The organism is Streptomyces sp. NBRC 110028 (assembly GCF_001417735.1).
GTDB lineage: Bacteria > Actinomycetota > Actinomycetes > Streptomycetales > Streptomycetaceae > Streptomyces.
In genome coordinates this window covers 633,864-691,534 of sequence record NZ_BBUZ01000024.1, presented here as the reverse complement: position 1 = coordinate 691,534, position 57,671 = coordinate 633,864, and the positions used below count along the sequence as shown (strand labels likewise).

At 72.1% G+C, this 57,671-nt stretch carries 45 protein-coding genes and 1 riboswitch (2 of these 46 cut by a window edge); of the genes, 30 read left to right on the top strand and 15 right to left on the bottom strand.

What is annotated here, in order from left to right; all coding sequences use genetic code 11:
- Positions 1 to 1,919: the 3' portion of a RecQ family ATP-dependent DNA helicase gene (locus ASC60_RS12255; RefSeq protein ID WP_055549857.1), read on the top strand. It extends 241 nt beyond the left edge of the window; only the last 1,919 of its 2,160 coding nucleotides appear in the window; its start codon lies off the left edge, out of view; its stop codon occupies positions 1,917 to 1,919.
- A gap of 73 nt (positions 1,920 to 1,992) precedes the next feature.
- On the opposite strand, the gene ASC60_RS12250 is transcribed toward ASC60_RS12255, so the two are convergent.
- From ASC60_RS12250 to aroA, 5 genes are all read right to left on the bottom strand, one after another.
- Positions 1,993 to 3,231: an MFS transporter gene (locus ASC60_RS12250; protein ID WP_055549855.1), complete on the bottom strand. Its 1,239-nt coding sequence runs from the start codon at positions 3,229 to 3,231 to the stop codon at positions 1,993 to 1,995.
- A gap of 480 nt (positions 3,232 to 3,711) precedes the next feature.
- Positions 3,712 to 4,185 carry a response regulator transcription factor gene (locus tag ASC60_RS44010; protein ID WP_055549849.1) on the bottom strand — a complete coding sequence of 158 codons (474 nt, stop codon included), beginning with the start codon at positions 4,183 to 4,185 and terminating at the stop codon, positions 3,712 to 3,714.
- A 170-nt stretch (positions 4,186 to 4,355) separates the two neighbouring features.
- Complete coding sequence (locus ASC60_RS12235; protein WP_055549848.1) at positions 4,356 to 4,538, bottom strand: hypothetical protein; 183 nt, start codon at positions 4,536 to 4,538, stop codon at positions 4,356 to 4,358.
- Between the two features lie 1,074 nt (positions 4,539 to 5,612).
- Positions 5,613 to 6,680, bottom strand: a complete 1,068-nt coding sequence (gene hisC, locus ASC60_RS12230) for a histidinol-phosphate transaminase (RefSeq protein ID WP_055549845.1) — start codon at positions 6,678 to 6,680, stop codon at positions 5,613 to 5,615.
- A 237-nt stretch (positions 6,681 to 6,917) separates the two neighbouring features.
- On the bottom strand, positions 6,918 to 8,267 hold the full coding sequence (gene aroA, locus ASC60_RS12225; protein ID WP_055549843.1) for a 3-phosphoshikimate 1-carboxyvinyltransferase: 1,350 nt from the start codon (positions 8,265 to 8,267) through the stop codon (positions 6,918 to 6,920).
- 1,425 nt (positions 8,268 to 9,692) lie between these two features.
- Between aroA and ASC60_RS12220 the strand changes: the two genes are divergently transcribed.
- The 12 genes from ASC60_RS12220 to ASC60_RS12165 all read left to right on the top strand — a co-directional run bounded on the left by ASC60_RS12220 (position 9,693) and on the right by ASC60_RS12165 (position 25,279).
- The gene (locus ASC60_RS12220) at positions 9,693 to 10,934 is read left to right on the top strand and encodes an acetyl-CoA carboxylase biotin carboxylase subunit family protein (protein WP_055549842.1); all 1,242 of its coding nucleotides are present in this window, start codon (positions 9,693 to 9,695) and stop codon (positions 10,932 to 10,934) included.
- A 58-nt stretch (positions 10,935 to 10,992) separates the two neighbouring features.
- Positions 10,993 to 12,087 (top strand): DUF1611 domain-containing protein, encoded by a 1,095-nt coding sequence (locus ASC60_RS12215; RefSeq protein WP_055550078.1) that lies wholly within the window; start codon positions 10,993 to 10,995, stop codon positions 12,085 to 12,087.
- A gap of 32 nt (positions 12,088 to 12,119) precedes the next feature.
- Positions 12,120 to 13,436 (top strand): acetyl-CoA carboxylase biotin carboxylase subunit family protein, encoded by a 1,317-nt coding sequence (locus tag ASC60_RS12210; RefSeq protein ID WP_055549840.1) that lies wholly within the window; start codon positions 12,120 to 12,122, stop codon positions 13,434 to 13,436.
- A gap of 120 nt (positions 13,437 to 13,556) precedes the next feature.
- Complete coding sequence (locus ASC60_RS12205) at positions 13,557 to 14,306, top strand: iron-containing redox enzyme family protein (RefSeq protein ID WP_055549838.1); 750 nt, start codon at positions 13,557 to 13,559, stop codon at positions 14,304 to 14,306.
- A gap of 336 nt (positions 14,307 to 14,642) precedes the next feature.
- On the top strand, positions 14,643 to 15,524 hold the full coding sequence (locus tag ASC60_RS12200) for a phytanoyl-CoA dioxygenase family protein (RefSeq protein ID WP_055549836.1): 882 nt from the start codon (positions 14,643 to 14,645) through the stop codon (positions 15,522 to 15,524).
- Between the two features lie 7 nt (positions 15,525 to 15,531).
- Positions 15,532 to 16,377, top strand: coding sequence for a PhzF family phenazine biosynthesis protein (locus ASC60_RS12195; RefSeq protein WP_055549834.1), 846 nt, complete (start codon positions 15,532 to 15,534; stop codon positions 16,375 to 16,377).
- 223 nt (positions 16,378 to 16,600) lie between these two features.
- On the top strand, positions 16,601 to 17,989 hold the full coding sequence (locus tag ASC60_RS12190) for a DUF4192 domain-containing protein (protein WP_055549832.1): 1,389 nt from the start codon (positions 16,601 to 16,603) through the stop codon (positions 17,987 to 17,989).
- Between the two features lie 168 nt (positions 17,990 to 18,157).
- A complete protein-coding gene (locus ASC60_RS12185) occupies positions 18,158 to 18,919 on the top strand; it encodes an NUDIX domain-containing protein (RefSeq protein WP_055549830.1) in 762 nt (253 codons plus the stop codon).
- A 130-nt stretch (positions 18,920 to 19,049) separates the two neighbouring features.
- Positions 19,050 to 21,107: an ABC transporter ATP-binding protein gene (locus ASC60_RS12180; protein WP_055549828.1), complete on the top strand. Its 2,058-nt coding sequence runs from the start codon at positions 19,050 to 19,052 to the stop codon at positions 21,105 to 21,107.
- A 184-nt stretch (positions 21,108 to 21,291) separates the two neighbouring features.
- Entirely contained in the window at positions 21,292 to 22,242 is a 951-nt protein-coding gene (locus tag ASC60_RS12175; RefSeq protein ID WP_079038336.1) for a FadR/GntR family transcriptional regulator, read from the top strand.
- Positions 22,243 to 22,654: 412 nt separating this feature from the next.
- Positions 22,655 to 24,220, top strand: coding sequence for an RNA polymerase sigma factor (locus ASC60_RS12170; RefSeq protein ID WP_267892790.1), 1,566 nt, complete (start codon positions 22,655 to 22,657; stop codon positions 24,218 to 24,220).
- A gap of 228 nt (positions 24,221 to 24,448) precedes the next feature.
- On the top strand, positions 24,449 to 25,279 hold the full coding sequence (locus tag ASC60_RS12165) for a trypsin-like serine protease (RefSeq protein ID WP_055549822.1): 831 nt from the start codon (positions 24,449 to 24,451) through the stop codon (positions 25,277 to 25,279).
- A 186-nt stretch (positions 25,280 to 25,465) separates the two neighbouring features.
- Here the strand turns inward: ASC60_RS12165 and ASC60_RS12160 are convergent, their stop codons facing one another.
- Positions 25,466 to 25,690 (bottom strand): hypothetical protein, encoded by a 225-nt coding sequence (locus ASC60_RS12160; RefSeq protein WP_055549819.1) that lies wholly within the window; start codon positions 25,688 to 25,690, stop codon positions 25,466 to 25,468.
- A gap of 442 nt (positions 25,691 to 26,132) precedes the next feature.
- Here ASC60_RS12160 and ASC60_RS12155 point away from each other — a divergent pair, with 442 nt between their 5' ends.
- The 6 genes from ASC60_RS12155 to ASC60_RS12130 all read left to right on the top strand — a co-directional run bounded on the left by ASC60_RS12155 (position 26,133) and on the right by ASC60_RS12130 (position 32,904).
- Positions 26,133 to 28,256, top strand: a complete 2,124-nt coding sequence (locus ASC60_RS12155; RefSeq protein WP_055549817.1) for a type IIA DNA topoisomerase subunit B — start codon at positions 26,133 to 26,135, stop codon at positions 28,254 to 28,256.
- A gap of 131 nt (positions 28,257 to 28,387) precedes the next feature.
- Positions 28,388 to 28,909, top strand: coding sequence for a DUF1453 family protein (locus ASC60_RS12150; protein ID WP_055549815.1), 522 nt, complete (start codon positions 28,388 to 28,390; stop codon positions 28,907 to 28,909).
- Positions 28,906 to 30,060 (top strand): sensor histidine kinase, encoded by a 1,155-nt coding sequence (locus ASC60_RS12145; RefSeq protein WP_055549813.1) that lies wholly within the window; start codon positions 28,906 to 28,908, stop codon positions 30,058 to 30,060. Before ASC60_RS12150 ends, ASC60_RS12145 begins: the two co-directional genes overlap by 4 nt.
- Positions 30,057 to 30,746 (top strand): response regulator transcription factor, encoded by a 690-nt coding sequence (locus ASC60_RS12140; protein ID WP_055549811.1) that lies wholly within the window; start codon positions 30,057 to 30,059, stop codon positions 30,744 to 30,746. The genes ASC60_RS12145 and ASC60_RS12140 overlap by 4 nt, the downstream gene beginning before the upstream one ends.
- 101 nt (positions 30,747 to 30,847) lie before the next feature.
- Positions 30,848 to 31,300: a DUF485 domain-containing protein gene (locus ASC60_RS12135; RefSeq protein ID WP_055549810.1), complete on the top strand. Its 453-nt coding sequence runs from the start codon at positions 30,848 to 30,850 to the stop codon at positions 31,298 to 31,300.
- Entirely contained in the window at positions 31,297 to 32,904 is a 1,608-nt protein-coding gene (locus tag ASC60_RS12130) for a cation acetate symporter (protein WP_055549808.1), read from the top strand. The genes ASC60_RS12135 and ASC60_RS12130 overlap by 4 nt, the downstream gene beginning before the upstream one ends.
- Positions 32,905 to 32,925: 21 nt before the next feature.
- Here ASC60_RS12130 and ASC60_RS12125 read toward each other — a convergent pair whose 3' ends face one another.
- From ASC60_RS12125 to ASC60_RS12115, 3 genes are all read right to left on the bottom strand, one after another.
- Positions 32,926 to 33,627: a response regulator gene (locus tag ASC60_RS12125; protein ID WP_055549806.1), complete on the bottom strand. Its 702-nt coding sequence runs from the start codon at positions 33,625 to 33,627 to the stop codon at positions 32,926 to 32,928.
- Positions 33,624 to 35,294: a sensor histidine kinase gene (locus ASC60_RS12120; RefSeq protein ID WP_055549804.1), complete on the bottom strand. Its 1,671-nt coding sequence runs from the start codon at positions 35,292 to 35,294 to the stop codon at positions 33,624 to 33,626. The genes ASC60_RS12125 and ASC60_RS12120 overlap by 4 nt, the downstream gene beginning before the upstream one ends.
- An 80-nt stretch (positions 35,295 to 35,374) precedes the next feature.
- Positions 35,375 to 36,352 (bottom strand): sucrase ferredoxin, encoded by a 978-nt coding sequence (locus tag ASC60_RS12115; RefSeq protein WP_055549802.1) that lies wholly within the window; start codon positions 36,350 to 36,352, stop codon positions 35,375 to 35,377.
- A gap of 223 nt (positions 36,353 to 36,575) precedes the next feature.
- Between ASC60_RS12115 and ASC60_RS12110 the strand changes: the two genes are divergently transcribed.
- Complete coding sequence (locus ASC60_RS12110; RefSeq protein ID WP_234356903.1) at positions 36,576 to 36,911, top strand: tetratricopeptide repeat protein; 336 nt, start codon at positions 36,576 to 36,578, stop codon at positions 36,909 to 36,911.
- Positions 36,912 to 37,014: 103 nt separating this feature from the next.
- On the opposite strand, the gene ASC60_RS12105 is transcribed toward ASC60_RS12110, so the two are convergent.
- Positions 37,015 to 39,468: a DNA topoisomerase (ATP-hydrolyzing) subunit A gene (locus ASC60_RS12105; protein WP_055549798.1), complete on the bottom strand. Its 2,454-nt coding sequence runs from the start codon at positions 39,466 to 39,468 to the stop codon at positions 37,015 to 37,017.
- Between the two features lie 282 nt (positions 39,469 to 39,750).
- Here ASC60_RS12105 and ASC60_RS12100 point away from each other — a divergent pair, with 282 nt between their 5' ends.
- The 4 genes from ASC60_RS12100 to ASC60_RS12085 all read left to right on the top strand — a co-directional run bounded on the left by ASC60_RS12100 (position 39,751) and on the right by ASC60_RS12085 (position 44,718).
- Positions 39,751 to 41,124: a pitrilysin family protein gene (locus ASC60_RS12100; protein ID WP_079038335.1), complete on the top strand. Its 1,374-nt coding sequence runs from the start codon at positions 39,751 to 39,753 to the stop codon at positions 41,122 to 41,124.
- A gap of 20 nt (positions 41,125 to 41,144) precedes the next feature.
- Positions 41,145 to 42,530, top strand: a complete 1,386-nt coding sequence (locus ASC60_RS12095) for a pitrilysin family protein (RefSeq protein WP_107097059.1) — start codon at positions 41,145 to 41,147, stop codon at positions 42,528 to 42,530.
- A gap of 225 nt (positions 42,531 to 42,755) precedes the next feature.
- Positions 42,756 to 42,918: riboswitch (cyclic di-AMP (ydaO/yuaA leader) on the top strand.
- A gap of 13 nt (positions 42,919 to 42,931) precedes the next feature.
- On the top strand, positions 42,932 to 43,726 hold the full coding sequence (locus ASC60_RS12090; RefSeq protein WP_055549793.1) for a M23 family metallopeptidase: 795 nt from the start codon (positions 42,932 to 42,934) through the stop codon (positions 43,724 to 43,726).
- Positions 43,727 to 43,962: 236 nt separating this feature from the next.
- Positions 43,963 to 44,718, top strand: a complete 756-nt coding sequence (locus ASC60_RS12085) for a GntR family transcriptional regulator (RefSeq protein ID WP_055549791.1) — start codon at positions 43,963 to 43,965, stop codon at positions 44,716 to 44,718.
- 113 nt (positions 44,719 to 44,831) lie between these two features.
- Here ASC60_RS12085 and ASC60_RS12080 read toward each other — a convergent pair whose 3' ends face one another.
- A complete protein-coding gene (locus ASC60_RS12080) occupies positions 44,832 to 45,113 on the bottom strand; it encodes an HPr family phosphocarrier protein (protein ID WP_055549789.1) in 282 nt (93 codons plus the stop codon).
- Between the two features lie 199 nt (positions 45,114 to 45,312).
- On the opposite strand from ASC60_RS12080, the gene ASC60_RS42780 reads away from it, so the two are divergent.
- From ASC60_RS42780 to ASC60_RS12060, 4 genes are all read left to right on the top strand, one after another.
- Positions 45,313 to 48,285, top strand: a complete 2,973-nt coding sequence (locus ASC60_RS42780) for a bifunctional GNAT family N-acetyltransferase/acetate--CoA ligase family protein (protein WP_055549787.1) — start codon at positions 45,313 to 45,315, stop codon at positions 48,283 to 48,285.
- A gap of 61 nt (positions 48,286 to 48,346) precedes the next feature.
- Positions 48,347 to 48,943, top strand: a complete 597-nt coding sequence (locus tag ASC60_RS12070) for a DUF5998 family protein (RefSeq protein ID WP_055549785.1) — start codon at positions 48,347 to 48,349, stop codon at positions 48,941 to 48,943.
- Positions 48,943 to 50,172 (top strand): alkaline phosphatase family protein, encoded by a 1,230-nt coding sequence (locus ASC60_RS12065; protein WP_055549784.1) that lies wholly within the window; start codon positions 48,943 to 48,945, stop codon positions 50,170 to 50,172. Before ASC60_RS12070 ends, ASC60_RS12065 begins: the two co-directional genes overlap by 1 nt.
- Before the next feature lie 68 nt (positions 50,173 to 50,240).
- A complete protein-coding gene (locus ASC60_RS12060) occupies positions 50,241 to 50,912 on the top strand; it encodes a thymidine kinase (protein ID WP_055549782.1) in 672 nt (223 codons plus the stop codon).
- Between the two features lie 159 nt (positions 50,913 to 51,071).
- On the opposite strand, the gene ASC60_RS12055 is transcribed toward ASC60_RS12060, so the two are convergent.
- A complete protein-coding gene (locus ASC60_RS12055) occupies positions 51,072 to 51,857 on the bottom strand; it encodes a VOC family protein (RefSeq protein WP_055549780.1) in 786 nt (261 codons plus the stop codon).
- Positions 51,858 to 52,144: 287 nt separating this feature from the next.
- Here ASC60_RS12055 and ASC60_RS12050 point away from each other — a divergent pair, with 287 nt between their 5' ends.
- Positions 52,145 to 52,981 (top strand): sulfurtransferase, encoded by an 837-nt coding sequence (locus tag ASC60_RS12050; RefSeq protein WP_055549778.1) that lies wholly within the window; start codon positions 52,145 to 52,147, stop codon positions 52,979 to 52,981.
- An 86-nt stretch (positions 52,982 to 53,067) separates the two neighbouring features.
- On the opposite strand, the gene sepH is transcribed toward ASC60_RS12050, so the two are convergent.
- The 3 genes from sepH to ASC60_RS12035 all read right to left on the bottom strand — a co-directional run bounded on the left by sepH (position 53,068) and on the right by ASC60_RS12035 (position 57,093).
- Positions 53,068 to 54,159 (bottom strand): septation protein SepH, encoded by a 1,092-nt coding sequence (gene sepH, locus ASC60_RS12045; RefSeq protein WP_079038333.1) that lies wholly within the window; start codon positions 54,157 to 54,159, stop codon positions 53,068 to 53,070.
- Positions 54,160 to 54,557: 398 nt separating this feature from the next.
- On the bottom strand, positions 54,558 to 55,883 hold the full coding sequence (locus ASC60_RS12040) for a D-arabinono-1,4-lactone oxidase (protein WP_055549774.1): 1,326 nt from the start codon (positions 55,881 to 55,883) through the stop codon (positions 54,558 to 54,560).
- Positions 55,837 to 57,093 carry an MFS transporter gene (locus tag ASC60_RS12035; protein ID WP_055550076.1) on the bottom strand — a complete coding sequence of 419 codons (1,257 nt, stop codon included), beginning with the start codon at positions 57,091 to 57,093 and terminating at the stop codon, positions 55,837 to 55,839. The genes ASC60_RS12040 and ASC60_RS12035 overlap by 47 nt, the downstream gene beginning before the upstream one ends.
- A 181-nt stretch (positions 57,094 to 57,274) precedes the next feature.
- Here ASC60_RS12035 and ASC60_RS12030 point away from each other — a divergent pair, with 181 nt between their 5' ends.
- Positions 57,275 to 57,671, top strand: partial view of a ferrochelatase gene (locus tag ASC60_RS12030; protein WP_055549769.1) — the beginning only. The gene runs 743 nt beyond the window's last position; 397 of the gene's 1,140 nt are visible here — the first part of the coding sequence; it begins with the start codon at positions 57,275 to 57,277; its stop codon lies beyond the right edge, outside the window.

The window sequence follows — 57,671 nt, the reverse complement described above, 5'->3', positions numbered from 1 at the left end:
TGGCGCTGATGCGTAACCAGGTCGACTCGGCGGCGCGTGCCGGTATCCAGGCGCGCACGATCAACTCGGCCAACCCGGAGGAATGGGACACCATCTACGGGGAGGTCGAGCGTGGCGAGACCGACGTTCTCCTCGTAAGTCCGGAGCGTCTCAATTCCGTGGATTTCCGCGATCAGGTGCTGCCCAAGCTTGCGGCCACGACCGGTCTGCTGGTCGTTGACGAGGCGCACTGCATCTCCGACTGGGGGCACGACTTCCGGCCCGACTACCGTCGGTTGCGCACGATGCTCGCGGAGTTGCCGGCGGGCGTGCCGGTACTGGCCACGACGGCGACCGCGAACGCGCGGGTGACCGCGGACGTGGCCGAGCAGTTGGGCACGGGAGGCGCGGGTGCTCTGGTGCTGCGGGGGCCGCTGGACCGGGAGAGCCTGCGGTTGGGGGTGCTGGAGCTGCCGGATGCGGCGCATCGGCTGGCGTGGCTGGGGGAGCGGCTGGGGGATCTGCCGGGTTCGGGGATCATTTACACGCTGACGGTGGCAGCGGCGGAGGAGGTCGCGGCGTTCCTGCGGCAGCGCGGGTATCCGGTGGCTTCCTACACGGGGAAGACGGAGAACGCCGACCGGTTGCAGGCGGAGGAGGACCTGCTGGCGAACCGGGTGAAGGCGCTGGTGGCGACCTCGGCGCTGGGGATGGGCTTTGACAAGCCGGACCTGGGGTTCGTGGTGCACCTGGGGTCGCCCTCATCCCCGATCGCCTATTACCAGCAAGTGGGCCGTGCGGGGCGTGGTGTGGACCATGCGGATGTGCTGCTGCTGCCGGGGCGGGAGGACGAGGCGATCTGGGCGTACTTCGCGTCGGTGGGCTTCCCGCCCGAGGAGCAGGTGCGGCGCACGCTGGGGGTTCTGGAGCAGGCGGGTCGTCCGTTGTCGCTGCCCGCGCTGGAGCCGTTGGTGGATCTTCGGCGGTCGCGGCTGGAGACGATGCTGAAGGTCCTGGACGTGGACGGGGCGGTCAAGCGGGTGAAGGGGGGCTGGACCGCCACCGGCGAGCCGTGGGTGTACGACGCGGAGCGGTATGCGTGGGTGGCCCGGCAGCGGGAGGCGGAGCGGCAGGCCATGCGGGACTACGTGGCGACCACGGGGTGCCGGATGGAGTTCCTGCAGCGGCAGCTCGACGACGAGAAGGCGGCTCCGTGCGGTCGCTGCGACACCTGCGCCGGGCCCTGGCTCGATCCCGCCGTCTCGCCCGGAGCCCTCGCGGCGGCGACAGGCGAGCTGGAGCGCCCGGGAGTCGAGGTCGAGCCACGCCGCATGTGGCCCTCGGGCATGGCCGCGGTCGGGGTCGACCTCAAGGGCCGTATCCCAGCGGCCCAGCAGGCGGCCCCCGGGCGCGCGCTCGGCAGGCTCTCGGACATCGGCTGGGGCAACCGCCTGCGTCCGCTGCTGTCGGAGCAGGCCACGGACGGACCGGTCCCGGACGACGTACTGGCCGCCGTCGTGGCGACGGTTGCCGACTGGGCCCGCTCCCCGGGCGGCTGGGCCGGCGATGGCCCTGACGCGGCGGCACGGCCGGTGGGGGTCGTCGCCATGCCCTCCCGCACCCGCCCGCAGCTGGTCGCCTCACTGGCCAGGGGCCTGGCCCGGGTGGGCAGGCTCCCCCTGCTGGGCAGCCTGACGTACACCCCGCAGGCCGACGAGTTCGCGGCGCACCGGAGCAACTCCGCCCAGCGGCTGCGAGCCCTGGCCGCCTCGTTCGCCGTGCCCGACGAACTCACCGCCGCCCTGGCCGGCACCCCCGGCCCGGTCCTGCTCGTCGACGACTTCACCGACTCCGGCTGGACCCTGGCCGTGGGGGCGCGCCTCCTGCGCCGGAACGGAGCCGACCAGGTGCTCCCACTCGTCCTTGCGCTGGCCGGGTAGCCGCGCCTCGCTGCCTCGGGACCGGAGAGCATCCGCCGCTGCTTCAAGCCGTCCCCCGAGGCGAGCGCCGAGGTCACGAGCTTGCTCGCGCCCGGCGGAGGCCACCGCTGAGCGGCGTTTCTTGATCCTTCTCGGTGGCGACGGCGAAGGCGGACAGAAGCGTCGCGGCGGCGAGGCTGCCCCAGAGGACGGCCGAGCCGTGGGAGGCGAGAGTGGTGATGATCGCGGGGGAGACGGCGAGGCCGAAGCCCGTGGAGAACTGGAAGCGGGCGAGGGCGCGTCCCAGGACATGGGTCGGGGCGAGGGCGGTGACGAGCGGGGTCGCGCTGCCGGCATAGATGATCTCGCCGATGGTGCAGACCACGGACACCGCGGCGACGGCCGGGGCACTCCAGCCGTGTCCCAGTGAGGCGGCCGCGAGGAAGCCGAGATAGGACGCGGCGAGTACCACGCCGGCAAGAGCCAGCACGGTCCGCCGGGAGAAGCGGGACATCAGGACCGTGACCGGAATCTGCAGGGTGATCACCAGTACGGTGTTCGCCACGAAGATGGCCGCCGACCACACCGGGGACGCGTGTAACTGTGTCACCAGGATGAGGGGCAGCGCTATCTCGGGGACGTTGAAGCAGAAGACGTAGATCACGTTGGCGGCCAGCAGCATACGCATCCGAGGCGCCGGCCCCTCGGCCCTGTCCTTGGCCGACGTATCGGCCGGATGCGTGCGCAGGTGGACCGACCATGCCAAGACCGCCGCAGCGAAATAGGCGAGCCCGGTGACGGCCGCCAGCGCCTGTAACGCGGTGGTGCCGCCCGCCAGGCATGCGGTGGCGATGAGCGCGCCGACGCCCAGGCCGGCGTTGCGCAGGGCGCGGCCTGCCGCGAGGGCGGCGTCGCGTTCCCGGCCGTGGGCGACCGTGGCGACGAGAGCCGCGTGGGCGGCCGGCCAGGCCTGATTGCCGATGCCGAGGAAAAGCGCAGCCGCCGCGAACAGCCCGACGTGTCCCGTCGGGGTGGCGAGGAGCAGTGCCACGCCCAGCACCCGCACTAGCATCGACGCGGCCACGACCGTGCTGCGCGCGCCGCCGTCCAGCCATCGGCCCACCACGGGCATGCACAGCAGCCCCGCGACGATACCGGCCGTCATGGCGACGCCGGTGGCCGGCGCGGACAGCCTCAGCACCGTCACCCCGTAGAGCAGCAGAAAGGGCCGCAACAGACCCGTGCCGAGCGCGTCCACGGCCAGGGCGACGGCGTAGCGGGGGCCTCCGGAGGCCCGGACGAGGGCGCGCGGCTGGATCTTGGTGGTTACCATGGCGTCAATCGTGCGTTCGGCCGCCGGGCCGACTGTGTCGGTTGACGGATATCGTCAATTGTCGTGGTCGTCGGCCATCCGGCCGGCGATAATGAGGGCATGACGCGGAGGCTCGACATGGTCGGCCTGCCGTCCGGTTGACCCCGTTTCGCTGCCATCGTTCGACTCGTCCCTCCTGTTCCTTGATGTGATCTTCGCCTGGCGCGGCGACAGTGACCGACACGGCCCCTCCAAGCGGGAGACACTCCACTGACTTTCCGGGCCGCACCCCAAGTGTCGCTCCGGCGGCACCCGCTGACGCTCCATGAGGAGGAGCCCCTGCTGGCGCTGCTCGCTGGACAGGCGGACGACCACCACTGGCGGGACGGCGTGCCCTGTCGATCGGCGCGCCGGGGTGAAGTGGGAATCCCCCTCCACGCGGCAGTGCTCCGGTTCCCTGTGGAAGGGATGCCCTGGGAGAAAGATCCCGCTGCGGGCCGCTCAGGAAGCGAGGTCGACGTCTTGGGCATAGAGGGCGGCCTGAGTGCGGTGGGCGGCGCCGATCTTGAGATATATGCTGCTGAGGTGGTTCTTAACGGTCTTCTCGGATATGTCGAGCCTTCGGGCGATCAGCCGGTTGCTCAACCCCCGGGCCAGTAGGCAGAGTACGGCCCGTTCGCGTGCGGTGAGGGCGGGGCCGGCGCGCTGCACATCGTTCTGGGGGACGGGAGCGGACGCCGGAGCGGACGGAGCCGCTTCCTCGAGGTCGGTCAGGCCGACGTGCCGGGCGTAGAGGGCGGCCTGAATGCGGTCGGTGGCGCCGATCTTCGAGTAAATGCTGCTGAGGTGGTTCTTCGCGGTCTTCTCGGATATGTCGAGCCTTCGGGCGATGAGCCGGTTGCTTAACCCCCGGGCCAACAGGCGGAGTACGTCTAACTCCCGGCAGGTGAGGTTTTCGGCCGGTGCTTCTTCCACGTCTTGCCTCTTCCTTGCTTCTCCGAAAGGGCGTGAGAAAAACGTCCAAGGGCTTCATTCACCCGGCACCCCTGGCGATGAGCGATGAGCGATGAGCGGTGAGCGCCGGCAGGTCACCTGACAGGCGGCGGTCGCGGCAGGCGGCCCGGCCTCTTGCCGAGCCGGGCCGTTCAGGCCGGGGGGCGCGGGACGTCGGTGTAGTGGCCGCGGGGGGAGGCGTGGAAGGGGGAGGCGCCGCAGGTGACGCGGCGCCAGGGTGCCAGGTCATGGGCGCCGGTGTGGGCGTCCGTGTCGCCGCGCGGCGCGAGGGTGGAGGCGGTCTTGAACCGGGCAAGGAGGCGTAGGTCCTGCACGGTGGTGTCTACGACGATCTCCCGCCATTCGTCGTAGGGGGTATCGGCGAGGGCGGCGTGGGAGGCGACGGCCTTCTCGGGCGGCTTCAGAGGCCCGGGGCGGTGGCTCCGGACTTCAGCAGGGCGGCGACCTCGCTTCCGGCCTCCTCCAGCCAGGCTATGCCTTGTTGTCGAGCAATCCCTTGCTCCGCCGGGTAGCCCGACGTTCACTGACGGACAGACGGCCCTCATTGTGGAAATCTCGCCATGAATGTCGAAGCCCAGCGGAACGATGGAAAGCGCATATGGGCATGACGTCAAAGCAATCTCCCCTATGTAAGCACGCCAAATCCTTCGCAGCCGAAAGGGCGACGCTGCGAAGAATCGGTGGCGCGACTGCAAAGCGGCACGTGTCTGGCCGGCGGCGGCGTCCTCCCCCTTGACGCTCGCTCGAGGCGCAGACTGAAACTGCTCAAGCGTCGTCAAGATACATGGTTGCGTGAGCAATTGACCAGGGTTTCTACGGTCGAATATTGGGTCGCGCTAATGATCCAGCCGTAGATCGTCACCTTGCTGGTGGGACCTGGTCCGGAAACGGGTATGGCCACCGTTGATCATCGCGACGTGTGTGGAGTAACGACGATCAACGGTGGCCGTACGTCCGAACACGGCGCTGGGCTGGGGAAACGCCTCCGCACGGCCTGCGGCATCGGCTGTGCCCGGGCCTTCTATCTGTTCGTCACGCTCGTCATCCAGCCGCCGACCGACGGGCCCACCACCTCGGCCGTTCCGCATCAGCCACTGGGCAACAACAAGCCACAGCTAACAGATCAGGGTGACGGAATCGTCAAAGTGGTTTGTGCCCCGGATAAAAGGTCGATGAAATCTGGCCACGGGGAAAGTAATGCGCCAGCGGCTTCGCCCGGAGCTGGGTTGCGCATCGATCCAGCACGGTGGATCCCACTCCGCCTGGTCACTGCGGCAGAAGCCGAAGCGTCCTCGGGCGCAATCCGCCCGAGGACGCCACCTGGGCTGCCTGCCTCGGCCTGCTTCCATATCGATCGCGCTGGAGGCCCGCGGTCCGCGGCGAGGGGCTCACGCCCGCCAGTCGCCCACGATCTTCAGCAGATGGTCGTTCTCCTCGGGAGTGCCGATGGTGATCCGCACTCCCTCGTCGCCGAAGGGGCGCACCATGACACCCGCCGCCTCGCACGCGTCGGCGAACGCCGGTGTATGCGTGCCGAGGCGCAGCCAGACGAAGTTGGCCTGGCTGTCAGGAACGCTCCAGCCCGCGGCCCGCAGTGCACGGGTGACCCGGGCGCGCTCGGCCACCAGGATCTGTACCCGCTCCAGCAGTTCGGGCCCCGCGTTCAGCGAGGCCCGCGCGGCGGCCTGGGCGAGTCCGCTGACTCCGAACGGTACGGCGCAGGCCCGCAGTGCGGCCGCGACCGGCGGATGCGCGACCGCGTAGCCGACGCGCAGCCGCGCCAGCCCGTACGCCTTGGAGAAGGTGCGCAGAACGGCCACGTTGGGACGGTCGCGGTACAACGCGATGCCGTCGGGCACATCGGTGTCGTCGACGAACTCGCGGTACGCCTCGTCGAGCACCACCAGCACATGGCCGGGCACCCGGTCGAGGAAGCGCTCGAGTTCACCGCGGTGCACGGCCGTGCCGGTCGGGTTGTTGGGGCTGCACACGAAGATCAGGCGGGTGCGGTCTGTCACCGCATCGGCCATGGCCTCCAGATCGTGCCGCTCGTCACGGAGCGGAATCTGCACGGGTGTTGCCCCGGTGGCCCAGGTGAGCTGTGGGTACGCCTCGAACGAGCGCCAGGCGAACAGCACTTCGTCCCCCTCGCCGGCCGCGGCGCGCAACAGGTCCCTGGTGACCCCGAGGGATCCGGTGCCGGGCACGAGGTGCTCCGGGGGCACCGCGAGGGCCGCGGACAGGTCCGTGATCAGTTCGCGGTTCGTCGGATCGGGGTAGCGGTTGACGCGCCCCAGCTCCTCGCGCATCGCGGCGACGACCGACGGCAGCGGGGGATAGGGGTTCTCGTTCGACGACAACTTGTCCACCAGGTCGCTGGGAGCGGCCCGGCCGGGAACGTAGCGAGGCAACCCGGAGACATCGGCGCGCAGGCGGGGGGCAGGTGCAGGGGGCATCGAGGGAACTTCCTGAACGGGGGGGGCGGACGGTCGTGTGTGGGGCATCGGGAGTTCCGAGGGCTCCGGGTCTTCCGGGGGTTCCGGGGCCACGCACCGCGACGGGGCGCGCGGGCGTGAGATCCAGCCCGCGCGCCGACACCTCTGCCATGGTCAGCTGCTCAGCTCGCTCACCTCCCGGGTCCGGGGCGCGCGCCACTGCGGCACAGCGGACCACGGGGGGTGTCGCAGGCAGGGTCAGCCGACGACCTCAGCGGGTGCCTTCTCCTCCTCAACGGCCGTGGTCCGTACTCCCGCCTTGGCGAACTCCTCCATGAAGGTGGGGAAGGACAGCCGGACGTCTTCGAAGCCGGAGAACCGGTTGGCGGACTGCATCCGCAGGCCTGCCACGAACAGCGACATGAAGATGCGGTGGTCGCCCCAACTGGACAGGGTCACTCCGCCGGGGTACGTCCGCGCGCCGCGGACCTCGAAGCCGTCGCAGATCCCGTCGTCGTACAGGACCTCGATGTCCACGCCCGCGCGGGTCAGTTCGGCGGCCATGGCCTCGATGCGTGACGCCTTGTGGAAGCGGGTGAGGCGTCCGCCGGTCACGCGCAAGCTGCCCTGCACGTACGCCCCGAGGGCGGCGAGCGTGGGCACGATGTTGGGGCAGTCCTGCACATTCACCTCGAAGGCGCCGCACAGGCTGCCCGGCGGGTTGTCGACGGTCAGCGACGAGGTGGCCCGGTCGAAGGTGACGCTCACCCCGAGCTGCTCCAGGATCGGGACGATCGCGAACTCGCCCTGCATGCTGTCGCCGTACACGTTGCTCAGGACAGTCCGGCCCGGGAAGAGCGCGGCGGCGGCCAGCAGGTACGAGGCCGAGGTGTAGTCCTCGCGGATGGTGACGTCCTGGGCCTGGAAGGAGGAGGGCTCCACCTGGTAGTGACGCATGTCGTCCGACGCGGAGACCTTGATACCCGCGTCGGTCAGGCTCGCCAGCGTCTGCCGGATGTATGACTGGGAATAGACCTCACCCGTCACCTCGATTTCCACCGGGCCGTCGGCCAGCGGCGCGGCGAACAGGATGGCGGTGATGAACTGCGAGCTGATGTCGCCCGGCAGCCGGCAAGTGCCGCCCTTCAGGCCGCGTCCCCAGTTGACGACCGGGGCCTTGTTCTCGCCGACGATCGACTCGATGTCCGCGCCGAGTTCGCGCAGCGCCTGCAGCAGCGGCTCCATCACGCGGTTGCGCAGGGTCGCGTCGCCCGTCACCACGACCGGCGACGGCAGTACGGAAGCCAGCGCCGTCACGACGCGGAAGACCAGACCCGAGCCGCGGGACTGGATGACGCGCCCGATGTGCGGAAGCGACCGTCCGATGCCCTGGATCTCCAGGAATCCGTCGTGCTCGGTTATCTTGGCGCCGAAGGCGCGGCAGGCGTTCTTCATGGTCTCCGTCTCGTCGCAACGGAGATCATTGAAGACCCGTGACGTGCCATCGGCCAGCGTGCCGGTCAGAATTGCCCGTTGCGTCTCCGGTTTCGAAGAGGGCACGCGGAACGTTCCGGAAAAGGAATCGACCGGATCAACCTTGAGCAGCATCCTCGTATCTCCCGTTTCCCATCATTCGCCGTCTGATACCTTTGCAAGCGATGTCGCTTTGACGTCCGGGCCGGCGATGTCCGCGGAGCGAGAACATGTCATCCCACCGCTTGGCGCTTCGATGTCGGGGCGGCAGTTCGGGAAAGCCTCCTGGCGCGCACGACAGCCCTCCTCCGGCAGTGGGGGCGCGATAAGAATTCTGTGTCCCGTGCGGCGCGCGGGCAATAGGTCCATCTGCCCATGGCGTTTCCGGCACGAGGTGGTCCGGACCTTCTTTACCGCCGAGGTGGCGCCACGCCTGCGGACATGTGATGACCTTGATCGGAGTGAGGAAGGGGCCGGTGGTAGCGGGTGTGCCGCCGTCCTACAAGGACACTGGTGCCCGGCGGAAATGCCGCCGGGCACCGCAGGGGTTGTTCGTCATAGACCATTGGGGTTCCCGTGCCCTCACCCGCGCGCGCCCGGCACCCGGCCGATCAGGATTGTGTGGTCCCCGGCCGGGTGCAGGGCGTACGGGACAGGCCGTCCGGTGCGAGCGTGCCGGCGCCTTGGGTCGTGAGCTGCTCTGCCGGCTGCCTGTGTTCGGCGCCCGGCAGGCTCACCGCGAAGTACCGCGCGGCACCCCGCCGTCGCCCGGAGTCGTCACCACCACGACCCCGGCCGAGAACCGGGCCATCGCCGCCCGGAAGTCCCCGGGGCTCCCCCGCCGTACCGTCTCCGTCCCCTCCGGCGCGGCGGCACCACCACCTGTCCGGCGAAATTCAGGACGGTTTCGGAAAGCCTCCTGGCGCGCACGACGGCCCTCCTCCGGTGGTGGGGGACGATAAGAATTCTGTGTCCCGTGCGGTGCGCGGGCAATAGGTCCATCTGCCCATGGTGTTTCCGGCGCAAGGTGGCCCGGACCCTCTTTACCGCCGGGGATCAACGCGCAGATCGACCGCGAACATGCCCCGTGGATCTGGCCGAGCCGGCCATCCGCCGGGACCGGCGGCGGGGCCCGGTTCGCCGCCCCCGGGCATCTCGCCTCCTGCGCCGGGGCCAGCCGGGGTTGAACGAATCCGCCGGTGTCACCATGCACAAACTCGCCATCGCGATCTGGCATGTCCTCGTCTCAGCACCGGCCGAAAGGATCTTGATACGGACTACTCCGCCCGCCGCGACCCCGAACGCTCATGTGGAGCATGGCCAAGGAAGTTGAGCCGCACACCCACCCAATGGCGCACCGTGGGCGCCGGGACTTAGGTCCTATTCTGACCAAGCCGGTCCCATGCGAGGCTGAGGCAGTGAGAACAACGCGTGGGGGTCGTTCCCGGATTCAGGTTCGGGTTCATTTTTCGGTTCCGAAAGGCCCACCGTCGTCGCCGCCGCCAACCGGCCCCCGGCCGGGCACGTCCATGCATCCTGTGAACTGTGAGGACGACATCCATGTCCGGCGCAATCCTGTTTTTGAACCGCTGGCCCTTGTATGAGGACGAGCGGCGCTGGGAGAACCGCCTCGCCGCTCCCGAGATCGTCTTCCGCCCGGAGGCCGACCGCGTCACGTACATCTGCGACGAGGGCGGCCGCAGCGGAGTGCCCGCCGACGCCGAACGGGTCCACCTCGTAACGGATTTCGGCGACCTGGACGGCGTGCTGCAGCTCGTCGACGCCGTCGTGCGCGACGAAGGCCCCTTCGACCATGTCATCGGCTTCTCCGAAAACCTCCTCGACCTCGCGGCGACCCTGCGCGAGCGGTACGGCATCCCGGGCTCCAGCCCCGAGGAGACCTCCCGGCTCCGCGACAAGACCGTCATGAAGGAGACGGTGTCGCGGGCCGGTATCCGAGTGCCGCGTTGGGCGCCCTGCCGCACCGAGGACCAGGTCCTCGCGGCCGCCGAGGAGTTCGGCTACCCCGTGATCGTCAAGCCGGTGCGAGGGGCGTCCAGCCAGGGTGTGCGCAAGATCGCCTCGGCCGAGGAACTGCGGGCCTTGTGTGCCGAACGGAGCCTGCGCGACCTTGAGATCGAGGAGTTCGTACGGGGCGAGATCCTGCACGTCGACGGTGTCCTGGACGCCGCGGGCAAGCCGCTGTTCTTGTGTACCTCGCGCTACGTCTCCAGCTGCCTGGACTTCGAGCTCGTGGGCGAACCGCTCGGCTCCGTCTTCCAGACGGAATCCGCGGTGCGCGCCCGCTGTGAGGACTTCGCCGTGCGCTGCCTGACCGCGCTCGGCCTGCGCAGCTCCGCCTTCCACCTCGAACTCTTCGACACCGGCGAGGAACTGGTGTTCCTGGAGGTCGGAGCCCGGGTGCCAGGCGCCGACGTGCCGTACGTCATCCACGACGTCCATGGCGTCAACCTGTTCCGGTTGTGGGTCGACGTGCTGCTGGGCCGCCTGGTGGACCCGCCGGCCCCCGACCCGGAGGCGAGCGGCGGCTGGCTGATCATCCCAGGCCCCAAGCCGCTGCCCCGGAAGGTCACCTCCGCCACCTCGCTCGTGGGTGAAGTGCCCTACTTGTATCGCGAGTTGGTACCGAGGACGGGTGAGGTCCTGGTCTCCCGGCCCGGTTCGTACGCCACGCTCCAAGGCGGCCGCTTCCTTTTCCGGGGCGGCACCCAGGAACAGATCGAGGAGGCCGTGCGCCAGGTGCGTGCGCAGTACCGCCTGACGACCGAGCCCGTCCCGTAGACCGCCCGAACCATCTCGTGCCATCGAAAAACGAACCGTCGAGTCCGTGGAGGAAGACGTGGATCAGTTAAGCCATGCGGAGCTGGTCGACAAGAACTTCGTGCTGTTCGCCGAGGGGTGCTTCGGACTCTTCACGAGCAAGATCGCCGCCTCGATCATCCGCTACCGCGGGGACCGCTGCGTCGCCGTGATCGACAGCCGCAAGGCCGGCCAAACCGTCCAGGACGTGCTCGGCTACGGTGGCGCGATCCCGATCGTCAGCCGCGTCGAGCACGTGGTGAACCTGCGCCCCGAGGTCATGGTCATCGGCAAGGGCCTGCACTCCGCCGAGCTGCCCTCCGGCTGGAAGCCGCACATCCTCGCGGCCGTCCAGAACGGCCTCCACCTGATCAACTCGATCCACTTCCGCCTCACAGGCGACCCGGACATCGCCCGCGCCATCCGTGAGAAGGGCATCACCGTCTGGGAGACGAAGGACGCCCCGACGGTGGCGCTCAACAAGGCCCGCGTCCTGGACCTGGACACTTGGGTGATCCACACGTGCGGCAGCGACTCCAACATCGGCAAGAAGACCGCCGGCCTGGAGATCTGGAACGAGGCCAATCGTCGCGGCATCCGCACCGGCTTCGCCGCCACCGGCCAGAGCGGCATGCTGATCTCCGGCCATGGCGTCGCGGTCGACGGCGTGCCCGGCGACTTCATGGCCGGCGCCGTCGAGCATGTCGTCATGGAGGCCGCCGCCGGCAACGAATGGGTCGTCGTCGAGGGCCAGGGTTCCCTCAACCACATCGGGTTCAGCAGCGTCGCCCTCGCCATCCTCCACGGCGCCCTGCCGCACGCCCTGGTCTTCTGCCACCGCCTCGGAGCCGAACGCACCAAGGTCTGGGAGACGCCCATCATCCCCATCCCCGAGCTCATCCGCATCAACGAGGAGCTCACCGTCTTCGAACGGCCCGCCAAGGTCGCCGCCATCAGCGTCAACAGCTTCGGCTTCTCCGAGGACGACTTCCGCCGCGAGGCCGAGAAGCTGGAGGCCGATACCGGACTTCCCGTCGTCGACCCGGTCCGTGAGGGCGGCGCCGCCCGGCTCGTGGACATCCTGCGCGCCCACCAGCGCGAGACCGCGGACCGGCTGCCGGCCCGCCGGCGCTGAGCGTGGACCCGGAACCCCAAGGAGGTGGACAGATGAAGAGAGCGGTCCTGCTCCTCATGCACCAGGGCAAGTCGTACACCGAGGAGGTCGCCGCGGCCACCGCCGCGCTCGGCCTGCCCCTGGTCGCCCTCAGCTCCCGGCCGGAGAAGCCGGAGGTCCTGGACGCGAGCCGCCGCCATGTGGCGGACTGCGTGGTCACCGAGGAACCCGAACTGCGCTCCAGCGACGTCGAGAAGGCCGTTCGCGAACTCGCCGACCGGGGCTACCGGGTCGAGGCCGCCATCGCCACCTTCGAGGGCTACCGGCTCCTGATGGCCGAGCTCAACGAGCGACTCGGCGCGCGTGATTCCGCCGAGCCCGCGCTGCGCCTCTGCCTCGACAAGTACGAACTGCGCCGGTACCTCTTCGCCGAGGGACTGAGCGAGGTCCGGGTCCACCGTCTCGCCCCCGGCGCGACCCCCGGACTCGATCCCTCCGCACGCTGGTTCGTCAAGCCGGTGCGCGGTGCCTCGTCCTTCGCGACCTTCATCCTGGAGGACGTCGACGACCTGGCCGACCTGCCCGCGATCCAGGAACAGATGCGCGCCGACCGGCGCATGAAGGCGATCTTCATGGACCGGTTCGACTTCCTCGTCGAGGAGTACGTCGAGGGCCCGGAGTTCAGCTTCGAGACTCTCGTCCTCGACGGGCGGGTCCACCACCTGTGCGTCCACGAGAAGGCCCGCGTGGAACGCCTGGAGCGGACCACCCTGGAGGGAATGTCGGTCAGCCCGCCCGCCACCCTCGACCGTGAACTCGTCCTGGAGGGATCCGACTACGTCACCCGCTGCCTGGCCGCGCTGGCGGAGCACGGGCTGACCGCCGGCGCCTTCCACATCGAGGTCAAGTACTGGGAGTCGAAGAAGCGCTGGGAGATCATCGAGATCAACCCCCGGGTGGGCGGCAGCCTCATCGACTCCAGCATCCAGGCCGTCACCGGGCACTCCCTCCTCGACCTGTGGGCCGAGTCCCTGCTGCTGCCCGACGGCGAACGGGACGCCTTCCACGACCGGCTCACCCGCGCCTCCCAAGTGGAGGCCCTGCGCACCGGCGCGCCCACCCGGGCGACCGTGTTCCTCAGCAAGTACGGAGAGAAAGGGCGGACCGTCGACGCGATCGGCTTCGACCCGCCCACCCGGCCGCCCCGGATCCTGCGCATCCACGTGGCGGAGGGAACCCGACTCGATGTGTCCGACCGGGCGATCTGCCTGATGGACGCCCTGTGGGACGTGGCGGCCGACGACCTCGACGCCGAGACCGCCTTCCTCGACCGGCACGCGACGGAGCATTTCCATGTCCGGTACCGCTGACCCGGCGACCCGGTCCCCGGCCTGGCGGATCGCTCGCGACCGGCCACCGCCCCGCTGTGCGGCACCACACTCTGACCCTTCCGTGAACGCCCCTCGAAACCTCTCGTCAAGGAGAACGCGATGAACCGCGTGCAGAACACCGGGATCACCCACCCGAAGCCGTTCTACAACGAGGAGCAGAGCCGTCTGAAGAAGGCCGAGCTCGACCGCTACCTGGACAAGAAGATGGCGGAGTGGAAGGCCACCGTCCCCTTCGCGTCCCACTTGTCCGAGCCCGAGCTCCACCAGGCGTACTACCGCCGCACCCTCATCGAGCACGTGTGGCGGATCCGCCTCTCCCGGGTCAGCCAGTCCAAGGCCATCTACAAGATCGCCCAGGTCGCGCCCAGGGCCGCCCGCGACTACGCGCAGTACCAGGCGGACGAGATGCTCCACGACAAGCTGTACATCAGCGACGCCGCGGCCGCCGGCGTCACCGAGGAAGAGATCCTCGCCACCGAGCCTTACCTCTCCACCCGCCTGTTCGAGGGCTACTTCTACTACGCCCTGGAGCACGAGTCGGCCCTCGCCCCGGTCGTCTCCAACTACCTGGTCGAGTACACCCAGATCAAGCTCCAGCCGGCCATCGTCGACAACCTTCAGAAGCGGCTCGGCAAGGAGAACGTCAAGGGGCAGGCCGCCCACCTCCACGTCGACAGCACCGAAGACCACTCCCAGGAGATGTGGGACATCCTCCACCAGCTGATCTTCAGCGAGGAGGACTTCCAGAAGGTGTTCAAGTACATCGACGACGTCCAGGAGATTCTCGCGATGTTCTTCCGGGAGATCTACGAGGACACCGTCGCCAAGCACCAGAAGACCGCCGTGTGACCCGTACGCCCCGGGCCCACCGCCGACGACAGGACCAGCACGCGGAGGCCTCATGCGCCTGAGGGCTGAACCGATCGAGAGCTTCACGGGGACGCTCCGCGTCCCCGCCTCGAAGCCGGAGGCACAGCGGGCGAACCTGGCGAGCGCCCTGGCCGAGGGACGCTCCCGGCCGCCTTGCCCGGCCCGCGCGGGGCCCAGCTGCGATGCCGGTCGGTGGCGCCTCTGAGCCATCGCGGGTCCGCCGGGCAGTCGTCGCCCGGCGGACCCGTTCGGACCCCACCCCGTCACACCGCATCCCACGGCATCCCCGCCGCCCAGCAGAGAGGAACCCCGCGCATGTCCGCACCCAACACCGACGCGCTTGTCAAGGAGTACCGCGAGAACGGCTTCGCGGTCGTCGAGCGTCTCTTCGATCCGAGTGAAGTCGCCGAACTCAACACCGCCATCACGGACATCCTGAACGTTCCCGACATCGGCTCCGTCGCCGAAGTGGAGCCGGGCGACAACGGCATGGCCCGCCGGATCTGGTCGCCCACCAAACAGCACTCCGCGTTCGAGCGGGCCGCCGCCCACCCCAAGCTGCTCGACCATGTCGAGGCACTCATCGGCCCCGACATCCTGTTCCACTACAGCAAGCTCCACCTCAAGGCCCCGCAGGTGGGCAGTGTCGTGGACTGGCACCAGGACTTCGCCTACTACCCCCACACCAACACCGACCTGGTGACGGCCCTCGTCTACCTCGACGACACCACCACCGAGAACTCCGCCCTCCAGGCCGTCCCCGGCTCCCACCTGCGCGGCCTCGCCGACCACTACGTCGACGGCTACTTCCGCGGCAAGGTGGCGGGTGCCGACGCCCCCGACCCAGCGCTCGCCGTGCCCATCGAGGCGCCCGCCGGCAGCGTGGTCTTCATCCACTGCCTGCTCCTGCACTACTCCTCCCCGAACCGCTCCGACCGGTACCGCCGCGCCTTCCTGCCGGCCTACCGGGCGGCCGACGCCTACCCGATCCACTTCGGCTCGCACGCCGGCCACAACGAGCCCGGAGTGAAGCTGCTGCGCGGTAACGTGTCGGACACGGCACGTGTGGAGGCCGGCACGTGGCGCCTCCCGCTCGCGGAGCGCCCCTTCGGCTCGCTCTTCCAGCTCCAAGAGGGTGCCAACCAGACCGAGACCGCGGCGACCACCGGATACGCCACGCTGGAGGATGCGAAGTGACAGCCCCATGAGCACGCCGAACGTGACGGTCGTCCGCGCCTGCCTGCGGGGCGGCGCGGGCGGCAGCCCCACGGCCGTCGTGCTGGAGGACGACGCGGACGGCCCGCCGCCAGGCGACGACGAGCGGCGCCGGATCCCCGTCGCACGGGGCACCTCGCACGCCGTGTACGTACGTCACACCGGCGACACGACCGAGCTGCGCTTCTTCACCGCGGAGGGGGAACTGCCCGCCTGCGGTCACGGCACGGTCGCCGCCCTCGCGCTCCTCGCCGCACGGCACGGTGGTGCCGGGCCCTACCGGGCCACCCTCCGTGCCGGGGGGCGGGTCTTCGCCGGGCGGGCCGAGCGTGCCGGCGAGCTGATCACCGCCTCCTTCGACCCCGGACCCGTAGATCTGCGCGAACCCACCGCGGAGGAACGCGCCCTCGTTCTCCCGGCCCTCGGTCTCGGGCCGGACGAGGCCGGGCCGGATGTCCGGATCGCCGGCGTGGGCCGCGAACGCGTTCTGGTGCCGGTCCCCACCCGGGCCGCGCTCGCCGCGCTACGCCCGGACTTCGACCGCCTCAGGGCGGCCTGCGATCGCTTCGGCCTGCTCGGCGCGTACGTCCACTCGGAACCTTCGCCCGAGGGCGCGCTCGCGGCCCGGATGTTCGCCCCGTCGATCGGCGTTCCAGAGGACCTCGCCAACGTCAACAGCACGGCCTGTCTCGTCGCACACCTGGCCGGCCGGGGCGTGCACCGGATCGCCGTCGACATGGGCGACTCCCTCGGCAGCCCCGCCACCATCACCGCCGCGGCGGGACCGGACCTGCGCGTCGCACTCGGCGGCGCCGCACGGGTCCTGACGGGGTAACCGGCCCAACGGCTCTCTTGAAAATGACCGAAGCCCCGGCGCGCGCGGAGCTGATGGTGCGGGCGCGGATACCGGCGCGCGGTCGGCCGAGATGCGCAGATCTTCGTCGCTCATGCGCCCATGCAACCCGGTCCCGCGGCAACGCGCGAACGGGGCCCGTGGCCTGTGGATAACGTTATCCACAGGGCTGGCGGAGCCGGCCGGGCTGAGGGACTGTCGGGCCATGACTCGAGACAACGACACGGCCGGCCTGTCCGGCGAGGAGCAGGTCACCCTCCGCAGCCCCGCCGAGCTCGCCGACGCCCTGCCCTATGTCCTGGGCTTCCACCCCGATGACAGCGTCGTGATGATCGCGCTGCACGGCCCGCGTGGCCGGTTCGGCGGCAGGCTCAGGCTCGGTATCCCCCGCGCCCGCGAGGAGTGGCCCGAGGTGTGCGATCAGCTCGCCGAGTGCCTGATCGGGGGCAGCGAGCGGCGTGGTGACCGGCCGGATGGGATCGTGCTGTTCCTGTGCCAGGAACCGGCCGGGGGCGAGTCCGGGCGGGATGTGATGGAGCGGCTGCGGCCCCTCGCGCAGCGTCTGCGCACCGCCTGCGGCGGCTTCGAGGTGCCGGTCTTCGAGGCGCTGTGCATCTCCGACGGCCGGTTCTGGTCGTACGTCTGCCCCGACCGGCGCTGCTGTCCGCCGGAAGGCGTGCCGCTCGCCATGCCGGGCACCTCGGTGATGGCCGCGGCGGCGACCTTCGCAGGGGTGCATGTGCGCGGTTCGCTGCGCGAGATGGAGTCCAGACTCGCGCCGCTCACCGGGGCCCGCGTCCAGGGGCAGGAGCGGGCGCTGGACATGGCCGGGAGCCGGCTCGTACCGAAGATCCTGGGAGGGATGGACTGTGCCGCCGTGCGGGAGGAGACCCTGGGACTCGCGCGCCGGATGATGGACCGCCTGCGTGGCGCGCCGCCGATCGCCGACCCCCGCGCGGCCGATACCCGCGACGACGGCCTGCTGGACGACGAGGAAGCCGCCTCGGTGATCATCGGGCTGCAGGACCGGGTGGCGCGGGACAGGGCCGCCCAGTGGATGGAAGAGCCGGACGCCGTGTCGGCGCTGCGGCTGTGGCGGGCGCTGGCCCGCCGCTGCGTCGGCTCGTACGGGGAGCACGCCGCCGCGCCGCTCACCCTCGCCGGCTGGGTCGCCTGGTCCTCCGGTGACGAGCCCTCGGCCCGGGTCGCGCTCGGCCGGGCACTGCGGGTCGATCCGCACTACCTCTTCGCCAAGCTGCTCCATCAGGCGTGCAACGAGGGGCTGGATCCGGAGCTGTTGCGGCAGTGTCTGCGCCGGGACAGTGCGGACCGCGCGGTGCACGCCGCGGTCCACGAGGAGCTGCGGCGTCTCGACGGCACGGCCACCGAGGCCGCTCCCGGGCCCGCGGGGGCGGAACCCCCGGCGGCGGACGGCGGAGGGCATCCCGAGCGGGCCGGGCGGCGATGGCCGGTCCGCGCCGCAGGGCCGGGCGGCCCCACCGGACCGGGCGCGTCGGGCGCCAGGCGCCGGCCGGAGGGCAGGGCGCGGACCCGGCGCAGGACGGGCGGGCGCGGGACCCGCAGCCGCCGCTGACCACGGGCCGCGCCCGACGGGCCGTCAGGAACGACGCGAGGGCGATCGCCTCATGCGGAAGGAGGTGCGAGCGCCGAACGGGAAAACGCCTGGGAGGGCGGCTTCGGGAACATCGCGGATCATGCTCAAGAGCCTGATTATCGTCAGGCAGACGACTATGATCGTCCCATGCCCTACGACCCATCGGCCTTCCCGGCTTTCGCCGTCACCGTGGATCTGGTCGTGCTCACCGTGCGGCGGCACGCGCTGTGTGCGTTGGCCGTCCGCCGAGGCGAGCCACCCTTCAAGGGGCGATGGGCACTGCCCGGCGGATTCGTGCGCGCCGACGAGGACCTGTCGGCCGCCGCGGCCAGGGAACTGGCCGAGGAGACCGGGCTGCTCGCCCATGACCCGACGCTCCCGGTCCCGCCGAACGCCGCGCATCTCGAACAGCTCGCCACCTACGGCGACCCGAAACGGGACCCCAGGATGCGGGTGGTCAGCGTCGCGCATCTGGCGCTGGCGCCCGACCTCCCGGCGCCCCGGCCCGGGGGCGACGCCCACAGCGTCCGCTGGGCTCCGGTCGAGTCGCTGCTCGACCAGGAGGGTGCCTTCGGCCGGGACGCCGACCTGGCCGCCCCGCTCGCGTTCGACCACGCACGCATCCTCGCGGACGGCGTCGAGCGCGCCCGCTCCAAGATCGAGTACTCCTCGCTGGCCACCGCGTTCTGCCCCCAGGAGTTCACGGTCGGCGAGCTGCGCCGGGTGTACGAGGCGGTGTGGGGCGTGGCCTTGGACCCGCGCAACTTCCACCGCAAGGTCACCGGGACCCCGGGATTCCTGGTGCCCACCGGCGGCACGACGACCCGTCAGGGCGGACGGCCCGCTCAGCTGTTCCGGGCCGGGGGCGCCACGCTGCTCAATCCGCCCATGCTGCGTCCCGAGGTGTGAAGGCCTGTGACACGACGACTCATCAGGGGGTGTATGTGCCGACGAAATAGGACATAGCGGGTTACCGTGCTCCGGTACGTCACCAGTCCCCACGTGCCACCGAGCGGTTCCATGCCCCGCGGGAGAAGCCATGATCCAGGCCACCGGACTGACCAGCGCCCGCCGCCGCAACCACGCGCCCGCCATCGACGATCTCACCTTCGAGGCCCCGCCGGGCCATGTCACCGCCCTGCTCGGTGGTCCCGGCGCCGGGAAGACCAGCGCGTTGCGGCTGCTGCTGCAGCTCGACCGGGGCCACGGCTCCGCGTTCTTCCGGGGCCGCCCCCTGCACCGCATCCGCCGGCCGGCCCGCGAGATCGGCGTCCTCCTCGACGACGTCCCGGGGCATCCGGGGCGCACCGTGCGCGGGCATCTGAGAATGCTCGGTGCCGCCGCCGGGGTGCCCGCCGCACGCGCCGATGTCGTCCTCGACGTCGTCGGCCTCACCGACCTGGCGGACGAGCGCCTCGGCGATCTGGCCTTCGGGATGGAGCGCCGCCTCGGCATCGCCACCGCGCTGCTCGGAGATCCGCACACCCTCGTGCTGGACGAACCGGCCCGGGGGCTGTCGGTCCGTGAGACCGGCTGGCTCAACGGACTACTGCGCGGATTCGCCGACCAGGGCGGCGCCGTGCTGATCACCACCGAGGACGCAGAAGGGGTGACCCGCGTCGCGGACCGTGTCCTCACCCTGGAAGAGGGCCGGCTGGTGGCCGATCAGGCGGTCGACGAGTTCGCCCGTACCCGGCTGCGCCCCCGCGTCGTCGTCCGCTCACCGCTTGCCGGACGGCTGGCCGCCGTCCTGGAGGAGGAGGCCGACGCCGCCCGGGAGGCGGCGGCGGCCGAGCGGCGGGCGGAGCGTGCGGCGGCGGCCGAAGCGGCGGCTCGGGCCCAGGCCGAAGAGGCCGCGGCCGAGGGCGAGGTCAAGGCCGGCATCACGGTCAAGGCCAGGCTCGGCGGCCTGGGCCGCTCCAAGGACAAGGCGAAGGCCGAGGCCGACGCCGCGGCGCCCGGGGGAGCGGGCGCTCCGGTGGCGGACACCGAGGCCGCCACCGTCCCGGTCCCTGTTCCGGCGCCCGGAGCGGCGCCCCACGCGAGTGCCGCCGCCCCCGGCAGCGGCGCGGCGGCCGACATGGAGCCCGAGACCGAGGAGGAGGCGGTCGCCGACCCGTTCTCGGTGGTGCGGGACGACGAGACCCGCATCTCCGTCTACGGCCTCCCCAGCGCCTCCGTCGGCGAGACCGCCTACCGCCACGGCGTCGTGGTGCACCGGCTGGTCGAGGAGACCGCCGACCTGGGTCCCGCCACCCCGGCGGGAATCCGCGCCCGCGAGCCCCAGGCCTCCCCCTCCCGGGTGCTCCACCGGCTCCGGCTCCCCGGCCCCGCCTGGCCCATGCGGTACGAACTGCGCCGCGCCACCGGAGTGCGCACCGGCTGGCTGATCGGTGCCGTGGCGCTCGCCCTCTCGCTCCTCGCCTCCGTGCTGCTGGCGCGCGAGGGCGGCGGCGGGGAGCTGCACCGGCTCACCGGCTGGCCCGCCGACCTCCCGCTGCCGCCCATCGCGATCGCCGCCGGGCTGCTGGGCGCCCTCGCCTTCGGCGACGAGTTCCGCTATCCGGCGCTGGCCCCCGCCCGGGACGCCGTACCGCACCAGCTCGGTCTGCTGGTCGCCAAGTTCGCCATCTGCGCGGTCGGTGCCACGCTGCTGTCGCTCGGGGCCATCGTCCTCGACAGCGCGGCGCTCCTGCTGCTCGTCGGCGGAAACGCGGTGCCGCTCCCGAGCGACTGGCCGGTGCTGATGGCGAGCGTTTTCGGCCTCACTATCGGCTGCTCTTGGGCCGGACTGCTGGCCGCGGGCGTCTTCCGGTCCACCGCGCTCGGGCTGGCCACGCTCCTCGCGGTGCCGCTGCTGGCGGTTCCCGTGGTCCGGCGCGCGATGGACGAGCCGTCGCTGCACTCGCTCGTCGGGCTGCCGCACCGGCTGCGCGCCGTGGCGCTGGACCGTCCGCCCTCCACGCTCAACCGGGGGGTCGCGGCCGTGCTGCGGCTCGCGGGACAGCCCGTGGGGCAGGCCCTGATGCTGTCGGTGGCGGTGCTGCTGTTCGCCTACGCCCTGACCGGGCTGCGCGGCAGAAGAGCCCGCCCATAGGCGGCCCCGCCGCGGACCGGGGGGGCAAGGGCCGGTCCGCGGCGGGTGTTCGCGGAGCCGCCCCGGGGGCTCGGAAGGGGTGGTGCGAGAGGCGGCTCACGAAGCGGCCGCAACTTCGGTAAAGGGTGTTGCTTTCTGTCCGAATCAGCGTCAATTGTGAGGTAATGGGCGATCACCCTTTCGTGTGCTTTTCACCAAAGACCTCAAGGGCCTCCGGAGCGTCGCCGACAAAGGATGCGTGAGTACCCTTGCGCACACCACCATGACCGCGGCTCGCCCCGCCGACTCCGGCCTCGCCGGCTCGGGCGAGCTTGACCGCTACTCCTACGCCGACGCCCCCGGCGCCGACCGCGGCAGCGCCCCCTCCTGGGACGGCGCGGACGCGGAGATCGGCCGGGTGGGCCGCCGCACGGCCGGCAACCGGGGCCGCGGGCTGCACGGCCAGCTCGTTCAGCAGCTCGGCCAGATGATCGTCTCCGGCGACCTGGGCGCGGACCGCCCGCTGGTCCCGGAGGAGATCGGTCAGCGCTTCGAGGTCTCCCGCACCGTCGTCCGGGAGTCGCTGCGCGTCCTCGAGGCCAAGGGCCTGGTCAGCGCCCGCCCCAACGTCGGCACCCGGGTCCGCCCCGTCTGCGACTGGAACCTGCTGGATCCGGACATCATCGAGTGGCGCGCCTTCGGGCCACAGCGTGACGACCAGCGCCGCGAGCTGTGCGAGCTGCGCTGGACGATCGAGCCGCTCGCGGCGCGCCTCGCCGCGGGGCACGGCCGCGAGGACGTGCAGCAGCGGCTGGCCGACATGGCCGAGATCATGGGGCACTCGCTGACCCAGGGCGACACCCTCACCTTCTCCCGCGCCGACGCCGAGTTCCACGCGCTGCTGCTCCAGGTCGGGGGCAACCGGATGCTGGAGCACCTGGCGGGCATCGTCGCCGCCGCCCTCCATGTCTCCGGGGCGCCGGCCGGCGGCTGTGACCGGCTCACCGAGGCGAGCGTCGGCCACCACCGCCGGATCGTCGAGGCGGTCGGGTCGGGGGACGCCGCGGCGGCCGAAGGGGCGATGCGCCAACTCCTGACCGCCCACCTGGACCTCGACCACGCCGAGGTCGGGGTGCCCGCGCCGCGCGAGCACTGACCCCGCGGCGCGCGCGGCGCCCGGGGTGTGCGGCGTACGGAGCGGCGTCGCCGGATCCCGCCCGCGGATTCGGCGGCGCGGCGCGGAACGTGACGTGAGACGCAGTGCGGGCGGACCGGGAGGGCTGCCCGGAGCCGTCGCGTGATCGACTCGGAGTTATCTGTCCCGTTGGGTGGGTATTAAGGCCGATATGTGGTGTGACTCGAGCCACGACGATTGGGCGTAACGCTCTTTGGGGCAGCGCGATGATTAAAGAGGTGGCAGCCGCGGAGGGAATACAGATGTCGCTCGCGACGCTGTACTCGTCCGCACTCCGCCCGCGCGCCGTCGGTTCATCCCTGCCGGCGGTCGTCGGCTCCGGTCCACAGCGGACGGGGCCGGAAGCCGTTTCCAACGTTCCGAGAGGTTGTTCGTGTCGGCCAGCACATCCCGTACGCTCCCGCCGGAGATCGCCGAATCCGAGTCTGTCATGGCGCTCATCGAGCGGGGAAAGGCTGAGGGGCAGATCGCCGGCGATGACGTGCGTCGGGCCTTCGAGGCTGACCAGATTCCGCCAACCCAGTGGAAGAACGTTCTGCGCAGCCTCAACCAGATCCTCGACGAGGAGGGTGTGACGCTGATGGTCAGTGCCGCAGAAGCGCCCAAGCGCACCCGCAAGAGCGTCGCAGCGAAGAGCCCGGCGAAGCGCACCGCCACCAAGGCCGTCGCGTCCAAGACGGTCACCGCCAAGAAGGCCCCCGCCGCTCCGGCCGCTCCCGCGGCCGCCGCGGGCGGCCCCGCCGAGGAGGCGTCGGCGGCGCCCGCGAAGAAGGCCGCCGCAAAGAAGGCCACGGCCAAGAAGGCGGCGGCGAAGAAGACCGCCACCGCGGCGAAGAAGACGGTCGCGAAGAAGACGACCGCCAAGAAGGACGTCACCGACGAGATCCTCGAGGCCGAGGACGCCATCGAGGAGGTGCCGGCGGGCAAGCCGGCTCCAGAGGGTGCCGAGCCCGAGCCGGAGAACGCGGGCTTCGTGCTCTCCGACGAGGACGAGGACGACGCCCCGGCGCAGCAGGTCGCCGCGGCCGGCGCCACCGCCGACCCGGTCAAGGACTACCTGAAGCAGATCGGTAAGGTCCCGCTGCTCAACGCCGAGCAGGAGGTCGAGCTCGCGAAGCGGATCGAGGCCGGTCTGTTCGCGGAGGACAAGCTCGCCAACTCCGACAAGCTCGCACCCAAGCTCAAGCGCGAGCTGGAGATCATCGCCGAGGACGGCCGCCGCGCCAAGAACCACCTCCTGGAGGCCAACCTCCGTCTGGTGGTCTCGCTGGCCAAGCGGTACACCGGCCGCGGCATGCTCTTCCTGGACCTGATCCAGGAGGGCAACCTCGGTCTGATCCGCGCGGTCGAGAAGTTCGACTACACCAAGGGCTACAAGTTCTCGACGTACGCCACCTGGTGGATCCGCCAGGCGATCACGCGCGCCATGGCCGACCAGGCCCGCACCATCCGTATCCCGGTGCACATGGTCGAGGTCATCAACAAGCTCGCGCGGGTGCAGCGCCAGATGCTCCAGGACCTGGGCCGTGAGCCCACCCCGGAGGAGCTGGCCAAGGAACTGGACATGACCCCCGAGAAGGTCATCGAGGTCCAGAAGTACGGCCGTGAGCCCATCTCCCTGCACACCCCGCTGGGCGAGGACGGCGACAGCGAGTTCGGTGACCTCATCGAGGACTCCGAAGCCGTCGTCCCGGCCGACGCCGTGAGTTTCACCCTGCTCCAGGAGCAGTTGCACTCGGTGCTCGACACGCTCAGCGAGCGCGAGGCGGGCGTGGTGTCCATGCGCTTCGGCCTCACCGACGGACAGCCGAAGACCCTTGACGAGATCGGCAAGGTCTATGGCGTGACGCGTGAGCGCATCCGCCAGATCGAGTCCAAGACCATGTCGAAGCTGCGCCACCCGTCCCGCTCCCAGGTCCTCCGGGACTACCTGGATTAAGACGGACTGGATTAAGACGGACCGGACGCGCGCAAGCGCGACAGCGCCGGACGAAGGCCGGGCCTCCTCGGGGCCCGGCCTTCGCGCTGCCCCGGCGACGCTGTGCCGGCGGCGGCCCACCCGATCGGCCGAGGGCGGCCCGCCCCGGTTGGCCCACCCCGGGATGCGGAACGCGCCGGGCGGGGTGACGCTGGGTGGGCGACTCGCTCCGTACGGTCAGGAGGCTGCATGCGTAGGTCGCCGGCCCCGCTCCTCGCCCGCCTCGCCGTGCTGCTCGCGGCCGCGCTCGCGCTGCTGCTCCTCGCGCCCGCCCCGGCGACGGCCGACCGTGCGGTGGTGGGCGGGCACCGGGTCCGCACGGCCGAGGCGCCCTGGGCGGTCGCTCTGGCCAGCCGTGAGCTGTTCGGCACGAAGCGCTCGGGGCAGTTCTGTGGTGGCGTGGCGGTGGCCCCCACCCGGGTCATCACGGCGGCCCACTGTCTGAGCCGGGCTGTCCTGGGCAAGAGGTGGCAGGAGGTGCGGGACCTGCGGGTGATCATCGGCCGCAACGATCTGCGGGGGACCCGTGGGGTGGAGATGGCGCCGGCGAAGGTGTGGGTCAATCCGGCCTACCAGACCGACGACCGGGCCGGCGATATCGCGGTGCTCACCCTGGGGCGGCCGCTGCCGCCCGCCTATGTCATCCAGATGGCACGCGCCGGGGATCCGGCCTATCGGCCCGGAAGCCGGGCGGTGGTGTACGGCTGGGGCGACACCGACGGTGACGGCAGCTACGCGCTGACGTTGCGGGCCACGGCGGTACGCGTCCTCGCCGACGCGACCTGCCGGAGCGCCTACCCCGGTGACGCGGAGGGCGATTATCAGCCGGCTTCGATGGTCTGCGCCGGGGTCACCGGCGGCGGCCGGGACGCCTGCCAGGGGGACAGCGGAGGGCCGCTGGTCGCCGGAGGGCGGCTGGTGGGCCTGGTGTCCTGGGGCAGTGGCTGCGCGGAGGCCGGGCGGCCGGGCGTCTACACGCGGATCTCGGCGGTGGTGTCCCTGGTGGCCGCGTATGGCTGAGGCGGCCGGTCGGACGCCTCGGGTCCGCCGGGCGTCCCGGGGGGGGGGGGGTCCGGAGTCCCGCGGGCGGGAAGGTGGCAGGGGGCCGCGACACGAGCGCGGGCGGCCCTCCCCTGGCTGGGGCGGGCCGCCCGACGTCCGGCCCTCGGCCGGCTTCGCTCGTCGTCGTGGCGCGAGGCGTCGGCGTCAGTCTTCCGACGCAGACGCCGGAGCGGCGGTCAGCCGCTCGGTCTCGTCCTGTATTTCCGCGGCGATCTTCTTGAGTTCCGGCTCGAACTTGCGCCCGTGGTGGGCGCAGAAGAGCAGTTCACCGCCGCTCATCAGGACGACGCGCAGGTATGCCTGGGCGCCGCAGCGGTCGCAGCGGTCAGCGGCCGTCAGCGGGCTCGCGGGGGTCAGAACAGTAGTCACGTCGCCTCTTCTCTAGCTCGACGAGCTGTCGTACCAGGGTCAACATCCAACCAGCCCGATATCGTTCCCGCTCGTGGCTTTTTCTCAAAAATTGCTTCTGAGTGGGCCGGATGATGACGGTTGGCGGCGAATGAGCCGTATTGCGTTGGTTTACGGATTCACGTCGCTTGTCGGGTTTTGTCCTCCCGGCCGGGTTGCCGGTTGTTCATGAGGACGTGCCCGGAGCCTAAATGGTTCATGCCTCCAAGGGAACGTGATGTGTGCTTCACGCCAAACGGGCTATCGAACGTACGAGCGAAATCGGGGGTGTCTGGACTAGGATGGACGTTTCACGGGTGGCGGCACGAAGGCTCTATCAGGCCTCGGTACGCTCTGTTGGGCGACCCGTGCCACCATCGTGCCCAGAGTTGGGCCAACAGAAATTCAGCGAGGAGCGAACCGCGTGACCGCCGACACGTCCGTGCCGTCCACTGCGCTGCTGACCGGAGCAGACCGGGGCGGCTCCAACTACACCGCGCGGCACCTTCTCGTCCTCGAGGGGCTCGAGGCAGTGCGCAAGCGGCCCGGTATGTACATCGGATCGACCGACAGCCGCGGTCTCATGCACTGCCTGTGGGAGATCATCGACAACTCTGTGGACGAGGCCCTGGGTGGCTATTGTGACCGCATCGAGGTGCATCTGCACGACGACGGTTCCGTGGAGGTCCGGGACAACGGCCGGGGGATCCCGGTCGACGTCGAGCCCAAGACCGGGCTGTCCGGCGTCGAGGTCGTGATGACCAAGCTGCACGCCGGCGGCAAGTTCGGCGGTGGCTCGTACGCGGCCTCCGGCGGTCTGCACGGCGTCGGCGCCTCCGTGGTGAACGCGCTGTCCAGCCGTCTCGACGTCGAGGTGGACCGGGACGGCAAGACCCATTCGATCAGCTTCCGGCGCGGTGTTCCCGGCATCTTCACCGAGTCCGGACCGGATGCCCCCTTCGACCCCTCCGGCGGTCTCCTCAAGGGGAAGCGGGTCCCCAAGACCCGCACCGGCACCCGCGTCCGCTACTGGTCGGACCGGCAGATCTTCCTCAAGGACGCCAAGCTCTCCCTGGAGACCCTGCACGCCCGCGCCCGCCAGACCGCCTTCCTGGTGCCCGGCCTGACGCTGGTCGTCCGGGACGAGCGGTCCCTGGAGGGCCGGGAGGGGCCCGTCGAGGAGACCTTCCGGTACGACGGCGGCATCAGCGAGTTCTGCGAGTACCTCGCCCAGGACAAGGCCGTCTGCGATGTGCTGCGCCTGTCCGGCCAGGGCACCTTCAAGGAGACCGTGCCGGTCCTCGACGAGCGCGGCCACATGACGCCGACCGAGGTCACCCGGGAGCTGGGCGTCGACATCGCGCTGCGCTGGGGCACCGGCTACGACGCCACCACCAAGTCCTTCGTGAACATCATCGCCACCCCCAAGGGCGGCACGCACGTCTCGGGCTTCGAGCGTTCGGTCACCAAGACCGTCAACGAGGTGCTGCGCTCCGCCAAGCTGCTGCGCGTCGCCGAGGACGACGTCGTCAAGGACGACGTCATGGAGGGCCTGACCGCCGTCGTGACCGTGCGGCTCGCGGAGCCGCAGTTCGAGGGCCAGACCAAGGAGGTGCTGGGTACCTCGGCCGCCTCCCGCATCGTGGCCAACGTGGTCGCCAAGGAGCTGAAGGCGTTCCTGACGTCCGCCAAGCGGGACGCCAAGCAGCAGGCCCGCGCCGTGCTGGAGAAGATCGTCGCCGCGGCCCGCACGCGGATCGCCGCCCGCCAGCACAAGGAGGCGCAGCGCCGCAAGACCGCGCTGGAGTCCTCCTCGCTGCCCGCGAAGCTGGCCGACTGCCGCAGCGACGACGTGGACCGCAGCGAACTGTTCATCGTCGAGGGCGACTCGGCGCTGGGTACGGCCAAGCTCGCCCGGAACTCCGAGTTCCAGGCGCTGCTGCCGATCCGCGGCAAGATCCTCAACGTGCAGAAGTCGTCCGTCTCGGACATGCTGAAGAACGCCGAATGCGGGTCGATCATCCAGGTCATAGGGGCCGGTTCGGGCCGTACGTTCGACATCGACCAGGCCCGCTACGGCAAGGTGATCTTCCTTGCCGACGCCGACGTCGACGGCGCCCACATCCGCTGTCTGCTGCTCACCCTCTTCCAGCGCTACATGCGGCCGATGGTGGAGCAGGGGCGGGTCTTCTCGGCCGTACCGCCGCTGCACCGGGTGGAGCTGGTCAACCCCAAGCGGGGCCAGGAGAAGTACATCTACACCTACTCCGACAACGAGCTGCGGGAGACGCTGCTGGACCTGGAGCGCCGCGGCGTCCGCTACAAGGACGGCATCCAGCGCTACAAGGGTCTCGGCGAGATGGACGCCGACCAGCTCGCGGAGACCACGATGGACCCGCGTCACCGCACGCTGCGGCGCATCAACATCAGCGACCTGGAGGCGGCCGAGCAGGCCTTCCACCTGCTGATGGGCAACGAGGTCGCGCCGCGCAAGGAGTTCATCACCAACTCGGCGGCGACCCTGGACCGGTCGCGCATCGACGTCTGAGGAGTCCGTCTCTCCACCCCCGGGTGGAGAGACGGTTTCCACCCGGGATCAGCCCTGGCTCCGATCCCCGTGGCCGGGCCCGTCCGTAGCGTCGGGAGCGTTGTCGTTCCCGCTCCACGGAGGCTCTTGTCATGTCGGGACTCGCCCATGCCGTGCTCATCGCCGCGGTCGTCGTCATCGTGCTCGTACGGCAGTTCCGGCCGCAGAGGGTGACCGAGGACGCGCGGCGCTGGTGGGTGGTGCCGGTGGTGCTCGGCGCGCTCGCGCTGCGCGAACCCGGGCTGATCGACCACGATCACCGGGTGGCCGCCGCGGCGCTGCTGGTGGTGGAGGTCCTCGTCGGGGTGGCGACCGGGGCCGGGTGGGGGTGGACCAGCCGGGTGTGGACGGACGCCTCCGGCGCGGTGTGGACCCGGGGCACGAAGGCCACGGCGATGGTGTGGGCGGGCGCCATGGTGTGCCGGTTGGCGCTGGCCGGGGTGGGCGCGCTGGCGGGCGTACCGCGGGGCAGCGGTCCGCTCATGCTGTCCCTCGCCGCGTCCCTGCTGCTGCGCGGCGCCGTCGTCATGATGCGGGCGCGGGGGCAGGAGGGGGCCCGGGGCCAGGAGCCGGTGCCCGGCCGGGCCGGTGCGCAGGGCACACTCGGTCGATGACCAGATGGACGCAGTGGCCCTCGCGGCAGGCGCTCACGCGTCAGGGCGTGCCGCGGATCCGGCTGCTGATCAACGGCGGCATATGGGTGGGCGGGACCGGCTGGCTGCTGGCGGGCGTCGTCCGGGACGACGCCTTCCCGGGGATGCGGCGGGTCGCGCTGATCGCAGCCCTCGCCGGATGCGCGGCCCTGCTGTACGCGCTGCGCCGCGTCACCGTGGACCACCGGCTCGCCCCCGCCCTGGCGCTGCTCGCCGTGCTGGTCGGCGCGGGCGCCGCGCTGCACGCCGCCGGGGCGCGGACCCCGGCCGCCACGGTGTGGGTCGTGAGCGCCGTCCTCGCCATGGAACGGCTGCCGCTGGTGATCGCGCTGGTATGCGCGGCCGTGGCCTCGGGGGCGTATGTGCTCGCCAGGGGCGACTCCCCGCTCACCGACGCGGTCACGGTCGGGGGCGTGCTGCTCGGTGGCTATGCGCTCCGGCTGGACGAGGAGGCCCGTGGCACCGCCTACCTGCTGCTCGAACAGGAGCGGGCGGCCCGGCGGGCGGAGGCCGAGTCGGCGGCGCTGGCCGAGCGGTCCCGGATCGCCCGGGAGATCCACGATGTGCTGGCGCACAGCCTGTCCGCGCAACTGGTCCACCTGGAGGCGGCGCGGCTGCTGATCGAGCGCGGCGAGGACTCCGCGAAGGTGCTGGACCGGGTGGTCGCCGCCCGGGGGATGGCCCGCGACGGGCTCGCCGAGACCCGTCAGGCGCTGTCCGCGCTGCGCGGCGAGATGGCCCCGGTCGAGGACTTCCTGCGGGAGTCGGCCGCGGCCGGGGGCGCCCGCTTCGCGCGGGCGGGCGAGCCGCGGACGCTGACCGCGGAGGCGGGGCTCACGCTCCGCCGGGTCGCGCAGGAGGCGCTGACGAACGTCCGCAAGCACGCGCCGGGGGCCCGGGTGGAGCTGCGGCTGAGCTACGAGGAGCGCGCGGTCGCGCTGGAGGTGCGCGACAGCGGCGCCCGCAAGGCACCGGCCGCCGCCGGTCTGACGGCGAGCGGCGCCGGGTACGGTCTGCTCGGAATGCGCGAGCGCGCCGAACTCCTCGGCGGCACGCTGGAGGCCGGACCGGACGGGGAGGGTTTCGTGGTGCGACTGCGGGTGCCGCTGTGACGGCGCGGGTCGTGGTGGCCGACGATCAGACGGTGGTGCGCGAGGGCATCGTGATGCTGCTGGGGCTGCTGCCCGGTATCGAGGTCGTCGGTTCGGCGGGCGACGGCGAGGAGGCGCTGCGGCTGGTCGCCGAGCTGGCCCCGGACGTCGTGCTGATGGATCTGCGGATGCCCCGCTGCGACGGGGTGGAGGCGACGCGCCGGGTGTGCGAGGAGCATCCGGGCACCCAGGTCGTGGTGCTCACCACCTACGCCGACGACGACTCGCTCTTCCCGGCGCTGCGGGCCGGTGCCCGCGGCTATCTGACCAAGGACGCCGGCGCCGACGAGATCGTCCGGGCCGTGGAGGGCGTGATGTCGGGGGACGCCGGGCTGTCGCCCCAGGTGCAGCGGCGGCTGCTGGAGCGGTTGGCGGAGCCACCGGAGCCGGCGGGGGCGGATCCGGCCGGGCCGCTGCCGGACGGGCTCACGCCGCGTGAGGCGGAGGTCCTGGCGCTGGTCGCCGAGGGGCTGTCCAACCCGGAGATCGCGCGCCGGCTGCGGATCGCGCCCGCCACGGTGAAGACGCACATCAACAACCTGTTCGCCAAGACCGCGGTCCGCGACCGGGCCCAGGCCGTGCGCTACGCCTACCACCACGGCATCGCCGCTCCGCCCGGCACCGATTCCGGGTTGTTCATCACCTGAGTCACCTGATGGGGTGAACGTCCGGAATTGGAGTATCCGGGATCTTCTCCCTCTGTCCATCCTTGGGCACGCCAACGCGGCAGTGAACAAGGAGCTTTCGGGTGGACATGCACGACGCGCGCGATGCCGGGGCGGCCCGGCTGGACGATCCCTGGTACGACGCACTCGCCTCCGGCTGGGACGGGCCGGACGAGACGGCCGGCCCGCCCCGGCGCGCGCGCCCGCCCGCCGCCGAGGAGGTGTACGCGGAGGTGCACGGCAGCGCCGCCTTCCAGGAGGTGCGCAGGCGCTATCGCCGCTTCGTCTTCCCCGCGGTCGCCGCCTTTCTGCTCTGGTACCTCGCGTACGTGGTCGCGGCGACCACCGTGCCCGGCATGATGGCCCGCCCGGTGGTGGGCGCGCTCAATGTCGCGATGCTCGCGGGCCTCGCCCAGTTCGCCACAACCTTCCTGCTGACCTGGGCGTACGCCCGCCATGCCCGGCTGCGCCGGGACCGGGTCGCGCTGGAGCTGCGCTGGGTGACGCAGGAGATGATGCGGGGGCACGGGCGGTGACCGGCAATCAGCAGAGCCTCGCGCTGCTGCTCTTCGGCGTCTTCGTGGCCGCCACGCTCGCGATCACCACGTGGGCGAGCCGCCGGCGGCAGGGCTCCCCGGAGGAGTTCTACGCGGGCGGGCGGCTGTTCTCCCCCATGGAGAACGGCTTCGCCATCGCGGGTGATTACATGTCGGCCGCCTCCTTCCTCGGCATCTCCGGCCTCATCGCGCTCTTCGGCTACGACGGGGTGCTCTACTGCGTCGGCTTCCTGGTGGCCTGGCTGGTGGTGCTGCTGCTGGTCGCCGAACTCGTCCGCAACTGCGGCCGGTTCACCCTCGCCGACGTACTGGCCGCGCGGATGAGCGAGCGCCCGGTGCGGATCGCCGCGGGCGTCTCCTCGGTCACCGTCTGCGTGCTCTACCTCGTCGCCCAGATGGTCGGCGCGGGCAGCCTGGTCGCCCTGCTGCTGGACGAGACGGGGTCCCGGGCCCGGGCCTGGACGGTCATCGGCGTCGGCACCCTGATGGTGGTCTTCGTCGCGCTGGGCGGGATGCGGGCCACGACCTGGATCCAGATCGTGAAGGCCGTCCTGCTGATGGGCGGCGCGGTGGCGCTCACCGTGCTCGTCCTGGTCCGCTTCCACGGCGACATCGACAGCCTGCTGAGCACCGCGGCCCGGCACAGTGGGCGGGGCAGCGACTTCCTCGCCCCGGGCCTCGCGTACGGCGACGGCTGGACCGCCCGGCTGGACTTCGTGAGCCTGGGCGTCGCCCTCGTCCTGGGCACCGCCGGGCTGCCGCACATCCTCTCGCGCTTCTACACGGTGCCGACCGCCCCGGCCGCCCGCCGGTCCGTCATCTGGTCGATCGGGCTGATCGGCGGCTTCTACCTGATGACGATCGTGCTGGGCTTCGGCGCCGCGGCCGTGCTCGGCACCGACGCCGTACGCGGCTCCAACGCGGCGGGCAACACGGCCGTGCCGCTGCTCGCGCTCGACCTCGGCGGGGGCGCCGGGTCGACGGGCGGGACGGTGCTGTTCGCGATCGTCGCCGCCGTCGCGTTCGCCACCATCCTCGCCGTCGTCGCCGGGATCACCCTCGCCTCCTCGGCCTCCGTCGCCCACGACCTGTACGCCTCGCTGAGCCGCCGCAAGGACCCCACACCGCGCAGCGAGGTCGCGGTCGCGCGGGTCGCGGCAGTCGGGATCGGGGCGGCGGCGATCGGCCTGGGGCTGCTCGCCGACGACCTCAACGTGGCCTTCCTGGTGGGGCTCGCCTTCGCGGCCGCCGCGTCCGCGAACCTCCCGGTGCTGCTGTACTCGCTGTTCTGGCGGCGGTTCACCACGCGCGGAGCGGTGTGGTCGGTCTACGGCGGGCTGGTCCCGGCGGTGGTGCTGGTGGTGCTGTCCCCGGTGGTCTCCGGCGGGCCCGACGCGATCTTCTCCGGGGTGGACTTCCACCTCTTCCCGCTGCAGAACCCCGGGCTGGTCTCGGTGCCCCTCGGCTTCCTCGCCGGCTGGCTCGGCACGGTCCTCTCCGGTGAGGCCGCGGACTCACCGGGGCACGCGGCCCGGCACGCGGAGACGGAGGTGCGGGCCCTCACCGGGGCGGGAGCGGCCTGAAACGCGGTCGTCAGGCGGTCGTCAGACCCAGTCGTAGCGGTGTTCCGGGCGGCCGGTCTCGCCGTACTTGAGGCTGAGCCGTACCCGGCCCGTGCGTTCCAGGAGCTTCAGATAGCGCTGGGCGGTCTGCCTGCTGAGCGACGCGCGATCGGCGACCTCCTGGGCCGACAGCGGGCCGTCGGAGCCGCGCAGCACCTCCCGTACGAGGTCGGCGGTGAGCGCCGAGTAACCCTTGGGCAGCTCGGCGGGTCCGGCCGAGGCGCCGCCCACGGCGCCGAAGATCCGGTCCACCTGGTCCTGCCCGGCCTCGCCGCCGCCGGCCAGGGCGCGGCGCAGCGCCGCGTAGCCCTCCAGCTTGGCGCGCAGCCCGGCGAAGGTGAACGGCTTGACCAGGTACTGCAGCGCGCCGTGGCGCATCGCGGCCTGGACGGTGCCGATGTCGCGGGCGGCGGTCACCATGATGATGTCGGTGTGGTGGCCGAGCTGCCGCAGCCGCCCCACCAGCGCGAGCCCGGTCTCGTCCGGCAGATAGTGGTCGAGCAGGACGAGATCGGCGTGGCCGCGCTCCAGGAAGGCCAGCGCGTCGGCGGCCGTGTGCGCCTGCCCGGCGACGCGGAAGCCCGGCACCTTCCCGACGTACGCCGCGTTGACGCGGGCGACCCGCGCGTCGTCGTCCACGACCAGTACCTCGATGAGGCCGCCCGGGCCGGTGGCCGATGTCATCGCGGCTCTCCTGTCGCGGTCAGTGGTGCCTCGGCCGGTTCCTCGGCCAGCGCCTCGGGGAGGACGACGGTGAACTCGGCGCCGCCGCCGTCGCGGTCGGCCACCCGCGCGCTGCCGCCCTGGCGCTCGGCGAGGCGGCGCACCAGCGCCAGCCCGATGCCGCGCTGTCCGTGCGCGGGCGGCTTCTTGGTGGACCAGCCCTCGGTGAAGACCAGATCGCGCCGGTCGGCGGGGATGCCGGGCCCGGTGTCCGAGACCCGCAGCAGCACCGTACGGTCGTCCGCGCACAGCTCCACCTCGACCCGCGGCCCGGCCGAACCGACCGCCGCGTCCAGCGCGTTGTCGATCAGGTTGCCGACGATCGTCACCAGCCCCGGCGGATCCACCAGCCGGTCCGGCAGCAGGGTGCCCTCGGCGATGCGCAGGGACACCCCGCGCTCCGTGGCGACCGTGGCCTTGCCGACCAGCAGGGCGGCCAGCAGCGGATCGTGCACGCGCTCGGTGACCTGCTCGGCGGTGGCGCGGTGCACGCCGACCGCCTCGGTGATGAACTCCACCGCCTCCTCGTGGAGTCCGAGTTCGAGCAGGCCGAGGAGGGTGTGCATCCGGTTGGCGTGCTCATGGTCCTGGGCGCGCAGCGCGTCGATCAGTCCGCGGGTGCCGTCGAGTTCGCGGCCGAGCCGTTCCAGCTCGGTGCGGTCGCGCAGGGTGGCCACCGCGCCGCCGTCGTCCGTGGGCATCCGGTTGGCGACCAGCACCCGGCCGCCGCTGACGGTCAGCAGATCGGCGCCGGTGACCCGCCCGGCGAGCACATCGGTCGTACGGCCGGGCGGCAGAACCGCCTCCAGGGGCTGTCCGGTGTCCTCGGCGCGCAGGTCCAGCAGCCGCTGCGCCTCGTCGTTCATCAGCCGGATGCGGCCGTGCCCGTCGAGCGCGACCACACCCTCGCGGATGCCGTGCAGCATGGCCTCGCGCTCGGCGAGCAGCGCGGAGATGTCGGAGAAGGCGAGGTCGTGGGTGCGCCGCTGGAGTCTGCGGGAGACCGCATAGGCCGCAAGGGCGCCGATGGCGAGCGCGCCGCCCGCGTACGCGAGCATCCCGGGCAGCGCCCCGAGCAGCCGGCCGCGCACGGTCTCGTACGCGATGCCGACCGACACCGCGCCCACGATGCGGCCGTTCCCATCGCGCAGCGGCACCTTGCCGCGGGCCGAGCGGCCGAGCGTGCCGTCGTCGATCTGCATGACCTCGTGGCCCGCGAGGACTTCTTCGGGGCTGGTGGAGACGTGCTTGCCGATCTCGTCCGGGGAGGTGTGCGACCAGCGGACCCCGCGCCGGTCCATGATCACGACGTATTCGGCGCCGGTCGACCGGCGGATGCGCTCCGCCGCGGCCTGGACCGGGCCGCCCCGGGAGGGCCGGGTGTGCTGCAGCGCCGTGACCAGCCGGGGTTCGGAGGCCGTGGTCTGTGCGATGGCCAGCGCCCGGCGCATGGCCTGGTCGTCGAGCTGGGAGCCGAGCGGGCGCAGGAACAGGCCGGTCGCGAGCACGGTGACGCCAGTGGCGATGGCCAGCTGCATCAGCAGCACCTGGGAGAAGACGCGTCGGGGCCAGCCGATGCGCCACCTGGTGGCCGGGGAGGGCGGCCCCGGCGGTATCGCGGCGCTCATGGCAACGAAGGGTAACGAAGGCCAGGGCGCGCGGATGCCGCCAGGACCCCTGGTGGCAGGGGCTCCTGGCGGGTGGTCGCTCAGCGCCTGCCGGCGGTGACCGTCCGTCCATCGCGCGCGGGCCGCACCGCCCGGACGCCGACGACGTCCATACGGGCCGGGGAGCCCAGCGGCGAACCGCAGCTCTGCGGCCGTGGCGGGGCGGCGGCCACCTGCGCCACGCTCACCCGCCACACCCGGCCGTCGGTGTGCGCCACGGTCACCGACCAGGCGGGGGCGGCGCTCTCGGTCCGTACGACGGTCAGCGCGTCGGCCCCGTCCTCACCGGTCAGCTCGCGGACCGCCAGCTCGGCCGCCTGCCCGGGCCGCTCCCAGGCGGAGCGGCCGCGGCAGCCCTCGGTGACCACCCGGTTCTCACCCAGCGCCGCGAGGGTGTCCTTGACGTCCTGGGCGGTGACCCGGCCGTAGGCGTAGCCGTGCGGCAGGACGACGAGCGTCGGCGAGAAGCGGTGGCCGCCGATGTGGGTGATCTCCCAGGTGCCCTCCACCCCGGCGGCGGTCAGCTCGGCGGCCAGCGGGCGGCCGAGCAGCGCGCAGCAGCGGTCGCGCTTGCCGTTGGTGCACACCAGCACCAGGGGATCGCCGGTGTACGCCTCCCACTCCCCGGGGAAGCCATCGTCGGCGGCACCGGCCAGCCCGCCCGGGTCGCCCGCGCCCAGCGCGGCGAAGTCCAGGCCGAGCAGCTGCCCCGGGTCGGCGAGCGCGGTGGTGCGGATCCAGGAGCGGCCGGGCCGGGTGTGCGCCACGAACACCCGGTGGCGGCTGCCCGTGTGCAGATCGGCGTGGCGGCCGGGCCGCCGGATCAGCGCGACCCGTACGCCGGTGCCCTCGGCGGCGCGCTCCAGCGCGCGCCCCATGGCCGGGTCCAGACGACTGGCCGTGAGGGCGTCGGCGCCCCAGGGGCCCGGCTGTTCGACGAGCAGCCAGGTGGGGGCGGTGGCCGCCGTCCCGGCAAGCGGCTCGGACAGATCCCGGGAAGCGGTCGTGCACGTGCTCACGAAGGTAAGCCTAACCTCTGTCGATCAACTTCGCGCACGGGAGGGGGCAGGGGTCCCGGGGGAGCGGGACGGTCCGGTTCCCTCGGGGCGCATCCTGTTCCGCGGGGGCGGGGACGGCGGGAGAATGGCGCTCCGGGGGCGGAGGGGGGTTCTGATGCGCGGGCTGTGGGCGCGATGGCGCGGGCGCCGTGGGAAGCGCGGGGCGCGGCGGCTGGATCCGGGCTTGAGGGCGAGGGTACGGGCGGCGTACGCCGAGGGACGGCCGATCCCCGAGGCGCTCGCCCGGCAGGCGGCGCTCGCCGGCGACCGGGAGGGCATGACGGTCTACGGGATCGGGCTGGGCAACCGCGGCGCGTACCCGGAGGCCCTGCACTGGCTCGGCAAGGCGGTCGCCGCCGGGGACCTCACCGCGCTGGTGGTGCTCGGCACCCTGCACCTGGATCTCGGCGACCCGGCCGAGGCGGAGCGGCACTTCCGGAAGGCGGCCGACCGCGGCCACCCCGGCGCCCGGATCGCGCTCCGCCAGCTGCGGGCCCGGCGCAACGGAGCCGGGCACTGAGCGCCGGCCCCGCCGAATACACGCGCGGGGGCGCGGCCCCGGATGGGTGCCGCGCCCCTGAACGTCTCATCCCGCCATGCCTGCATCGGCCGGCCCGCCGTGCCTACACCGGCCCGGCGACCACCGCCACCGGCTTGGCGAGCGGCACTCCGGAGCCGTCCCGGCGCGGATCGGGCTCGGGCAGCGGCACCGGGGAGCCACTGGCCGACGCCGCGCGGGCCGGGGCCGCGCCCGCCCAGGCCAGCACCAGACAGTCCTCGCCCTTGAGGAACCGCTGACAGCGCACCCCGCCCGTGGCCCGCCCCTTGCGCGGGTACTGGTCGAAGGGGGTGAGCTTGGCCGTCTGCTGCGCCGAGTCGTCGAGCGTGCCGTGCGCACCGGAGACGGTGAACACCACCGCGTCGGCCGCCGGGTCGACCGCCGTGAACGAGATCACCTTCGCGTCGGAGGCGAGCTTGATGCCCGCCATGCCGCCCGCGGCACGCCCCTGTGGCCGCACCTGGCCGGCCGGATAGCGCAGCAGATGCGCGTTGTCCGCGATGAAGACCAGATCCTCCTCGCCGGTGCGCAGCTCGACCGCGCCCACGATCCGGTCGCCCTCCTTGAGGCCGATGACCTCCAGCTCGTCCTTGTGGGCCGGATAGTCCGGGACCACGCGCTTGACGACGCCCTGCTCCGTGCCGATCGCGAGCCCCGGCGAGGACTCGTCCAGGGTGGTGAGGCAGATCAGCGTCTCACCGTCCTCCAGTGACAGGAACTCGGCGATCGGCGCCCCGCCCGCCAGATTGGGGCTCGCGGCGGACTCCGGGAGCTGCGGGAGGTCGATCACCTGGAGCCGCAGCAGCCGCCCGGCCGAGGTCACCGCTCCGACTTCCGCGCGGGCCGTGGCCGGGACCGCCGAGACGATCACGTCGTGCTTGCTGCGCTTGGCCTGTCCCTCGCCCGCGAACGGCTCCCCGTTCGCCGTACGGGCCAGCAGCCCGGTGGAGGACAGCAGCACCCGGCACGGGTCGTCCGCGACCTCCAGCGGCACCGCGGTCACGGGCGAGTCGGCGGACTCCAGCAGCACCGTACGCCGCGGGGTGCCGAACTTCTTGCCCACCGTGGCCAGTTCGGCGGAGACCAGCTTGCGCAGCTCGGCGTCCGAGTCGAGGATCCGGGTCAGCTCCTCGATCTCCGCGTTGAGCTTGTCACGCTCCGACTCCAGCTCGATCCGGTCGAACTTGGTCAGCCGGCGCAGCGGAGTGTCCAGGATGTACTGCGTCTGTGCCTCGGACAGCTCGAAGCGGGCCATCAGCGCTTCCTTGGCCTGCGCCGAGTTCTCGCTGGACCGGATGAGGCGGATGACCTCGTCGATGTCGAGCAGGGCCACCAGCAGCCCCTCGACCAGGTGCAGCCGGTCGCGCCGCTTCTTGCGCCGGAACTCGCTGCGCCGCCGCACCACGTCGAAGCGGTGGTCGAGGTAGACCTCCAGCAGCTCCTTGAGCCCCAGCGTGAGCGGCTGGCCGTCCACCAGCGCCACGTTGTTGATGCCGAAGGACTCCTCCATCGGCGTGAGCTTGTAGAGCTGCTCCAGCACGGCCTCCGGGTTGAAGCCGTTCTTGATCTCGATCACCAGCCGCAGGCCGTGCGCACGGTCGGTGAGGTCCTTGACGTCCGCGATGCCCTGGAGCTTCTTCGCGCCGACCAGGTCCTTGATCTTGGAGATGACCTTCTCGGGGCCGACGGTGAAGGGCAGTTCGGTGACGACCAGGCCCTTGCGGCGGGCCGTCACGTCCTCCACGGCCACCGTGGCGCGGATCTTGAAGGTGCCGCGCCCCGTCTCGTACGCGTCCCGGACGCCGCCGAGCCCGACGATCTGCCCGCCGGTCGGCAGGTCGGGTCCCGGCACATGCCGCATCAGCGTGTCGAGGTCCGCGCCCGGGTGCTTGATCAGATGGCGGGCGGCGGCGACCACTTCGCCCAGGTTGTGCGGCGGCATGTTGGTCGCCATGCCGACCGCGATCCCGGACGTGCCGTTGACCAGGAGGTTCGGATAGGCGGCGGGGAGGGTGACGGGCTCCTGCTCGCTGCCGTCGTAGTTCGGCGAGAAGTCGACCGTGTCCTCGTCGATGGACTCGGTCATCAGCGAGGTCGCCGAGGCCATCCGGCACTCGGTGTACCGCATCGCGGCGGGCGGGTCGTCATTGCCCAGCGAGCCGAAGTTGCCGTGGCCGTCGACCATCGGCAGGCGCATCGAGAACGGCTGCGCCATGCGCACCAGCGCGTCGTAGATCGACGCGTCGCCGTGCGGGTGGAGCTTACCCATCACCTCGCCGACGACGCGGGCGCACTTCACGAAGCCGCGCTCGGGGCGCAGCCCCATCTCGTTCATCTGATAGAGGATGCGGCGGTGCACGGGCTTGAGCCCGTCGCGGGCGTCGGGCAGCGCGCGCGAATAGATGACCGAGTAGGCGTACTCGAGGTAGGAGCCCTGCATCTCGTCGACGACGTCGATGTCGAGGATGCGCTCCTCGAAGTCGTCCGGCGGCGGACTCTTCGTGCTGCGGCGGGCCATCGCGCTTGCGGCTCCTTCAACGGCAGAGCGGGATCTGACGCGGACCATTGTGGCCCCGTCCACCGACAACTGTGGAACGGGCCGTCCCGAAGCGACCTCGTGAGCGGCCCCGCGCGGTCCCTCCGCGACCCGTACCGCCGCCCCGCGAGCAGCATGGGCGCGACCTTGGCCCGACCTTTGTGTGACGGGAACTTCGCCAGATGTCCGTGCGGTTGCATACAGTGACAGAAGCGCTCATCACACGGTTCGCACGCGCTCCATCACGCGATCGAAGGGACGTACATGCCCATGGGTCACACGGCCACGCAACAGGCCGGCTCCGGCGGCCTGAAAGCGACCGAGCACCGTCTGGCCAACGGCCTGCGGGTGGTGCTCTCCGAGGATCACCTGACCCCGGTCGCCGCGCTCTGCCTCTGGTACGACGTCGGCTCACGCCATGAAGTCAAGGGGCGTACCGGCCTCGCCCACCTCTTCGAGCACCTGATGTTCCAGGGCTCGGCCCAGGTGACGGGGAACGGCCACTTCGAGCTGGTCCAGGGGGCCGGCGGCTCGCTCAACGGCACGACCAGCTTCGAGCGCACCAACTACTTCGAGACGATGCCCGCCCACCAGATCGAGCTGGCGCTGTGGCTGGAGGCGGACCGGATGGGGTCCCTCCTGACCGCGCTGGACGAGGAGAGCCTGGAGAACCAGCGGGACGTCGTCAAGAACGAGCGCCGCCAGCGGTACGACAACGTGCCGTACGGCACGGCCTTCGAGAAGCTCGTCGCCATGGCCTACCCCGAGGGCCACCCGTACCACCACACCCCGATCGGCTCGATGGCCGACCTGGACGCCGCCTCCCTGGACGACGCCCGGGAGTTCTTCCGCACGTACTACGCGCCGAACAACGCGGTGCTGTCCGTCGTCGGCGACATCGACCCCGAGCAGACGCTCGCCTGGATCGAGAAGTACTTCGGCACCATCCCCTCCCACGAGGGCAAGCGGCCGCCCCGCGACGGCACGCTTCCCGACGTCATCGGCGGGCAGCTGCGCGAGGTCGTGGAGGAGGAGGTCCCGGCCCGCGCCCTGATGGCCGCCTACCGGCTGCCGCACGACGGCACCCGGGAGGCCGACGCCGCCGACCTGGCGCTGACCGTCCTCGGCGGCGGCGAGTCCTCCCGGCTGCACAACCGCCTGGTGCGCCGCGACCGCACGGCCGTCGCCGCCGGGTTCGGGCTGCTGCGGCTGGCCGGCGCGCCGTCGCTGGGCTGGCTGGATGTGAAGACCTCCGGCGGGGTCGAGGTGCCCGGCATCGAGGCCGCCGTCGACGAGGAGCTGGCCCGCTTCGCCGAGGAGGGCCCGACACCGCAGGAGATGGAGCGCGCCCAGGCGCAGATCGAGCGCGAGTGGCTGGACCGGCTGGCGACCGTCGGCGGCCGCGCCGACGAGCTGTGCCGGTTCGCCGTGCTGTTCGGCGACCCGCAGCTGGCCCTGACCGCCGTGCAGCGGGTGCTGGACATCACCGCCGAGGAGGTGCGGGCCGTGGCCGCGGCGCGGCTGCGCCCCGACAACCGCGCCGTGCTGGTCTACGAGCCCGTCCAGGGCGCCGAGGACGAGGACACCGACGCCGCAGAAGCCGCCGACACCGACGCAGAAGGGGAGGCGGCCCAGTGAGCGACGCCGTCACCGCCACCATGACCTTCCACCCGCAGCCGCAGGGCGGCGCCCCCAGGCCGTGGGCGTTCCCGGCGCCGGAGCGCGGTGAGTTGTCCAACGGGCTCACCGTGCTGCGCTGCCACCGCCCCGGCCAGCAGGTCGTCGCGGTGGAGGTCAACCTGGACGCCCCGCTGGACACCGAGCCGGCCGGTCTGGAGGGCGTCGCCACGATCATGGCGCGCGCCCTGTCCGAGGGCACCGACAAGCACACCGCCGAGGAGTTCGCCGCCGAGCTGGAGCGCTGCGGCGCCACTCTGGACGCCCACGCGGACCACCCCGGCGTCCGGGTCTCCCTGGAGGTGCCGGTCTCCCGGCTGCCCAAGGCGCTCGGCCTGCTCGCCGACGCCCTGCGCGCCCCCGCCTTCCCCGACGGGGAGGTCGAGCGGCTGGTGCGCAACCGGCTGGACGAGATCCCGCACGAGCTGGCCAACCCGGCCCGCCGCGCCTCCATGGCCCTGGCCAAGGAGCTGTTCCCGGCCGAGTCGCGGATGTCCCGGCCGCGCCAGGGCACCGAGGAGACCATCGAGGGCATCGACGCCGCGGCGGTGCGGGCCTTCTACGAGGCGCACATCCGGCCGTCCACCGCGACCGCGGTCATCGTCGGCGACCTGGCCGGGGTCGACCTGGACCGGGCGCTCACCGACACCCTGGGCGCCTGGACCGGCGGCCCCGCCCCGCAGCGGTCGGTCCCGCCGGTCATCGCCGACGACACCGGCCGTGTGGTGATCGTCGACCGGCCCGGCGCCGTCCAGACCCAGCTGCTCATCGGGCGCGTCGGCGCCGACCGGCACGACCGCGTCTGGCCCGCGCAGGTGCTGGGCACCTACTGCCTGGGCGGCACCCTCACCTCCCGTCTGGACCGGGTGCTGCGCGAGGAGAAGGGCTACACCTACGGGGTGCGCGCCTTCGGCCAGGTGCTGCGCTCGACGCCGCCCTCGCCGGCCGGCGGCGGCTCGGCGGGCGCCTCGCTCCTGGCGATCAGCGGTTCGGTGGCCACCGAGGTCACCGGCCCGGCGCTGGAGGACCTGTGGACGGTGCTGCGGACGCTGAAGGAGGAGGGGCTGACGGACGCCGAGCGCGATGTCGCCGTGCAGAACCTCGTCGGCGTCGCGCCGCTCAAGTACGAGACGGCGGCCGCTGTCGCGGGCACGCTCGCCGACCAGGTCGAGCAGCACCTGCCGGACGACTTCCAGGCGCAGCTGTACGCCCGGCTCGCCGAGGCGGGGACCGTGGAGGCGACCGCGGCGGTCGTGAGCGCCTTCCCGGCCGACCGGCTGGTGACGGTGCTCGTGGGCGACGCCTCGAAGATCGAGGAGCCGGTCAAGGCGCTCGGCATCGGAGAGGTGCGCGTCATCACCGGCTGAACCCCGGCCCGGCCGGCCCGATATGTCCCCGGGCCCGGCGCAACGCACCATCGGCACAAGGACCCTGGCGTCGCACAAGACGCCGGGGTCCTCCCATATGCCCGATTCGCGGGGTGTTTGGTTTGTGGCGAGAACAACAAAAACCCGTAACCGTTTGGTGATCGAAACGCGGCCCGTTTAGCGTCAGTGCGGCTGTTCGCCGGATATCCGCCGCACCCGCGGCACGGACAGCCATCGCCGAGTCCCATGGTGCGAGTGCCAGGGGAGCCGGGGACCCAAACGTCCCTGGGGTGAATCGGACGCCTTCCCCGGCCGGGGGAGGGGCCCGTAGGAGACCTTCCTGCTCCGAACCCGTCAGCTAACCCGGTAGGCGAGAGGGAAGGAAAGGAGTGCGCCACCACATGGCGTTCACCCGTGCCGCTGGGAAGCATCGACGTCCCCGCCAAGCCGCCGTCCGCACCGGCGCCAACATCGCGGGCATCACCACGGTCGCCTCGGGCGTCGTCGCCGGTATCGCCGGCCCCGCCCTCGCCGCGACCGGCGAGACGCCGTCCCCCCAGGACACCGGTCTCCGTCAGGCGATGGTGATGGGCGACGGTCTCTCCGACCAGATCGACGCGCAGGCCCAGTCCCAGCGGGACGCCGCCGAGACCGCCGCCGCCAAGGCGAAGGCCGAGGCCGTGGCCCGCCAGGAAGCCGCGCGGAAGGCCGAGGCCGCCGCGAAGAAGGCCAAGGCGGAGCGCGAGGCCAAGGAGCGCGCCGCGCGTGAGGAAGAGCGCAAGCGCCTCAACACGTTCGTGTCGCCCATCAGCGGCTCCTACGTCTCCACCGGCTACGAGGCGTCCAGCGGCCTGTGGTCCTCCGGGAGCCATACCGGGATCGACTTCCACGCCTCCACCGGCACCTCGGTGCACTCGGTGGGCTCCGGTGAGATCGTCGAGGCGGGCTGGGGCGGCTCGTACGGCAACAACGTCGTCATCAAGATGAACGACGGCACCTACACCCAGTACGGCCACCTCTCGTCGATCGGCGTCTCGGTCGGCCAGAAGGTCACCCCCGGCCAGCAGATCGGCCTGTCCGGCGCCACAGGCAACGTCACCGGCCCGCACCTGCACTTCGAGGCCCGCACCACCGCGGAGTACGGCTCGGACATGGACCCGCTGTCGTACCTGCGCTCGCACGGCGTCAATCTCTGACGCACCGCCGCCCTGTCGAAAGGCCCCGTCCGCCCCGGACGGGGCCTTCGGCATGCCGTCGCCGCCGTGACCGCTGCCGTGACCGCCGCCTTGACAGTCGCCGTGACCAAAAAATATCCCCGAATTGACTTCGCCCATCGGAAATCCCGGCGGCTTCGAATAGAGTCGCTGAATGCGCGTCAATGAGATGCGTTTCGCGGTGGTTGAGGCGGAGGTTCGACAATGCGGGACCGGAAGTGAACGGGGATACGGCCGCCGTCCAGGGCGGTCGCCGGATTTCGGCACACGCGGTATGCGCGGCGATCCGTGACGACATCATCTCCGGTACCTATCCGCCCGGCGGCCGGCTGGCCGAGGAGCTGCTCGCCCGGCGCTACGGGGTCTCCCGGGTGCCCGTCCGCGAGGCGCTGCGCACCCTGGAGTCCGAGGGCTTCGTCACCACCCGGCGGCATGCGGGCGCGTGCGTCGCGCAGCCGTCCGAGAAGGAGGCGGCCGACCTCCTGGACATCCGGGACCTGCTGGAGCCGCTGGGCGCCGCCAGGGCCGCCCAGCGCCGCACCGAGGGGCATGTGAAGGTGCTGCGCGGTCTGGTGCGGCTCGGTCAGGAGCGGGCGCGGCACGGCCGGCTGGGCGAGTTGCGCGCGCTGGGCGACTGGTTCCACGAGACGCTCGCCCAGGCGTCCGGCAGTCCGAGCCTGGCGGGTCTGCTGGTGCAGCTGCGGCGCAAGACGGCGTGGGTGTACGCGGTGGATCCGGCCCGTGCGCAGGCCGGGCCGGGGGTGGCCGGGTCCGTCGACCTCTCGGTGCGCGCCGTGGAGTCCTGGGCCGAGCACGGGGCGATCGTGGACGCGGTCGCGCGCGGCGACGCCGACCGGGCGCGGGCGCTGGCCGCCGCGCACACCGAGCGCTCGCTGTCCGAATACCGAATGCGAAAGGAATCCCCGGTGAGAACTTCGAAACATTCCGTAAACACAGCGAGCGGCCGGAATTAACAGCCGCCCGGTACACGGCTGACCAGAATTCCAGGTGCGGAAAAAGAGCGGGCCGCGGTGATCCGTAATGGTTCACCGCGGCCCCGCCGCGCCGAAATGCGATTCGGGCGGAATCAGACGGTCTCCGGAAGCTCCTCGAGCCCCTCGGCCACCAGCTTCGCCAGACGGTCGAGCGCGGCCTCCACGTCCTCGGCCTCGGAGGCGAGCACGACCTCGTCGCCACCCTGAGCGCCCAGGCCGAGCACGGCGAGCATGGAAGCGGCGTTGACCGGGGCGCCGCCCGCCTTGGTGATCGTGATGGGGACGCCGGCGGCGGTCGCCGCACGGACGAAGATCGACGCCGGGCGGGCGTGCAGGCCCTCGGCCCAGCCGATGTTGACGCGGCGCTCAGCCATGGTGATGCCCTTCAGATCTGCGGGTGGTGTTGTCTAGACCAGATCATACGGTGTCCGGTCTCGCCCGGGTCGGGTCCGAGTGGGTCCGGTCATGTCCGAACAGGTCCGATACGGACTTTCCCTCGACACCCCCCGTTAACGCAAGGGTGTCCGCCATGCGGACCTCTCCGTCCCGCACCCGAGCCCGTACCCTGTCCCCATGCCGAGCCCGTCGGATCATCACGCGTATCCCACCCACTGGGAGGCCGATGTGGTGCTCAGGGACGGCGGCACCGCGCAGATCCGCCCCATCACCCCCGATGACGCGCAGCGCCTGGTCAGCTTCTACGAACACGTCTCGGACGAGTCGAAGTACTACCGCTTCTTCGCGCCCTACCCCCGGCTCTCCGACCGCGACGTCCACCGCTTCACCCACCACGACTACGTCGACCGGGTCGGCCTCGCGGCGACCGTCGGGGGCGAGTTCATCGCCACCGTCCGCTACGACCGCATCGACGAGAACGGCCTGCCCGCCCACCTCTCCCCGGCGTCCCCGGCGGGCGCCCCCGCCGACGAGGCCGAGGTCGCCTTCCTGGTCCAGGACGCCCACCAGAGCCGCGGCGTGGCCTCCGCGCTCCTCGAACACATCGGCGCCGTCGCCCGCGAGCGCGGCATCCGGCGCTTCGCCGCCGAAGTGCTGCCCGCCAACACCAAGATGATCAAGGTGTTCACGGACGCGGGCTACACCCAGAAGCGCAGCTTCGACGACGGCGTCGTCCGCCTCGAATTCGACCTCGAACCCACCGAGGCCTCCCTGGCCGTCATGCGCGCGCGTGAACAGCGCGCCGAGGCCCGCTCCGTGCAGCGGCTGCTCACCCCCGGCTCCGTCGCCGTCATCGGAACCGGCCGGGCCCCCGGCGGCGTCGGCCGCACCGTACTGCGCAACCTCCTCGACGGCGGCTTCACCGGCCGGGTCCACGCCGTCAACCACGCCTTCCCCGAGGACTGGACGCGCCTGGAGCCCGACGGCGTCCCGGCCCACCGCTCCCTGCGCGAGGTCGACGGACCGGTCGACCTGGCCGTCGTCGCCGTCCCCGCCGCGCAGGTGCCCGCCGTCGTCGCCGACTGCGGCGAACACGGCGTCCAGGGGCTCGTCGTCCTCTCCGCCGGGTACGCCGAAAGCGGTCCCGAGGGCCGCGTCCGCCAGCGCGACCTGGTCCGCCAGGCCCGCACCTACGGCATGCGGATCATCGGCCCCAACGCCTTCGGCATCATCAACACCGCCGAGGGCGTGCGGCTCAACGCCTCCCTCTCGCCCCGGCTGCCCCTCCCCGGACGCATCGGGCTGTTCACCCAGTCCGGCGCGATCGGCATCGCCCTGCTGTCCGGACTGCACCGGCGCGGCGCCGGATCCACCCGGCCCACCGGCCCCGAGGACACGGCGGGGCTCGCGGATCCCGCGGATCCCGCGGATCCCGCGGATCCCGCGGATCCCGCGGGCCTGGCAGGTCTGTCAGGTCTGACAGGTCTGACAGGTCTGTCAGGTCTGTCTACGTTTGTCTCCACCGGGAACCGCGCCGACGTCTCCGGCAACGACCTCCTCCAGTACTGGTACGAGGACCCGCAGACCGATGTGGCCCTCATGTACCTCGAATCCATCGGCAACCCGCGCAAGTTCACCCGGCTCGCCCGGCGCACCGCCGCCGTCAAGCCCGTCGTGGTCGTCAAGGGCGCCCGGCACAGCGGCAGCGCCCCCACCGGCCATGCCGTCCCCACCACCCGCATCCCCGACGCCACCGTCTCCGACCTGCTGCGACAGGCGGGCGTCCTGCGCGTGGACACCGTCACCCAGCTCACCGACGCCGGGGTCCTGCTCGCCTCCCAGCCGCTCCCGGACGGGCCGCGCGTCGCCATCCTCGGCAACTCCGAATCCCTCGGCCTGCTCACCTACGACGCCTGCCTCACCGAAGGGCTGCGCCCGCTGCCGCCCCGCGACCTGACGACGGCAGCCGCCCCCGAGGACTTCCACCGCGCCCTGACCAGGGCGCTCGACGACGACGCGTGCGACGCCGTCGTCGTCACCGCCATCCCCTGGGTCGGCGACGCCCACGCCGCGGACCTGGCCGCGGCCATCCGCACGGCCGCGACCGGGGCGCCCGGGCGCGGCGCGGCCAAGCCGGTCGCGGTGGTCCACCTGGAGATCCCCGGCCTCGCCGAGGCCCTCGCGGGCGCCGGCGACCCGGCCTCGGCGCCCGGCGCCGCGCCACCGGCCGGGACCCGCCGGATCCCGGCCTATCCGGCCGCCGAGCGCGTGGTGCGGGCGCTCGCCGAGGCCGTACGGTACGCGCGCTGGCGGCGGGAGTCCGCGGAACCCGGCCGGGTGCCGGAGTACGACGACATCGACGAGGCCGGGGCCGCCGCCGACATCGAGGTGCTGCTGGCCCCGCCCGGGGGAGCCCCGAACCAGGACATCCCGCCGCCCGACGCCCCCGGGCCGGACGGGCCCGGCATCGAGCTGTCCGCCGCCGACACCCAGCGCCTGCTGGCCCGCTACGGCGTCAGCGTGCTGCCCGCGCTGCCCGCGCCCGACCCCGACAGCGCCGTACGGGCCGCCGGGCGCCTCGGCTACCCGGTGGCGCTGAAGGCCACCGCCCCGCAACTGCGCCACCGCACCGACCTGGGCGGGGTGCGGCTGGCCCTCGGCGGCGAGACGGAACTGCGCCGCGCGTACGCCGAACTGACCGCCCATCTCGGCCCCGCCGAGGAACTGGGCCTGGTCGTGCAGCGGATGGCGCCGCGCGGTGTCGACACCGTCGTACGGGCCGCGATAGACCCCGGCGCCGGAGCCGTGCTCTCCTTCGGGCTCGCCGGCGCCCCGTCCGAACTGCTGGGCGACACCGCCCACCGGCTCGTCCCCGCCACCGACCGAGACGCGGCCGAGCTGATCCGGTCCATCCGGACCGCGCCACTCCTCTTCGGCTGGCGGGGTTCCAAGCCGGTGGACACCGCGGCTCTCGAAGAGCTGCTGCTGAGGGTGTCGCGCCTGGTGGACGACCACCCCGAGGTGGTCGCCGTCGACCTGGAGCCGGTGGTCGTCGCCCAGCGCGGCCTCTCCGTGCTCGGCGCGTCCGCACGGCTGGCGCCGCCGCCGGTGCGCACCGACCTCGGCCCCCGCCATCTGCCCGCCTACTGACGGCCCGGGGCCGGGACGGGCATGGGAGCCGGTGTCGGCGCCGCCCCGTAGGATGGTGTCCATGGCTAAGACCGGTACGACGACCCAGGGGCTGCGCGCGGCGATCGAGCGCAGCGGCTATTACCCGGCACTCGTGGCCGAGGCGGTGGAGGCCGCCGTGGGCGGCGAGCCGATCGTGTCGTACCTGGTCCATCAGGAGACCACGTTCGACGCCAACGAGGTCCGCCGCCATGTCACGGTCCTCGTCCTCACCGGCAACCGCTTCATCGTCAGCCACACCGACGAGCAGGCCGCCGACGGCACCTCCCCCTCGCCGTACGCGACCACCTCCACCGAGTCCGTGAAGCTCCAGCGGATCTCGTCGGTCGTGCTCAGCCGGGTCGTCGCCAACCCCGAGTCGTACACCCCGGGCACGCTGCCCCGCGAGGTCGTGCTGACCATCGGCTGGGGCGCCGTCAACCGCCTCGACCTGGAGCCCGCCGCCTGCGGCGACCCCAACTGCGAGGCCGACCACGGCTACACCGGCTCGTCCACCGCCGATGACCTGAGCCTGCGGGTCAGCGAGGCGGGCGACGGCCCCGACACCGTCCGCCAGACCCTCGCCTTCGCCCAGGCGCTCTCCGAGGCCACCGCGGCCACCCCGGACGCCGGCCGCTGATGCCCGGCTCCGCCCCCGGCCCCACCACCGCCGCCGACTCCGCCTGGCCCGAGCCGGTCCCGCTCGACCCCCGCACCGCCCCGGTGCCGCGCTACGGCACCGGTTCGCTCGCCGATCTGCTGCCCGCGATCGCCGCCGGGCAGGAGGTCCCCGGGCTGACGTCCGGGCTCGCGCTCGCCCCGGCCGACCGGGTGTGCGTCTTCCTCGTCGACGGCCTGGGCTGGGAGCTGCTGCGCGCCCACCCCGCTGAGGCGCCCTTTCTGACCTCGCTGCTGTCCAGCTCGCTCGGCGGCACCGGTGCCCCGCTCACCGCGGGCTTCCCGTCCACCACCGCGACCTCGCTCGCCTCCGTGGGCACGGGCCTGCCGCCCGGCGCCCACGGACTGCCGGGCTATACGGTGGCCGACCCCGCCACCGGCCAGTTGATGAACCAGCTGCGCTGGCAGCCCTGGACGGATCCGCACGCCTGGCAGCCGTATCCCACGGTCTTCCAGCTGGCCGACGCCGCGGGCGTGCACACCTGCCAGGTCTCCGCGCCGACCTTCGCGGAGACCCCGCTCACCAAGATCGCGCTGAGCGGCGGCACCTTCCACGGCCGGCTCTCCGGCGAGGAGCGGATGGACCTCGCGGCCGAGCAGCTGGGCGCAGCGGACCGCTCGCTCGTCTACACGTACTACAGCGAAGTGGATGGCAAGGGTCATCGTTTCGGCGTCGACTCCGATGAGTGGCGCGCCCAGCTTCGCTACGTCGACGGGCTGGCCCAGCGGCTCGCCGAGCAGCTCCCGCCCCGCGCCGCGCTCTACGTCACCGCCGACCACGGCATGATCGACATCCCCTTCGACCCGGAGTCGCGGCTCGACTTCGACACCGACTGGGAGCTGCGGGCGGGCGTCGCGCTGCTGGGCGGCGAGGGTCGCGCCCGCCATCTGTACGCGGTGCCCGGCGCGGCCGGTGATGTGCTCGCCGTATGGCGCGAGGTGGTGGGGGAGCGGATGTGGGTGGCCAGCCGCGACGAGGCCATCGAGGCGGGCTGGTTCGGGCGGCCCGGCGGCACCGGCGGCGTGGACGAGCGGGTCTACCGGCGCATCGGCGACATCGTGGCCGCCGCCCGGGACGATGTCGCGATCGTCGCCTCGGAGACCGAGCCGAAGGAGTCCGCGATGGTCGGGCTGCACGGTTCGATGACCCCGGTGGAGCAGCTGGTTCCGCTGCTCGAAGTACGCTCCTGAGCGACCGCGCTCCCGCGTGCCGCAGCCCGCACCGCCACCCGTCCCATACGAAAGGCCCCACCACCCCCATGCCCGAGCTGGTGTTCTTCTCCGGAACCATGGACTGCGGAAAGAGCACCCTGGCTCTGCAGATCGAGCACAACCGCTCGGCCCGCGGGCTTCAGGGGATGATCTACACCCGGGACGACCGGGCGGGCCACGGCAAGCTCTCCTCGCGGCTCGGGCTGGTCACCGAGGCCGTCGAGGCCGTGGCGGACCTGGACTTCTACGCCCATGTGGTCGGCGTGCTGACGGCCGGGGGCCGCGCCGACTACGTCATCGTGGACGAGGCGCAGTTCCTCACCCCGCGGCAGATAGACCAACTCGCCCGGGTCGTCGACGACCTGGACCTGGACGTCTTCGCCTTCGGCATCACCACCGACTTCCGCAGCAAGCTCTTCCCCGGCTCCCAGCGTCTGGTCGAACTCGCGGACCGCGTGGAGGTGCTGCAGGTCGAGGCGTTGTGCTGGTGCGGCGCCCGGGCGACGCACAACGCCCGTACGGTCGGCGGCGAGATGGTTGTCGAGGGTGCCCAGGTCGTCGTGGGCGACGTCAACGGACCGGAGAGCGAGGTGGGTTACGAGGTGCTGTGCCGCCGCCACCACCGGCGCCGGATGACGGCCGCCGCCGCTCGGGCCGCCAGTCTGTCCCCCGATGTGCTGCCGGTCGACACGCCCGCCGGTCCGCCGGACAGGACCTAGTGCCGCGTCAGTCAAGGTTTGCCCCGCTCGCCGCCCTGGCACGGCCATCTGCGGCGTTGCCGAATCGACCGAGTAGGCCCACTACGAGGCCGATCCGGCGCCTTGCAGCTGACCGCACCAGGACGCCTCGCTACCGGGCAAACCCTGACTGACGCGGCACTAGACCTCCGCGGCTCGCACGATCGTGAAGGCCGCCCCCTCCCGGTCGGCGACCAGGGCCGCGCGTCCGGTCGCCCGGTCCGACGGCGGTTCGACCACCCGGCCGCCCAACTCGGCCACCCGGCGCACCGCTTCGTCCACCTCCGCCACCGCGAAGTGGGTCATCCAGTGCGCGCCCCGGTCGCGGGGGAGGTCCGGGTCGGCGCTGCGGATCGCGCACACCGGCCGCCCGGCCAGACGCAGGGTCCGGCGGCCTGGTTCGGGTGCCAGGGTGCTCCCCGTACCGTCCGGTTCGTAGCCGAAGACCATCTGGTAGAACTTCGCGACCGCCCCGGGCTCGCGGGCCGTCAGCTCGTGCCAGACCGGGGTGCCGGGCAGCCCCGCCTCCCGGGGCGCGGCGTGCTCCTCCTCCTGCCACACCCCGAACACGGCGCCCTCCGGATCGGCGGCGATCAGCATCCGGCCCGCCTCATCCGCGTCCAGCGGGCCCACGGCGACGGTGCCGCCGCAGGCGCGGATCATCTCCGCCGTCTCGTCGGCGTCGTTCGAGGCCAGATAAGTCATCCAGGAGACCGGAAGCTGACGTTCTTTGGGCAGCTCGCCCAGTCCCGCGACCGGCCGGCCGTCCCGTACGGCGCGGACGTACGCGCCGAGCTGCTGTGGCCCCGGTGTGAACTCCCAGTCGAACAGGGCGTGATAGAAGTCCTGTGTCGCGGCAAGGCCGTGCACCATCAAACTCGTCCAGCAGGGCGTGCCCGGTGTGCGCCGAGTCGCTGCCTCGGTCATACGTCACTCTCTCCTCGGACCATCGTCGTGGCCGTGCGGCCCCGGGCCGGTCGGCGGCGCGGGGCGGTGATGCGGAGGTGCTGATGTGGGGGGCTCGAACGATATTTGCACCACTTGCCGTGGCAAGCACCCCGGCCGCGCCGCACGATGCGCGCTCCGGCAGAAGAATGCCCGGGTTCTCGCCGCACGCCTGTTTCGCTGCGCTTGCCATCGCATGGCCATCAGCTGTGCGTTGGGTGATCGGGGGGTCCAAACGTCGCAGGGGTATCTACGCAAGGATGGTTCCCATGAATGCCATCATCACCGCACCCGATCTCATGAACGCGCTGGAGGGGGAGCGTCCCCCGCTGCTGCTGGACGTGCGCTGGCAGCTCGGCGGCCCTCCCGGCCGCCCCGCGTACGAGGCCGGGCATCTGCCCGGTGCCGTGTACGTCGATCTCGACACCGAGCTGGCGGGTCCGGCCGGGGCGGCGGGACGCCATCCGCTGCCCGATCTTTCCGCGTTCGCGGCCGCGATGCGCCGGGCCGGGGTCGGCCGGGACCGGCGCGTGGTGGCGTACGACGGCGGACAGGGCTGGGCGGCGGCGCGCGCCTGGTGGCTGCTCCGCTGGGCGGGCCACCCCGATGTCCGCGTGCTCGACGGCGGTCTGCCCGCTTGGACCGCGGCCGACGGTGCGCTGACCACCGAACTGCCGGGCGAGCCCGAGGGCGACTTCGTCCCGGAGCCCGGCGCCCTGCCGCTGCTCACGGCGGAGGACGCGGCCGCGCTCGCGCGGCGCGGCGTCCTGCTGGACGCGCGGGCGGGCGAGCGCTACCGCGGCGAGGTCGAGCCGATCGACCGGGTCGGCGGTCATATCCCGGGCGCGATCTCCGCCCCCACCACCGAGAACGTCACCGCCGACGGCCATCTGCTGTCCGCCGGGCGGCTGGCCGAGCGCTTCGCGGACCTCGGTGTCACCGGGGACACCGAGGTCGGGGTGTACTGCGGTTCGGGCGTCTCGGCCGCGCATCAGGTCCTGGCGCTGGCGGAGGCGGGCATCCCGGCGGCCCTGTACGTGGGGTCGTGGAGCGAGTGGTCCGCCGACGGCAGCCGTCCGGTGGCCACCGGCCCTCAGCCCGGCTGATGTGCGCCCCGCGCAACGCTCCGGGCCCCGTCGCCACAGGTCGGTGACGGGGCCCGGAGCCTTGTCGGGAACGAGCGGCCCGGGGGCTACTCCTGCTTCTTGCGGCGCGTGCCGAAGACGATCTCGTCCCAGCTCGGCACCGCCGCCCGGCGGCCCGGACGGACACCGTCCGCTTCCGCCTGACGGTCCGTCGTGCCGGTCAGCCGGTCCCGGTGGCCCGCGACCGAACGGGGCATCAGCACATCCGCGTACGCCGAACCCGCGCTCGCCGCCGGGGCGGGCGGCTCGACGGCCTCCGCCTCCTCCACCAGCTCGTCCGGCGGCGGTGGCGGCGCCACGACCGGCGCCTCGGGCACGACCATGTCACCACGGAAGTTGGGCACGGCCTCCAGCAGGCTGGTCAGCGAGTCGCGCTCGCCGCCGATGCCGTCGTCCATCGAGGCGGACGGCGACAGCGGCAGGGCGGACTCGTCCTCGTCGTCGCCCGACTCGAAGGACGTACCCCGGTCCCTGTCCCGGTCGCGCGGCAGCCGGGCGATGCGCGGCACGAAGGGGAAGCTGGGCTCCGGGGTGTCGTCGGCCTCGCCGATGAGCGTGCGCGCCTCGTCGTCCACGGCCTGGACCAGCCGCCGGGGCGGGTCGTACGTCCAGCTCGCGGAGTGCGGCTCACCGGCGACCCGGTAGACCAGCAGCACCTCCCAGGTGCCGTCGTCGCGCCGCCACGAGTCCCACTGCGCGGTGTCCTTCTCGGCGCCGCGCAGCAGCAGCCGCTCCGCCACGGCCTCGCCGAGCTGCGGTCCGGCGTTCTCGCCGGGGCGGCGCACGGGTGTCTTACGGGCGCGCTCGGCCATGAACGCGCGCTCCGCGAGCACCGGTCCCTCGAAGCGGCGCACCCGGTCGACGGGAATGCCGGCCATCTGCGCGACCTCTTCGGCGGTGGCGCCGGCGCGTATACGGGCCTGGATGTCACGGGGCCGCAGATGGCTCTCGACCTCGATCTCGATCTGGCCGAGCCGAGCGCGGTCGTTGCGCACCGCGGCGCGCAGTCGCTCGTCGATGGGAAGTGTGTACTCCGTGCTGTCCGCAGCCTTGAGCACCAGCCGTGTGCCGTCGTTGCTGACGGCCACGACACGCAGTTCGGGCATGGGGACCTCCCGGGTGGTGCCTGCCGACGTCACGGTTGCGTCGCTGCTCTCCCGCTAGACGAGTGTGGCCTGCCCGGGTGCAGCCTGCCACAACTTTGCCGAGTTGCCCGGGCCGGTTGGTTGCCGCCCTCTGACCCCTCCCGTTGGGTCCGGGCGGCCGGACGGGAAAGCGGGGCCAGGGCTCGCCACAGTACTCCATTCGGGCCGCTCAGGTGGAGCGGCGCGCCAGCCGAGTTCGGGCGTGGCGTGGTGATCCGGCGCCGAATCCTTCGAAGTGGGGCGCAATGTGGATGCCAAGTTTCACAGAAACGTCAGAATCGGAACGATCAGCTTCGTTTATGGGCCACTTCCCCCGGCGGGCGGGAACGAATGTCCACGCCGGGGAGGGCGGCGCCGGTGTGCCCGGCCCGGCCGGGCCGCCCCGGACCCCGTCAGCCGCCGAGCACCCGCCGCAGGTAGTCGTTGCCGAACACCCGGTCCGGGTCGAGCCGGTCGCGCAGCGCGGTGAACTCGCCGAACCGCGGGTAGACCCCGGACAGATACGCCGCGTCGCGGCTGTGCAGCTTGCCCCAGTGCGGGCGTCCGCCGTGCGCGGTCATGATCTGCTCGGCGGCCGTGAAGTACGCCCGGTGCGGGGTGCCCCGGTAGAGGTGGACGGCGATGTAGGCGGTGTCCCGTCCGGAGGCGGTGGACAGCGGGATGTCGTCGGCGGGCGCGGTCCGCACCTCCACCGGGAAGCTGACCCGCAGCCCCGACCGCTCCACGGTCGCCTTCAGTTCGCGCAGCGCCGGGACGGCGGCCTCGCGCGGCACCGCGTACTCCATCTCCAGGAAGCGGACCCGGCGCGGGCTGGTGAAGACCTTGTGAGGAATGTCCGTATAGGTGCGGGCGGACAGGGCGCGGCTGGAGATCTTGGCGATCCCGGGGATGGTGGCGGGGACCGCCCGGCCCACCGTGCAGGCCACCTGGAAGATGCCGTTGGACAGCAGTTCGTCGTCCACCCAGCCGCTGACCCGGCCGACCGGGGAGGCGGGGCCGGTGCTGCGGTTGTTGCGCTTGGTGTTGCAGTTGCCGGTGTGCGGGAACCAATAGAACTCGAAGTGCTCGTTCTCGGCGACGAGTTGTTCGAAGTCCGTCATCACCCGCTCGAAGGACATCGGTTCCTCGCGCGCGGTGAGCAGGAACTCCCGCTCCACGCCGAAGGTGATCGCCGTGACCACGCCGAGCGCGCCGAGGCCGACCCGGGCGGCCGTGAAGATCTCCGGGTGCTCGGTCGCCGAGCAGCGCAGCACCGAGCCGTCCGCCGTGACCAGCTCCAGCCCCTTGATCTGGGCGGCGATCGAGGCGCTGTCGCGCCCGGTCCCGTGGGTGCCGGTGGAGGTGGCCCCGGCCACCGTCTGCTCCATGATGTCGCCCATGTTGGTCAGCGACAGACCGTGGCCCGACAGGGTCTCGTTGAGCTGGCGCAGCGAGGTGCCCGCCGCGACGGTCACCGTGCCCGCCTCCCGGTCCACCTCCCGCACGCCCACCAGGCGGTCGGGGCGTATCAGCACGCCGTCGGTGGCGGCCGTGGTGGTGAAGGAGTGGCCGGTGCCCACCGGCTTGACCCGCAGCCCGTCGGCCACGGCCTGGCGCACCGCCTCGGCCAGCTCCTGGGTGGAGGAGGGGGCCACGCTCCGTACCGGACGGGCGATGACGTTCCCCGCCCAGTTACGCCACACGCTGTTCCGCTCGGTTCTTACGGTCTTGACGGCCATCCGCACCCGACCCCTCCCGCTGTGGCGCCGGCCGGAGCCGGCGATACCCGAGGAACGCCACCGCCGCCGCGAGCGCCCCGGCCACGGTCGGCACCGCGTACCCCGCGCGGGCCCCGGCGGCGTCCACCACCTCTCCGGCGGCCGACGAGCCGAGCGCCACCCCGACCATGAGCCCGGTGCTCACCCAGGTCATGCCCTCGGTCAGATGCGCGCGTGGTACGTGCTGTTCGACGAGGGCCATGGTCGTGACCATCGTCGGTGCGACGGCCAGGCCCGCGACAAAGAGCGCCACGGCCAGAAACGAAAGGTTCCCGACCAGTTGGAGGGGGATCATACTCACGGTCATCGCACAAATACCCAGCAACCAGCGGAAAGACAGCGATCTTTTGAGCGGCAGCAGCCCGAAGACGGCTCCCGCCAGGCATGAGCCCAGCGCGTACACCGCCAGGACCAGGCTCGCCGCCGCCTTGTGCCCCTGGTCCTCGGCGAACGCCACCGTCGCCACGTCCACCGCCCCGAAGATCGCGCCGACCGCGACGAAGGTGAGGGCCAGCACCCGGAGCCCGCGCGAGCGCAGCGCGGAGCCGCCGCCGTGCGACCCGCGCGGATGCGGCACCGGCTCGGTGGCCCGCTGCGCGGTGAGCCAGAAGACGCCGACGGCCAGGAAGCACGCGGCCAGCAGCGGGCCCGCCTCCGGGAACCACGCGGTGGACAGTCCGATCGAGATCATCGGACCGAGGATGAAGCAGGTCTCGTCGACGATGGCCTCCCAGGAGTACGCCGCGTGCAACTCACGCGGCGCGTCCTGGTGGATCGCCGCCCAGCGGGCTCGCACCATGGCCCCGACGCTCGGCACACAGCCCGCCGTGGCGGCGAACACGAACAGCGTCCAGTCCGGCCACCCCCGGTGGGCCGCCAGCAGCAGCCCGGCTAGCGAGGCCAGCGTGACGAGGGTCGCCGGACGCAGCACCCGCCGCTGGCCGTACCGGTCGACCAGCCGGGAGGTCTGCGGGCCGAGGACGGCGACGGAGAGCGCGAGGGTGGCCGCCAGCGCGCCGGCCAGCCCGTACCGGCCGGTGAGTTGGGAGACCATCGTGACCACGCCGATGCTCGTCATGGCCACGGTCATCCGCGCGATGAACCCGGCCACGGAGAACGCCTTGGCGCCGGGGGCGGCGAAGATCACACGGTAGGGACTGGGTCCGGGCATGGCGGGGGCCTCCGCGGGCGGGCAGAGCGGCGGAACGGGACGGCGGAAGGGAGCGGAAGAGAGGGGAACGCGGTCGGCGGAGCCGAGTAAGGAACGTCGAAGCTGATACAGCTTACGGTCGCCGCGGGGCCCGCGCAGGGGCATTTCCCGCCGGTCCGGGGCTGGTGGCAGGATCGGGACCATGCCGGAACAGTCAGCGCAGACATCCCCCGCCCCGTACGACGCCCTGCTGTTGCTCTCCTTCGGCGGGCCCGAGGGCCCGGAGGACGTCGTGCCGTTCCTGGAGAACGTCACGCGGGGCCGGGGCATCCCCCGGGAGCGGCTCGAGGAAGTCGGGCAGCACTACTTCCTGTTCGGCGGTGTCAGCCCGATCAACGAGCAGAACCGCGAGCTGCTGCACGCGCTGCGCGAGGACTTCGCCGAGCACGGGCTCGACCTGCCGGTCTACTGGGGCAACCGCAACTGGGCCCCGTATCTGACCGACACCCTGCGGGAGATGGTCGCCGACGGCCACCGCCGCATCGCGGTGCTCGCCACCAGCGCGTACGCCTCGTACTCGGGCTGCCGCCAGTACCGCG

Coding starts and splice junctions, on each gene's coding strand:
- ASC60_RS12195 (WP_055549834.1), top strand. CDS start 15,532: ATGAGCACGCCGAACGTGACGGTCGTCCGCGCCTGCCTGCGGGGCGGC.
- ASC60_RS12220 (WP_055549842.1), top strand. CDS start 9,693: ATGTCCGGCGCAATCCTGTTTTTGAACCGCTGGCCCTTGTATGAGGAC.
- ASC60_RS12040 (WP_055549774.1), bottom strand. CDS start 55,883: ATGGCCGTCAAGACCGTAAGAACCGAGCGGAACAGCGTGTGGCGTAAC.
- ASC60_RS12185 (WP_055549830.1), top strand. CDS start 18,158: ATGCCCTACGACCCATCGGCCTTCCCGGCTTTCGCCGTCACCGTGGAT.
- ASC60_RS12090 (WP_055549793.1), top strand. CDS start 42,932: ATGGCGTTCACCCGTGCCGCTGGGAAGCATCGACGTCCCCGCCAAGCC.
- ASC60_RS12150 (WP_055549815.1), top strand. CDS start 28,388: ATGTCGGGACTCGCCCATGCCGTGCTCATCGCCGCGGTCGTCGTCATC.
- ASC60_RS12210 (WP_055549840.1), top strand. CDS start 12,120: ATGAAGAGAGCGGTCCTGCTCCTCATGCACCAGGGCAAGTCGTACACC.
- ASC60_RS12065 (WP_055549784.1), top strand. CDS start 48,943: ATGCCCGGCTCCGCCCCCGGCCCCACCACCGCCGCCGACTCCGCCTGG.
- hisC (WP_055549845.1), bottom strand. CDS start 6,680: ATGCCCCCTGCACCTGCCCCCCGCCTGCGCGCCGATGTCTCCGGGTTG.
- ASC60_RS12190 (WP_055549832.1), top strand. CDS start 16,601: ATGACTCGAGACAACGACACGGCCGGCCTGTCCGGCGAGGAGCAGGTC.
- ASC60_RS12120 (WP_055549804.1), bottom strand. CDS start 35,294: ATGAGCGCCGCGATACCGCCGGGGCCGCCCTCCCCGGCCACCAGGTGG.
- ASC60_RS12080 (WP_055549789.1), bottom strand. CDS start 45,113: ATGGCTGAGCGCCGCGTCAACATCGGCTGGGCCGAGGGCCTGCACGCC.
- ASC60_RS12050 (WP_055549778.1), top strand. CDS start 52,145: ATGAATGCCATCATCACCGCACCCGATCTCATGAACGCGCTGGAGGGG.
- ASC60_RS12070 (WP_055549785.1), top strand. CDS start 48,347: ATGGCTAAGACCGGTACGACGACCCAGGGGCTGCGCGCGGCGATCGAG.
- ASC60_RS12105 (WP_055549798.1), bottom strand. CDS start 39,468: ATGGCCCGCCGCAGCACGAAGAGTCCGCCGCCGGACGACTTCGAGGAG.
- ASC60_RS12250 (WP_055549855.1), bottom strand. CDS start 3,231: ATGGTAACCACCAAGATCCAGCCGCGCGCCCTCGTCCGGGCCTCCGGA.
- ASC60_RS12055 (WP_055549780.1), bottom strand. CDS start 51,857: ATGACCGAGGCAGCGACTCGGCGCACACCGGGCACGCCCTGCTGGACG.
- ASC60_RS12060 (WP_055549782.1), top strand. CDS start 50,241: ATGCCCGAGCTGGTGTTCTTCTCCGGAACCATGGACTGCGGAAAGAGC.
- aroA (WP_055549843.1), bottom strand. CDS start 8,267: ATGCTGCTCAAGGTTGATCCGGTCGATTCCTTTTCCGGAACGTTCCGC.
- ASC60_RS12180 (WP_055549828.1), top strand. CDS start 19,050: ATGATCCAGGCCACCGGACTGACCAGCGCCCGCCGCCGCAACCACGCG.
- ASC60_RS12145 (WP_055549813.1), top strand. CDS start 28,906: ATGACCAGATGGACGCAGTGGCCCTCGCGGCAGGCGCTCACGCGTCAG.
- ASC60_RS12095 (WP_107097059.1), top strand. CDS start 41,145: ATGACCTTCCACCCGCAGCCGCAGGGCGGCGCCCCCAGGCCGTGGGCG.
- ASC60_RS42780 (WP_055549787.1), top strand. CDS start 45,313: ATGCCGAGCCCGTCGGATCATCACGCGTATCCCACCCACTGGGAGGCC.
- ASC60_RS12200 (WP_055549836.1), top strand. CDS start 14,643: ATGTCCGCACCCAACACCGACGCGCTTGTCAAGGAGTACCGCGAGAAC.
- ASC60_RS12100 (WP_079038335.1), top strand. CDS start 39,751: ATGCCCATGGGTCACACGGCCACGCAACAGGCCGGCTCCGGCGGCCTG.
- ASC60_RS12035 (WP_055550076.1), bottom strand. CDS start 57,093: ATGCCCGGACCCAGTCCCTACCGTGTGATCTTCGCCGCCCCCGGCGCC.
- ASC60_RS12125 (WP_055549806.1), bottom strand. CDS start 33,627: ATGACATCGGCCACCGGCCCGGGCGGCCTCATCGAGGTACTGGTCGTG.
- ASC60_RS12205 (WP_055549838.1), top strand. CDS start 13,557: ATGAACCGCGTGCAGAACACCGGGATCACCCACCCGAAGCCGTTCTAC.
- ASC60_RS12165 (WP_055549822.1), top strand. CDS start 24,449: ATGCGTAGGTCGCCGGCCCCGCTCCTCGCCCGCCTCGCCGTGCTGCTC.